The organism is Streptomyces sp. NPDC054783, assembly GCF_053611725.1.
On the sequence record NZ_JBSHAY010000018.1, the window covers coordinates 77,504 to 135,174 of the forward strand.

Genomic DNA, 57,671 nt, shown 5'->3' on the forward strand with positions numbered 1-57,671 from the left:
CGCCCTGTGGCTCGGTGGCTGCAGACACCATCCCGCAACGACGGTCGACAAGCCTGTGACTGGACACTTCGGTCATAGATCTCATGAGTCAGACCCCCGTCCGGGACGGCATTGCGCATCCGTCCCATTGATCCCGGCACAACGGCAGGACCCGATCACTGCCGGATGGCTTCGTCCGAACCGGAGCTCAACCTGACCTGGACGGGCTGACAGTAAGTTGGCTTCTCGCCCACTCGTGACCGACATCAGCGGACGGCCTCGCGGCCCGCGTTACCGGCTGTCCTTCGCCGACCAGGGCACGAACGGCTTGGGCCCTCTATCGGTGAGCGTCCATGTCTCTGGCTTCCATTACGGGGGTCCGCGGCTACGGGAGACGGCTCGCCGGAGTCTCAGACCACCCGCCGGTCGGCGGGCCGACCTCGCAGTCGCCCGGAGGTCCCGGTGCCGGGACGATGCCGGGGAACCCATACCCGCAGCGCCCGAGGACTGATGCGGCACCGCACGGGAGTCGGCAGGCTGACGGCTTCGCCGTCCAGTCCGGCGGGGAGGACGGGGACGTCGGCGTGCACGATGACGTCGTCGGGCGTGGCGAGACGGGTGAAGCCGTGCGGTTGGCCGCTGCGAAGCCTGACGGCCGTCTCGGCCGGCGTCTCCGCCCTGGCGGCCAGTACTCCCAGCAGGCCGGAGTCGAGGTGTGCACGCCTGCCGAGCCCGGCGGGGTCATCCACCTGGTAAGGGTTGTTGCTCACCAGCACGGCATCCGGCCCGTCAACGGTGAGCGGCCCTGCGCGCACCACCAGCTCCGGTCCCTCATGGCGGGCCAGGAAATCCGGAAGGATGCGCACTGCCGTGCCGAGTTTGTCGTCCCGATAGGCGGGGTCCTGTACCAGGGCGGCATAGGCGCCGAACGACACGTTGTTGACGAAGACCCGCTGGCCTGCGTATCCCAGATCCACGTGCAGCTCGACGCCGTCCGTGAGGGCCTCCAGCGCGGCCGAAGGGTCCTCACGGTCCAGACCGAGATCCATCGCGAAGTGGTTGCGGGTACCCGCCGGAATGACCAGGAAGGGCAGGCCGCTCTCCGCGGCCACCTCGGCGACAAGCGCCTGCGTACCGTCTCCGCCGGCCACCCCCAGTAGATCCGCACCGTCATCCACGGCACGTCGGGCGACAGTCGCCAGGTCCTGGGGCCGGGAATGATCGATCAGGAACACCTGAGCTCCGAACCCACGTGCTCGTTCCGCGATGCGGAACCGGCTTGCTTTCCCTCCCCCCGAACGCGGATTCACGATCAGATAGGGCCGCCGTGCGCCGGTCGTCAGCCGCGACGCCTTCTCGGTCACGGTGCGTCCCCGAAAGCCGCATGCGTCAGCCCTGCGCACACCACTGGCGGCAACAGGACTGCCGCGATCACGCCCGCAGCTGACAGCGCCGCCCCCCGCCGGACCGACGGTCCGGTGATTGCACCTGCGGCCACCGCAACCATGACACTTCCTTCGACCGTTCCGACCTACGGCATCAGCTTGCGGCCCGGCGTGCACAGCCGCACCTGGCAACAGCACCGCCATAGCCGGACACGGCTGCCCCGAGAGCGTTCCCTTGGGGACGGCCGAGGCATCCGCCGGTTGTCTCCGTCCACTTACCTGGCGGCTCGAGGTGCGACCCGCCGCAGCCCGTGCCAGAGGCCGTCAAGTGCGTCAGCGCGGGAACACCCGGCGAGGAGGTCTTGTCGTTTTCCCGTGACTGGGGCTGGGCACCCGATGACCATGGCGACGCGTCCGGTTCCGGTGCGAACCATCCTCGCCACCATCGGCCTGGTGCTCGCCACCTATGGCCTACTCGAGCTGGTGGTCCAGGCTCGCCGGGTCTTGATCTGGGCGGTCATCGCGGTGTTCTTGGCCGTCTCACTTCATCCAGCGGTCGAAGCGCTGCAGCGACGGGTGCCGCGGTGCCGACGGTCGGTGGCCACCTTGCTGGTCTTCCTGGCTGCGGCCGCGGCCGTCGGCGCGGTGGTCGCCCTGTTCGTCATCCCCCTGGCCCAGGAGGGAAGCCGGTTCGCCGGTCGTCTGCCCGCGATGATCAGGGACGCCCAGGCCGGCCGCGGGCCAGTCGGTAACCTGCTGGAGCGGACGCACGCTCTGCGGTATGTCCATCAGCATCGGGCGCAGATCCGCGCGTTCGCGACCGGACTGAGCACGCCTGCCTTGAAGTTCATCCGCAGTGCCGCGAGCACCGCGGCAGGCGCTCTCACCATTTTCGTCCTGGCCTATCTGATGGTGCTGGAAGGCCCCAAGGCCATAGATCGGTCGCTGACCCTCGTGGACGAGGCGCCAGCGGCCCGGATACGCCGCGTCGGAGCCGCGTGCGCCCGTACCGTCAACGGCTACCTGACCGGAAACTTGCTGATCAGCGTCATCTGCGGGCTCCTGACCTACGTCATGCTCCTGGTTTCCGGAGTGCCGTTCGCCGGCCTGCTGGCCCTCTTCGTCGCCCTGACCGACCTCATTCCCCTGGTGGGAGCCACCATAGGAGCTGTCGTCGCCTCCGCAGTGGCGTTCGTCCACTCCCTGCCGGCCGGCATCGGAGCCATCGTCTTCTTCATCGTCTATCAGCAGGCCGAAAACCACCTCCTGCAACCGGTCATCCTGTCCCGGACGGTGAAGCTCAACCCCCTCACCGTGCTGCTGGCCATCCTGATCGCCGCCGAAGTCGCCGGGATCCTTGGTGCCCTCCTGGCGATTCCCGTCACCGGCATCATCCAAATCGTCCTCAAAGACATCTGGACCCACCGCAGCGGCCGGCCGCCGGGGCTGCCGCTGCGGGCAGACAACAGCCCCCAGAAGGCCGACCGGTCCGACGATTCCGAATGACCGCGGCATGGAAACCGGCCGCCACGAGCACAGCGAGGAGTCGGCCCAGGTCGACGACTCCGCCCACGGGCAGCATGGGAGCGGGCCCTGGTCGTCGAGCTGACCGAACACCTCAGCGTCCGGCCGATCCGCCCTCCAATCAGTGCTGGGGGTGCGGACGTGCGTGGAAGAGGGGGCGCCGCTGGGTGGGCGTGCCGGCAGCCAGATGGCCGATCTCGACGCGTGTCATGACGGCGCGTACCACCTCGGTCAGGCCCAGAACTATGGCCATGACGCCCACTACCAGGGTGAGTGTCGCGATGGAGGCGAACGGCATGATGATCATCACGATGCCGGCCATGGTGCCGATGATGCCGAAGGCCACGTGCCAGCCGCGGGCGGGCATGGCCTGATCGGAGGCCGCAGCGACCGTCTCCAGGGTGCCTCGCATCAGCCAGCTGAAGCCGATCCACAGGGCGAGCAGAAAGACCGACTCCAGGGGGCCCCGGAAGCAGATCAGTCCCAGCAGGACGGAGGCGGCACCGGTGATGAAGTGCAGTACACGAAGATGCCGGGGGACGTGGGTGCCGAATGCGGCGGCGAGTTGGAAGACACCGGTGGCCAGCAGGTAGACACCGAACAGCACCCCGACGACGCGGAGCGTCTCACCCGGCCAGACCAGGGCTATGACGCCCAGGGCGATGGTGGCGAGGCCCATGGTGAGCAGGATCTGCCAGCCCATGTTCGCCAGAGCGGACATGCCTTCGGTCAGGCGACCCTCTGGTGGTTCGGTGCCGCGTGGCGGAACGGGGCCAGAGGATTCGGAAGGATGTGTCATGGCTTCTGCCTCCTCCAGGGAGCAGCGTGGTCACGTCCGTACATGTCCATCGTCACCCGATCAGCCTCATGTTGCTGGGTGGGAAAATGAGGGGGCACCGTGGCGAATGAGGCAATGCCGAGCGTCCCGTTCAGGTTGACGACGGAATCACCCTTGGGGGGTGATGACGGCACGTCCTAGGATCGAGTCGCGGACGCGATCAGCGCCTTCGCCGGGGCCATGCAGTTCGTCTACCTGCACACGGCTTGGTTCGCGATCTAGATTCTTTGTACTCTGGAATTGATCGGTTTCTGGGTGATCAATAAGCGTATCCGTTCGAACTCCACGCCCTGATCATCAGGTTGGAGGCGATCTTCGTGTCCACCTTCGTCGTGAGTGAGCCAGGCCGTCAGGCAGCCCCTGAAAGCGTCCGTGCCGACCTCGACTTTGAGACCGATCTCCGCTGGAAGGTGTGATCGGCCCACGTACGACGTGCGCTGGGTGTCGACGCCGATGAGGTCGACAGGTGAAGCGACTCGTCGCAGAGAGCCGCCTACGGCTGAATGGGGCCGCGCAGTCCCCGAATGAGTGCCCCCATCAGTTGGTGGGATGCAGTGGCGGTGCCCGTCAAAGCACGCTGCGCGCCACGGTCCGCCGACGAGGAGCCGACATGACCAAGGCCGATCCGCCTCGGGCGGCCGACTGTGAGTGAACGCCCTGGCATCGTCCCGCTCTCCGTCGCCGCCGACGGTGTTCAGGCCACGGCGGCGCCGGTGATCGACGCCCCGCCGCCGCGCGACGTGCGCCGGGCGGCCGATGTGTCGCGGCTGCTGGTGTCCGGCGCCGTGCTGGTGCTCACGGTACTGCTGGCCGTCACGGCGCTCGCGTCCACCCGGAGGATGCAGCAGGGGCTGCTCGACGCGGCAACCGCGCTGCCGCCGGGCTTACGCGATGCTGTCGTGGGGGCGGTGCAAGTGTTCGCTGTGGTCGCGCCGGTGGTGGCCGTCGGCGTACTGGTCGCCCGGCGGCGGGGCGACGCGATCCTGCGGGTCGTGCCCGCGGCGGCGCTGGGCGCGCTGCTTTCGTGGTCGGTCACCCGCCTGGCCCTGACACGCAGCCGACCGCACCTGTGGCCGCAGGTGGTGGTGGGGCGGGGCGCGCTGGTGCATGCCGGCTGGCCCTCGGCAGCGTACCTGGCCGCCTGCGCGGCGGCGGTCGTCGCGGCCGGTCCTTGGCTGGACACGCGTCTGCGGCGGGCGTGGTGGACGCTGATCGTCGTGTGTGCCGGGCTGAGCATCGCGGCCGCCGCCGTCATGCCGCTTGAGACAGTCGCCGCGCTCGCCGTGGGAGGTGTGGCCGGATCTGGCGTGCTGCTGCTGGCTGGAGGCCCGGCGGACCGACCGGCCCCGCAGGCGGTCGCCGACGCTCTCATCGCGTGCGGGGTCCCTCTCGCCACTCTGCGGGAGACGCCGTCAGCCGAGCGTGTTCCTGGCGAAGAGATCCGGTACAGCGCCGAGACCACCGCCGGTGCGCGGCTCACGGTACAGGTGCTCGGCCCCGAGGACCGCAACCGCGATCTCTTCCACCGGCTGGCCCGGCTGGCCCTGCTGCGCCACCCCGCCGACACCGGCGCCCACTCCCCGCTCGCTGCGGTCGAGCACGAACTCCTCATGCTCGTGTTCGCAGGCCGTACCGGCGCCCAGGTGGCCGAGCCGGTGATCGCTTACCCGGTTGCCAGGGGCGGCGCACTGCTGGTGACAGTCGAGCGCACTGCCCACCCGCTGTCCGCGTTCGCGGGCGAAGAGATCACCGACCAGATGCTCACCGGGATTTGGACCTCCGTGTCCCGCCTTCAGAAGCACCGGCTGGCGCACCGGGCACTGCGCCCGGAGCACATCCTCGTCGAGTCGGACGGTACTTCTCGGCTCACCGCGTTCGCACGCGCCCGGCTGGGCGCCACACCCGACGCGCTCGGCAGCGACATCGCCGAGCTGCTGGCCACCACCGCCACACGCGTCGGCGTACACCGCGCCACCCAGTGTGCCCTGGCCGGCCTCGGCCCGGGGCTGCTGGCGACTGCCCTGCCCTACCTGCAGCCGCTCGCTCTGCTCGGCCCCGCACAGCACGAGGTCGCGCGTTACGACCAGGCCCGCGCGCGGGCGGCAGGAGTGGGTGCCAAGCGGCGCACGGTGCACCCCGGCGGCCGCCCGAGCCTGCTGCGTGACCTCACTGCCGAGGTCGTGCAGGCGACCGGTGCCGAGCCGGCTCCCCTCGCGCACCTCGCGCGCTTCACCTGGAAGAGCATCCTCGCACTGGTCGGCGCGTTCCTCGTCCTCCACCTGGTGCTGCCGCAGCTCGCCAACGCCCCGGCGGTCTTCACCGCATTGCGCAACGCCAACTGGTGGTGGATCCTCGCCGCACTGCCCGTCACCTTCATCTCCCAGGTGTTCTCGACCTGCCTGCAATTGGGCACCATCCCGGTCAGGCTGCCCTTCGGCCCCACGTACGAGGTGCAGTTCGCCAGCTCGTTCCTGAACCGGATCACCCCGAACAACGTCGGGGGCATGGCGCTCAGCCTGCGCTACCTGCAGAAAGCGGGGATCGAGACCGGGGCCGCCACGGCCTCTGTCGGCCTGCAGAGCCTGGCCGGAGCCGTCTCCAACACCGTGCTCGCAGCCGGATTCTTCGCCTGGGCCGGACGGCACCACGCCGGAGTGCACCTGCACCTGCCCGCAGGCCGGTATGTGCTGCCGGCCATCGCCCTGACCCTCGCAGCCGGAGGGCTACTCGGTGTCACCCCAGTCGGCCGGCGCTTCCTGCGCGAGAAGGTGTGGCCGTTCCTGCGCGCGGCCGGATCGACCCTGACAGGGATCGCGTCCGACCCCGTCAAGCTGGCTCTCCTCGTCACAGGCGCGCTGGGCCTGCCCCTCATCCAGGTCGTCGGACTCGCACTGAGCGTCCGCGCGTTCGGCGGCGATCCTCCCTTCGTCCAGGTCGGCGCCGTCTACCTGGCGGCACGCCTCGTCGCCAATGCGGCTCCCGTCCCGGGCGGACTGGGCGCCCTCGAAGCCGGCCTCATCGCCGGTCTCACCGTGCTCGGCGTGGCGGCCGGCGCGGCCACGTCCGCCGTGCTCGTCTACCGGCTGCTCACCTTCTGGCTGAACGTCCCGCTGGGCGCCCTGGCCCTGCACGACGTACAGCGCAAGGGCTACGCCTGAGCCGCTGCCGGCCAGGCAACGGGAGAGTCATCGGAATGAGCTGCTGGCGGCTGATGGCTGGTGGAATCCGGTGACGGGTCTTGTGTGCCGTCTGATGGGTGACGGGCGGCGTGTGGTTCTCGGCGGCGACAGTCGGGAACCGGTGCTGAAACGTGCCGCGCGCCGGCGCAGGTGACGGTGGCCGACGGTCGGCTGGGGCCGTGCCGATGGGCCGGTGGTCCGGTAGAAGATCCGCTTCCCGATCTCCACGAGGAGCAGGTAGACGACGACCATGGCGGCCACCGCGGCGAAGAACCCGGTCGGCAGCAGTTGGAAGCCGAGGACGGGTGCCAGTGGGGTGGCCGGCAGGGCGGCGCCGACGGCGACGACACCAAGTGCGGCCAGTGTCAGTGCGAGGCTGGGGCGGCTGCGCCAGAAAGGAGTGCGGCGGGTGCGGATCGCGAAGATCACCAGGGTCTGCGTGGCGAGTGACTCCACGAACCAGCCGGTGCGGAACTGGGCCGGGCCGGCGTGGAAGATCCACAGCATCACCGCGAAGGTCGCGAAGTCGAACAGGGAGCTGATCGGTCCAAAGCAGATCATGAAGCGCCGGATGAAGGCGATGTCCCAGTGCGCGGGCCGCCGCACCTGCTCCTCGTCGACTTCGTCGGTGGGGATGGCGAGCTGGCTGGTGTCGTACAGCAGGTTGTTGAGCAGGATCTGGGAGGGCAGCATGGGCAGGAACGGGAGGAACAGTGAGGCGCCGGCCGCGCTGAACATGTTGCCGAAGTTGCTGGACGTGCCCATCAGCACGTACTTGATGGTGTTGGCGAAGATGCGCCGCCCCTCGGCGACCCCGTCGGCCAGGACTCCGAGGTCCTTCTCCAGCAGGATCACGTCGGCCGCGTCCTTGGCCACGTCGGTGGCCGAGTCCACCGAGATGCCGACGTCGGCGGCGTGGAGCGCGAGGGCGTCGTTGACGCCGTCACCGAGGAAGGCGACGTCTCTGCCGGTCCGTCGCTGGATGCGCACGATGCTGGCCTTGTGCTCGGGGCTGACCCGGGCGAAGACGGTGGTGTCGCGGATCGCGCCGCTGAGCCGCTCGTCGTCCATGGCGTCGAGGTCGAACCCGGTCAGTACGCCGGCGTCGGTCAGCCCCAGGTCGTGGCAGACCTTGGCGGCCACCGTCGGGTTGTCTCCGGTGACGATCTTCACCGTGATGCCGAGCGTGTCCAGCCGCCCCAGTGCCTCGGCCACGTCGGGTTTCGGCGGGTCGAGGAAGACCAACAGCCCGGCCAGGCGCAGGTCGTGCTCATCGGCAGCGGTGGGTGAGGTGTCCGTCTCGGCGTGACGGGTTGCCACCGCGACTACTCGGTTCCCGGCGGCGAACTCGGCGTCCAGCGCCTGGTGGACGGGCCCGGGCACCTCTACGCAACGATCGAGTACCGCCTCCGGAGCGCCTTTGGTGATCAGCACGGTGTCACCGGAGGTGTCGGTGATCGTGACGGACACCATCCGCCGCTCATGGTCGAAGGGCAGGACGCCGGCCCGCTTCCAGTCGCTGAGCAGCGGGCGCTGGGCGGCCGCGGCCGGCGAGTCCCACAGCGCGTCGTCGAGCGGGTTCCCGCCCACGGGCCGGCCCTGGTCGTCCACGTCCGTCTCGGTGCACAGCAGGCCCAGGCGCAGCACCTCCTCCGCCGGGGAGTCGGCGGCCGGGACGGCTCGCATGAAGTCGATCCGGCCCAGGGTCAGTGTTCCGGTCTTGTCGGTGAACAGCACATCGACGTCGCCGAGGTCCTCGATGCACACCAGCCGCTTGACCAGGACCTTGCGCCGACTCATCCGCCGGGAGCCTGCGGCCAGGCTGGTGGAGACCACGGCGGGCAGCAGCTGCGGTGTGATGCCGACGGCGATGGCCAGGGAGAACAGCAGCGCGTCGATCAGCGGCCTGTGCAGCGCCACGTTGATGACGAAGATCGACGTGGTCAGTGCCCCGGCGACATAGACCAGGAGCATGGAGAACCGGCGCAGGCCCACCTGGAACTCGGTCTCCAGCTGGTGGCCGCTCAGCCCGGCGGCGATCTTCCCGAACTCGGCCTCGGGACCCGTGGCGACCACGACACCGCGGCCGCTCCCCGTGTGCACCACCGTACCCATCAGGGCACATCCGGACAGGTCCGCCAGTGCCGTGCCAGTCGGCACGGCAGCTGTGTCCTTCGCGACCGGCAGCGACTCACCGGTCAGCACCGACTCGCCGCACTCCAGCCCCGCCGTCGCGAGCAGCCGCAGATCGGCCGGCACGATGTCGCCCAGCCGCAGCTCGACCACGTCACCCGGAACCAGGCCAGTGACCTCCACTTCCTGCGGCCGCCCGTCCCGCAGCACGACCGCACGGTGCCGGATCTTCGCGTGCAGCGACTGGGCCGTCTTTTCCGCCCGGTACTCGTTGACGAAGCCGAGACCGACGGAGAGTGCCACAATCACGCCGATGATCAGGGCGTCGCTGCGCTCGCCGACGAAATACGACACCGTGGCCGCGGCCAGCAGCAGCCCCAGTAGCGGGGACCGCAGCTGATGCCACAGGACGAGCCACGCCCGGACCCGGTGCGAATGGACGGCGTTGGGCCCCCAGCGCTTCAGGCGCCGGGCCACCTCGTCCGACGACAAGCCATCGCCGGTCGCCTCGAACTCGCCGAGTACCTCCGCCGGGGTACGGGTGGCCGCGGAGGCGACGCGCCCCGCGGTCACGGGCCGCCCCGGCAGGGTGGTCGTCACCATCGGTGACCACTCCACAGGCACCTGCCCACTCGTACAGCCATGCGCGTCGACGCAGAACCAACCGAGTGACGGGAAGTGACCATCGGGCGGGGGCGCGGCCGTGAGGGGAATGGTGATGTCATCGCGGATTCAGCTTCTGTCCCTCACTGCTCACACTCAAAGGGGCCATCCGGGCCATGTCTCCTCGGCCCGGTCCTGCCGCTGCTCGGAGAGCTGGCCGGCGTCGGACTCCTCATGCTGTTCGCCGGTGCCGTGACCACGCACGCGCGCAAGAGAGACGGGCTCCCCGAACTCGTCCCCGCAGTGGTGAGCGCCGCACTCGTCGCCTGGTATCTCGTACTCCTGGCCGGCGCGGGCTTGTGAAAGTGGGCCGACCGATGTGCCGGCACTCCTGTGACACACACGCCGGTGCCGCTCGTCGGCTGCCGTGCCCAGCCGACGGAGGCCACTGATTCCCGTTAGCGGCCCTCGGCCGGGGTTGGCACACTGAAGGTGTGGTCCCGCTGATGACCGCGGCCGATCAGGCCGCGTCCTCATCACTCACAGGCGCCGGCGTGGTGTCGGTCTGCGCATTGCTCTTCACCGTCGCGTCGTTCTGGTGGCTCAACGCCAGACAGGGGCTGAAGACGTGGGAGCCGCACTGCACGCCTTCGCAGCGATCATCCACTCTTCCACGGCCCGCCTTCGGCTCCCGCTCGTCCTTCACAACACCGGCCCCAAGCCGATAGTCGTGCAGGACCTCATCCTGGCCTCCCCCGCCGAGCCCGCCTCTCACCTGCCGCTGCTGTGGGTGTCCTCCCCGTCCCGCCTCCAGCCGGGGCCGGACGAGGATGCGAAGCTACCGGCCGGCTTCGTCGTGCCCGGCAGAGAAGCGCAACAACTCTTCATCGAGTTCGAGGCACCGTTTTCCGGGTTCCTGCCGGAAGCACGTGACTACAAGGTCCAGCTGCAGGCGAGGGTCGGCCACCGCAAGGGGTGGCGCCGCCTGCTGACGTTCACCCTGCGGGCCGCCAACATCATCGATCCGGATCGCTACACCGTCTACAACAACGCGCCGGTCGAGCTGACGAAGGAAGATCAGAAAAGGGCGGATGCCGCACTCCTTCGAGCTGTTGGAAGAGCAAGGAGACGACTCCGCTCCAGGCGGCAGGAGACCGCGGCGTTCTTCCAATGACGACGGCGACGCCCGCACGAGCCGCTGACGCAGCACCCGCCGGCCGGGCACGCTCCTGCTGCGATCAGCAGATCACGGCTACTGCGGTCACGCCGACAGGTCAGCCCGCAGGAAGAGCCCCCGGAAACAACGCCCCACTGCCTTGCGGCAGCTGGGACAGTTGGCGCGGCAGAATGCCTCCGCTCGGTTCGGCGCTGCTGCTGCATGACGCAGCCGACGGTCTGGCCAATGGGTCGGCAACCAGCTGAGCGAACGTCAGTAGAGGACGCCTCAGGGGCCACTCGGATTCTCGCGAGCAAAGGGGTACAGCCTGATGAACAACGGGCAGTTCCCGTGTCGCGTACTGCGGATCGGACGTACGACGCGCGCCGTCACGGCTTCCCTGCTCCGGTTGCTGGAGAGCGGGGAACCCGAGTGCAACGGTCGCCGGTCTTGATGCTGCCCAGCAGAGGTGTTACGCGTAGAGGCCCCGTCAGGATCTTGCTGACGGGGCCCTCCACGTCCAACCGCGCTCTCACGCCGCTATCACCGACTGAGCAGACTCCACCGGGCCGGATGGCGCTGAGCTGGCATTATGTGCCCGGCGTGGACTGGTGCGGACGCACCTGGACACCTTCTACAACCTGTGCCATGTCGTACCGAGGTCGGCTCTGACCGCCAGTCAGCTCCGTACTCGCTACACAGCCGGCCCCGAAGCGGATCAAGCCCATTCAGTACACGCACACCCCTGGCAGACACCGCATGTTCCAGGCCCCTGGCCGAATACATCGCGTAGTGGGCGCCGTCGCGGAGCACGAGCCTCGTAACCCTCCTGGGGCGGTGGCCGTCAGGCCGCGACGGGGCCTTGCAACGGGACTGCGAGTGCTTTCAGTGCCTGTTCCAGGCCATGCAGATGAGCCAAGGCCAGTTCACCACCGGAAGGATGCGGTGCTGCAACCGTCGCATGACCCTCACTTGGCGTGGCACCGGGCGTGATGAGTGCCTCCACTGCTGCCTCCACCCGCCAGCACGCTGCCGCAAGCCTCGCGTCGTGGGAAGCATCCGGATCCGCCGCGACCGATGCCAGGCCACGCACCTCCCGGGCACACCGGTCCAGCAGCTCGATCACCTGACGGGCCCGCGCTTTACGCGCCCGCAGCGGAGTGAACGGGTGCACCAGGGGCGCCAGCGACAGCCTCACCCTGCCCAACAGCAGCTCCAGTTCAGCGACATACCGGGCCGGATCCGCAGCCGGAGAGCCGGCCAGGCGGGCCGCAGCCTCAGAAGTGCACGCATGGACACAGTGCAGCGCTCGCTGGATCCACGCGTCAGTGGTGGCGTGCGTGGTCACCGGCAGTACCAACAACACCGCGAGCCCCGCACCGAGCGCCCCCACCCCCGTCTCCATCACACGCAGAGCAAGCAGCCCCGGATTCAGCACCCCCAACAGGCCATACAACAGCCCGGCCATCACCGTCACCGCCAGCATCATCCACGTATACGACACCGCCGCCGTATAGAAAATGCCGAACACGCAGACCGCGACAAGCGCCGCGGTGGGAACACCGGCCCCACCCAGCGGCACAGCGATCACCAGGCCAATGGCGATACCGATCACCGTGCCCAGAACCCTGCGAAAGCCCCGCACCAGGGTCTCGCCCCGCGAGGTGGTGTTCACGAAAATCCACCACACCGCACCCACAGCCCAATACCAGCGCTCGTGCGACACCAACTGCCCCACCAACAGGGCGAAAGAGCCGCCCGCCATCCCTTGGATCGCGTGGCGCGTGGTCACCCGGGCAAAACCTGAACCGCCCGGCGCCACCACCGCAACAGCAGGCGGCAACAGCCACCGCTCGTAACACCACAGGCCAAAGCGCACCGCCGAAGACGCCAACAGGGCAAGGGCCACCGCCGCATAAAGCTCCGGCAACTGGCCCGGCACCGCATGCAGGAACTGCGCCGCGAAAAACATCATGAACGCGAAAGTCCCCAGAGCGTGGCCCCGCGGCCCCCACCGGCGCGCATACATCCCCGCGCCGAGGACGGCAACAAAGGCCACGTCCCGTATCCACGCGTATTCGTGCAACACCGCCGCGAGAGCCAGCACCGGAAAACCCGCCGCCGGCAAGAGCACCGTCGTGACCGCCTGCCCCCGCACCGACCCATCGGCCACCGTGAACAAAGCGAGCAGCGCGGCAAGCCCACCAGCGATCGCCGCCGGCAGCGACTGCGTCGCCAGATCCGACACCGTCACCGCCAGACCGACACCCAGGACACCCCGCGCAGCACTGCGCAACCTCAGCCGCCCCGGGTCCGGCGCAACGAACACCCGCTTCAACACGACATCTCCCTGACACCCAAAACGATCAATCAACGAAACTGACACACAGTCAGGAAAGTCAGCAAAAGGTCAGCATCAGTCCACCCACAGACTGCCGAAGATGCCCACACCCGCACATCAAGCGACGCCAAGAAAACCGTGCCTGGTCTGCGAAAACACGCCCCAGGCCCGCTATCCTCGCGACCCGCCCGGTTGACACTACGAAGAGCATCATCCAGGTGTAGGAGACGGCGGCCGCGTAGAAGATTCCGAAGACGGCGCCGGCGACCAGGACGGCCGTCGGGACCGGCGCGCCGCCCACGGGAACGGCGACGAGGAAACCCAGGCAGATGCCGATCACCGTACCGACGACCCGGCGGAAGCCGCGTACCAGGGTCTCGCCGCGCGAGGCGGTGTTGACGAAGATCCACCACGTGGCACCGACGGCCCAGTACCAGCGCTGCCCCGACACCAGCTGGCCGACGACCAGCGCGAATCCGGCGCCGGCGGTCGCCTGGACGGCCTGCCGCGTGGTCACCCGGGCCAGTCTGCGCCCGGCGGGCGATGGGGGTCCCCCCGCGCGAGCGAAGCCGAGAGTGGGGGAGACCACGACGGCCGGGGGCAGCCGGCGCTCGTAGCACCACACGCCGAAGCGCACCACGGCCGCGCTGAGAACGGACAGCAGGACGGCGGCGTACAGCGCGGGCAGCTGCGCCGCGGTGGCGTGCAGGAACTGGGCCACGAAGAAGGTCATGAAGGCGAACACGCCGAGGCTGTGCCCGCGTGGACCCCAGCGGCGCACGTACACCCCGGCGCCGACGACGGCCAGGAAGACGAGGTCGCGGGCGACGGGCACGGTGTGCAGCTCGGCAGCGGCGCCGAGCACCGGCAGGCCCACGGCGGGCAGCAGCGCGGTGGTGACGGCCTGCCCGCGCACGGTCGGGTCGGTGACGGTGAACAGGGCGAGGAGGGCCGCGAGGCCGCCGGTGACCGCGCCGATGACGGACTGACCGGCGAGGAAGCAGACGACGACCGCGAGGCCGATGCCGAGGACGGCCCGCGCGGCGAAGCGCAACCGCGCCCGCCCCGGGTCCGGAGCCGCGAACATCCTCTTCAGCACTGCTGCCCTCCCATGGAAACCGATGGAAACCGGACGGAACACCGGCACAGAAAAGGCGCCACGGGTCTCCGCAGCGCCATCGACGTGTCCATGAGAGCATCACTTAGGTCACTGGCTCAAGCGGGACCCGAATCGCTGGACCATTGGCCCAGCAAGGCGTATGTGGTCGTGTCGGGCGAAGGACCAACGGTCCAGGTCGGGCGGCACAGGGACAGGAACGCCCGCTGAGCCATTGGTACAGTCGTCCATCATGGCCGTGGACGAACTCGACACCCGCATTCTGCGCCTGCTCCTGGAACAGCCGCGTACGAGCGTGCGCGAGTACGCCCGCATCCTCGGCGTCGCCCGCGGCACGCTCCAGGCCCGGCTTGACCGACTGGAGCGGGACGGCGTGATCACCGGCACCGGGCCCTCCCTCTCCCCCGCCGCCCTGGGCCATCCCGTGCTGGCGTTCGTGCACATCGAGGTCACCCAGGGCCACCTGGACGACGTGGGCGACGCGCTGGCCGCCGTACCGGAGATCGTGGAGGCGTTCTCGATCACGGGCGGTGGCGATCTGCTCGCCCGGGTGGTGGGCCGGGACAACGCCCATCTGGAGGACGTCATCCAGAAGCTGATCAGCCTGCCGGGCGTGGTACGCACGCGTACCGAGGTGGCGCTGCGCGAGCGCGTCCCGCACCGGCTGCTGCCCCTGGTGGAGTCGATCGGCCGGGCGGCGCGCACCTGACGCTTGGCATGCTGGAGCGCATGAGCGATCTCGGCGGCCTCTCGGTCATCTTCGATCTCGACGGAACGCTGGTGGACAGCGAGCCGAACTACTACGAGGCGAGCCGGCAGACCCTGGCCGGGCAGGGCGTCCCGGACTACACATGGGCGGACAACGAGGCGTACGTCGGCATCGGCAACCAGGACGCGACCCGGCTCTGGAAGGAGCGCTACGGCCTGAGCGCGCCGGCCGAGGATCTGCTCGCCGAGCTGAACCGGCGCTACCTGGAGATCGCCCGCACCCGTACGCCGGTGTACCCGGAGATGCGCAAGTTCGTGGAGCTCCTGGCCGCCGACGGAGTACCCATGGCGGTCGCGTCCGGGTCCTCCCCGGAGGCGATCGAGGCGATCCTCGCAGGGACGGGCCTGGGAGCCTGCCTGCGCACGGTGGTGTCCGCCGAGGAGGTGCCGCACGGCAAGCCCGCCCCCGATGTGCTGCTGGAGGCGGCCCGGCGGCTCGACGCGGACCCTGCTGACTGCGTGGTCCTGGAGGACGCGGCACCGGGCGCGGCGGCCGCCCACGCGGCCGGCATGCGCTGCATCGCCGTCCCCTACGTGGCCGTCCAGGCCGACTTGCCCGAGTTCGCCACGGCGACCCTGCTGCTGCGCGGCGGCCAGACGGAGTTCACGGCCCAGTCGGCGTACGCGTGGCTCCGGGCCACGACCCGGTCCCGCTGACCGGCATCGGCACCGGTCAGCCACGTCATGCATTGGGCGTTCCCGCCGTGCGCGGGAGGCGGTGGCTGCCTAGCGTGATCGCATGACCACAGACCGGGCCCGGCCGGCCCCGCACGACCGACGCTGGAAAGCGCTCGCCGTCTGTCTGACCGCGGCCTTCATGACCTTGCTGGACACCTCGATCGTGAACGTGGCGCTGCCCTCCCTGGAGCGCGGACTCAATGCCAGTACGGCCGAGCTGTCGTGGGTGATGTCCGGCTACGCCCTCACCCTCGGCCTGGCCCTGGTCCCGGCAGGGCGGCTCGGTGACATGCGCGGGCGGCGCCAGACCTTCCTGACCGGGCTCGCGCTGTTCACGCTCGCCTCGGCGGCCTGCGGGCTGTCCACCGGCGCCGCCTGGCTGGTGCTGTTCCGGCTGGTCCAAGGAGCGTCGGCGGGCCTGATCGCGCCACAGACCTCGGCGCTGATCCAGCAGATGTTCCAGGACGCGGAGCGGGCTCGCGCGTTCGGCATCATGGGCAGCACGATCGGCATCTCCACGGCGGTCGGCCCGCTCGCGGGCGGCCTGCTGATCCATGCGGCCGGCGGTCCCGACGGCTGGCGCTGGGTGTTCTACGTCAACCTCCCCATCGGGGTGGCCGCCTTCTGCGCGGCCCTGCGGCTGCTGCCCCGCTCCCCCGGCTCGCCGGGGAAGCGCGAGTACTTCGACGTGCAGGGCGTCCTGCTCCTCGGCTCCGGTGTGCTCGCGCTGATGCTGCCCCTGGTGCAGGAACAGCAGTGGCACGGACGGCTGAAGTGGGCCCTGCTCCCGGCGGGCGCCGGGCTGCTGGCCGCGTTCTGGGCGTGGGAGCGGCGCCAGGTGCGTCGGGACCGGGCACCACTGGTCGACCTGCGGCTCTTCTCGCTGCGCTCCTACACGCTGGGCGCGCTGCTGAGCCTGGTGTACTTCGGCGGCTTCACGACGCTGTTCTTCGTCTACACGCTGTTCCTGCAGAACGGCATGAGCTACGGCGCGCTGGCGGCGGGTCTGTCGTCCATGCCGTTCGCGGCCGGCTCGGCGGCCGGTGCCGCTGCGGGCGGCCGCCTGGTGGTGCGCTTCGGGCGCAAGCTGGTCATCGCCGGGCTGTGCACGGTGGCGGCGGCGATGTGCGGCGTCATCGCGGCCGTGCACTGGGTACCGGGGCGGAGCGTGGCCTGGGCGGCCGCGTTCCCGCTGCTCGTCGCCGGCATCGGCTCCGGCCTGACCATCTCCCCCAACACCACGCTCACCCTGTCCCTCGTGCCCGTACGACGGGGCGGGGCCGCGGGCGGGGTGCTCCAGACCGCGCAGCGCATCGGCTCGGCGGCCGGTGTCGCCGTGGTGGGCTCGGTGTACTTCGCCCATCTGACCGGCCACGACAACCCCGCGACCGCGCTCCAGTACGGCCTGCTCACCTCGGTCGTCATCATCCTGCTGGCCCTCTGCCTGGCCTTCGCCGACCTGCGGGAACGCCGGGTCCATGCGCAGTCGGAGCAGAGGCGGGAGGCGGCGCGGCAGGGGGCGTGAGGGCAATCCAGGGGCTGACATGCGTGGGCCGGATCGGCACAGGCCGTGTGGGCAGGTTGTGGAGCGCGGCCGTGGCTCGGCACCGGCGTTGGCGTCGGCATCGGTGGTACGGCATGGCTGTGACGTCGAGAGCAGTGGCCGCGGGGTATGGGGCGCACGCGGTGTGTGGCACGGGGCAGATGTGATCTGCACGGGCTGATCGGCACGGGCTGGTCGCCCTCGGCGTGAACCCGAGACCTGCCACGCCGGACCCGCGCCTGCCAGGGCCCTGCACGGTGCGCGGCGCGCCTCTCTCCGCCGGCCCCGGCTGGACCGATCCGCCGTGCGCCCGGCCCGCGCCGCAAGGCACCGCCGGCTTCCCGGATCCAGCGGGGTCGAAGCCGCCGTCCCGGCCCTCACGACCTCCGGCGCGGCTTGCCCCGCTTGGGTGTCTGCTTGCCCCCCGCCGTGCGGGCACGCGGGTTGCGGCCGGTCGGCTTCGGCGCCGGCTTCTGCCGGATGCCGCTCGCCTCCGGGCGCTTCCGTTGCTGCTCGCCCGAAGGCTTGGTGCGGCCGCGGGTGCTGTTGACGGTACGGCCACGGACGATGCCGATGAGGTCCTCCACCAGGTCGGTGGTGGCCTCCTCCGGCCAGCACAGGCCGACGCTCGACTGGGGGGCGTCGGTGACGGGGCGGTAGGTGAGGTCCTTGCGGTGGTAGAGGCGGGCCAGGGACTGAGGGACGACCAGGAGGCCGACGTTCGCGGCCACCAGCTCGATCGCGTCCTCTGTCGTCGCGGGGCGCTCGAAGGCAGGTTCGCCGGGCGGGCTGTCCCAGTCGAAGACGTCGTCCACGGGGTGGAAGAGCACCTCGTCGGCGAGGTCGGCCACGGTCACCTCGTCCGCGGCCGTGATCAGGTGGTCCTTGGGGATGACGACCACGGTGGTCTCGGTGTAGAGAGGGATCGCGCTGAAGAACGTGCGGTCCACCGGGAGCCGTACGAAGCCCGCGTCGGCCTCACCCGTGCGCAGCATCTCGGGCGCCTGGGCGGCAGGGACCTGAACAAGGGTGAGCGGGGTGTCCGGCAGGCGCTCGTTCCAGATCCTCACCCATTTGGCGGGCGTCACTCCGGGTACGTACGCGAGCCGGAACGACGGTGATTCCTCCGAGCCTGTCACCAGGCCAGGTTACCGGCAGTGGCCCGCCCTCCGGTCATCGACCGTCGCCCGCCCCCGGCACCGGCCGTCGACCCCCTCCCTCACCGGCCGTCGCCTGCTCCCCTCACCGGCCGTCGCCTGCCCCCGTCACCGGCCGTGGTCGGCGGCCCGGCACGCGGCCGATACCCTTGACCTCATGAGTTCGCAGCAGAACACCCAGACGATGAAGCCCGCGACCGCGGCGAAGAAGCTGGGTGTGTACCTCCCCGCCACCCCCGCCTCGTTCCAGGAGGGCGTCGTCACACGCGCCGAGCTGAACGAGCTGGAGGCGAACCCGCCGGAGTGGCTGAGCGAGCTGCGGCGCAACGGTCCCCACCCGCGTCCGGTGGTCGCGGCGAAGCTCGGTGTGTCCATCGCCGGCCTCGCGCGCGGCGGGGTCACCGAGCCGCTGACCACCGAGCGGATCGAGGCGCTCAAGCAGGAGCGGCCCGAGTGGCTGGAGAAGGAGCGCGCCACCCAGGCCGAGGTCCGCAAGGAGACCGCGCGGATCAAGCAGCAGAAGGCCGAGAAGCAGGAGCGCGCCGCCGGGCGCGGCTGATCCTCCGCGGCTCGCCCGGAGCGGTGTTCTCTGGAGCGCCTCGCCTTCCCAGAACCGTTTTTCCACAACGCCCTCCGGCTCCCGGAGGGCGTTGTCAGTGGCCTGCCCTACAGTTCCCGTCACTTGATCAACACGGGTGCGGGAGGCACGTATGGGGTGGGTGTCGGCGGGTGACTACGAAGTCGCCCTGGACGGCGGGAAGGTGGTGTGCCGCAACGCGTCCGGACGGCGGCTGAAGTCGGTGCCACCGAAGGTCGCCGACGATCCGGCGGTCGTGGGCCTCAGGCAGCTCGTCGAGTGGCTGGAGCGGCACGAACGGCAGTGCCTGGCCACGGCCGAGCGGTGGATGGTCCGCTCACTGCCGGTGCCGCTCGCCGTCGTCACGCGCGTGTGGCCCGACCCCGCCTGGCGGGCAGCGCTGCGCGACCTCGTGGTCACCGGTGCCGACGGACAGGTCGCCGGCTTCCTGCGGGACGCAGACTCCGAGCGCGGCCTGGGTCTGGTCGACCTCGACGGCGACACCGTACGCATCGCGCCCGACCTCGTCCGCATCCCGCACCCCGTCCTCCTCGAAGACCTCGAAGAGCTGCGGGAGTTCGCCGTCGAGCTGGGTGTCGAGCAGGGCGCGCAGCAGCTCTTCCGCGAGGTCTGGCACCGGCCGGCCGCGCCCGACGCGGAGGCGGCCGAGGTCGAGGACTACGCCGGCGGTTCGTTCAAGGAACTGCGCTTCCTGCACGGCCGGGCCGCCCAGCTCGGCTACCGGGTGCGCGGTGGGTACGCCGTCTGCCCCGTCCTGGAGGACGGCCGGGGCGTCGAGGCCCGCGTGTGGGTCGGCGACTACGACGGCTACATGGACACCGAGACCGGCCCGCTGGTCTGGTCCGACCCCGCCGGACGGGTCCTGAAGCTCGGTCAGGTCGGGCCGGTGGCCTGGTCGGAGGGCATGCGCATGGCGGCCGCGCTGTACGCGGGGCGGGACATCGAGGACGAGGAGCGGGCGGCATGACGTACGACGAGACCGCGGTGGCCGCGCTGCTGGACGCCGGCGCCGTCCTGCCGCCGGGCAGCACCGCGCGCGCGGACGCCGACAGCCTCACCGTGCGCACGTACACGCACCCCGCCCTCGACGGCCGGCAGGTGATCCGGCTGGTGCCGGGCACGCTGGGCGAGGCGGAGGACCTGTCGCTGGAGTTCCTGGGCCTCGCCCGTGAGCCCGAGACGCCCGAGGTGGGGCAGGTGCGCCGGGAGACGCTGGGCTTCCCGGCCTGGGCGCTGGTCAACGACCCGGCCAACGGGCATCACGCGCTCGCTCTGGTGAAGGACGTCGAGCGGCTGGCGAGGCAGGCCAAGTCCCGTCCGGGCGCCGCCAAGGAGGGGTTCGAGGCGCTCGGCGAGCGGCTGGGCCGGACGGTGCCGCACTTCCTGCCGACCTTCTACGAACAGGCCGCGCGGGTCTTCCTTGAGCACGAGAACACCACGTACGCCGCCGCGTTCTTCGGCAAGGCCCGCGAGGCCGAGCGGGTGCACGCGCTCGCGGTGGACGAGGAGCGGCAACGCGCGGTCTTCCTGGAGTTCGCCTTCGCCGGCGCGCTGACCGTCAAGGCCCTCAAGGAGCATGTGCGTGACCTGGCCGGGCGGCTCGAACCGGCCGCGGCCTGGGCGCAGTTCCGGCAGCTGATCGTGGAACGCTGTGCGGCCGGGATGCCGCCGTACGCCTCGCTGCCGCAGGATGCGCGGGGCCTGATCAAGGCAGCCGGCCTGCCCCGGGTCACGGAGGAGTGCGCGCTGGTCGCCGACCTGATCGCCTCGCCCGCCGCGGTCCGCGCTCCGCGCTCCTTCTGGACCGCCTACCGCGCCGTGCTGCCGGTGCTCGCCGGGGAACGGCCCGAGGTCCGGCTCCGGTTGCTGGAGATCATGCCCGCCGGTCTGGGCCGGGACGCCGAGGACGAGGAGTTCTGGCTGACCCTGCTCGCGGAGACCGGGGCCGACCGGCTGCTGACGGACGAGTCGGCGGCGGCCGGGCACGGCGCCGATCCGGCGGACTGGCTGACCCGCTGGGCGTCCTTCCGCAAGCACGGCGGCTCGTACTCCCGCCGCTGCCCGGCCACGCTCGCACTGGTCGCGCGCATGGCTCCGCTGCTGCGGGCCGCCGGCCGTCCGGTGGACCTGTGCACCGGCCGCTGGCACGCGGGCGCCGATCTCGATCTGCTGGACCTGTGCGCGGCCGAGCGCGTCCCGCTGACGCTGCCGGGCGCCGACGTCCCCGTGTATCTGCCGCTGCCCGAGTGGCTGCTGGACACCCGTGCCGGCCGGCGTGACCTGGCGGCCGTCGCGGCCGACCCGCGGCTGCGGCGCCTGCTGCACCGGGCCGTGGACAGGGTCGGCGGCCATCAGCGCAGCGAGCAGATGCTGAAGTCGATCGCCGCCCACCCGGTCCTCTCCGAGGTGCTGCGGGAGTGGCTGGACGAGGCCGTCGGCGACTTCACGCGCGCGGCGGGCCTGCCGGGCGCCCGTGCGGCGCTGGACCGGCTGCGCCCCTTCCGGGTGATCGCCGCCGAGGTCGCGCCGGACGCGGTCGCCCGGGTGGCCGGCCGCGAGGTGGCGCCGCTGCTCGGCCGCACCCTGCGGGCGGGCATCCTCGACGAGTTGGGCTGGCCCGCCCTCGACGAGGCGCTGACGCTGCTCGACGGCCACAGCAGGAAGGGCGAGGACAACTCGGTGGCCGTGCACGAGGCCTGGCCGGCGCTGATCCTCTGCCGCGGGCGCAGGGCGGTCGTCGTCGGCCCGGAGCGGATCCTGCTCGACCACGACCTGCGTCTGCCCCATGACCTGGACCGCTGGCAGCGCCCCCGCTTCCGGTACGTGGACGGGGAACTGCTCGTGATGTGGCGTCACGGCAGCAAGCAGTACGGCTACTGGTCCGCGCGGCCCGCCGACGTGTTCGAGCTCGGCGGCGAGCAGCTGCCCTCCTGGTGGTCCGGCCAGGAGGCCGTCGTCCCGTCGATCCCGCTGGCCGGTGGCGGACGCGCGACCGGCGGCCGCACCCTGCACGCGGGGGACACGGACCTGCCGCCCAGCCGCGCGATCATCGGCGACGGCACCACCCTGTGGCGCCAGGGCCGGCAGGGCAGGCAGACCGTGTGGCTGGAGTACGACCCGGTCACCGGCACGCACGGCCGCGCTTCGCTGCCCGCGCTGCTGCGCTCGGCCGTCCGCGAGGACGCCGAGCTGCTGCCCGGCGTGTGCGAGGTGCTGCCGCTGCAACCGGGCCTGGAGCCCAGCCCGTTCGGCACCGACGGTACGGTGCTGGGGCGCTGGGTGCGCAAGGAGGGAGAGGGCGCCGAGCAGCGCCGTACGGCCGGGACACCGGACGGGCGGACGGTGTCGGTCGCGGTGGACCACGACGGCCGGGTGGGGGTTCCCTACGGTGCGCTGCGGCTGCCCGGCGGCGCCGAACCAGTCGTCGCCCAACTGGGCGGCTACCGGGCGCAATTGGGTGGGACGATCGGGCTGTACGCGGGCGACGACACCTCGCACACCGGCCTGCTGGGCCGGCTGTCGCCGAACGACCGCGGCGGTGAGTACGCCGCCGGCACCCGGCTCGTCCCCCCGCTGCCCTTCTGGCACGCGCTGCGCCCGCGCGACGAACTGGGCTCGGCGGTGCTGCGCACCCTGGCCGACGAACAGGCCGCGGAGCTGCTGCGGCTCACAGCCGAGGCGCTGGCGATCCGTCAGCAGGCGCTGAAGGCGGCAGGTTCCGACGAGACGGCCAAGGCCGCCGTGCCGACCGCGGACTCCGTCGCCCTGAAGGCAGTCGAGCACGTCCTCGCGGACCTGGCGGACGAACGGCTGCGCATGGGCGTGACCACGCTGGTCAGGTCGGCGCTGCGCATCGCCGACTCGGCCACCGCCTTCGCGACTCCCCCGAAGGAGAAGCCGGTGCAGGCGCGCAACCGGACCGAGGGCATGTTCGCCGACTACAGCCCCGTGCACGGTGACGACCGCGCCCTGTACTCCGCCGTGTCCGGTGTCGTCGGGCTGCGTGGCGGATGGTACGGCGAGCGGTGGAGCATCCTGCGCCAGATCCGCGCGGTGAACCACGTGCTGTCCGGCAAGCCCGCCGACGGCAAGCCGCTGCCCGGGCTGGCCCGCATCGGCGCCCTCACGGACGGCTGGACCAGCGAGGAGCACACCGTCCCGGTGATCGGCATGGTCTGGCCGCCGGTCCTGGGCGCCCTGCGGGCGCTGATGTACCGGGCCGCCTCGCCCGTACTGACCGACGATGAGCGAGAACCGCTGCTGTTGCTGGCCGAGGCCCTGACCGAGGGTCCGCTCGTCGAGGCCGGTGACACACTGCGAGAGGTCGTGCTCAGCGAACCGCAGCACGAGCAGCAGCAGCGCTCCGGGCAGGTGCTGCGATGCGCCGGGCGCACGGTGGTGATCCTCGGTTCTCACGGGGTCGACGTCCGGCGGGAGCGGGTCAGGTGGCTGGCGCTGGACCACGATCCGTCCGGGGCGTTCGGCGCGGTCGCGCACTTCACGCTGGAGGAGGAGGCCCGGTACGCCCCGACGATCTCGGCCGAGGAACTGACCGCCGTCACCCGCCTCGTCCGCGGCAAGGGCGCCGCACCCTGGCAGCCCGAGGCGCCGGAGGCGCTTAGGGCGGCGACCGGCGGCGCGCTGGGCCCGCTGCAGTCCACCGTGCTGCTCGCCGGGCTGCCGCAGACGCCCGGCGCCGAGGCCCTCGCCACCATCGGGCTGAAGCCGCGGCAACGGGAGTTCGGCGCGGCGCTGCTGCAGGGCCTGGGCGTGGAACGGCGGGCGGCGCTGATGGGCGCGCTGCTGCCGGAAGACCCCGCCGCCCTGTGGACGACGGGACCGGACACGGAGGCCGCGGGACACGCGTGGACCGAGCGGTTCGGCTCGCTGGTCCGGTTGCCCGAGGACCTGTGCGTAGAGCTGGCCGGCATGGGCGCCGGAGGCGCCGGGGACGTGCTCAACCCGTCCCTCACCCCGTGGCTGAGCCGCACCACGGTCCTGCGTCCGGACAAGGACGGGGACCTCGTCCCGGAGGACCCCCAGGCGATGCCGAACAGCTACGCCCTGACGGGTGCCGTCGGCGCGTTGGCCGCGCTGGCGTACGTCCTGCCGTACGGCCATCCGTTGCGTGCCGTCCTGCCGGAGGGCCTCGCGGCGGTGCGGCGCCGGATGGCCGACCCGGAGCTGATGCTCGGCTTGGACGTGGAGTTCACGGAGAAGGGCGGCCCCACCGCCGTGGAGCTGCGCAAGGTGTACGGACTGCCCGCGACCGGCGGGGCGGACGTGTACGGCACCACCCGGGTCGGGGAGGCCCTCGCCCTGCGCCCCTCGTACCATGACACCGAGACCGTCCTGGTCCGGCCCGCCGGACTGACCGGGCCCGACGACGCGGTGTTCGGGCTGCTGGATGGCCTGGTGGGTCCACAGCGCGGCCACGGCCTGCGCATGCTCCGCACGCTTCTCGGCGAGGAGCTGGGCCGCGCGGTCGCGGCAGGCACCGAGGGCCCCGCGGGGTATGCCCAGGACCCGGCGGTCAGCGTGCCCGCGCTCGTCACCGAGGTGGCCGCCGAGCACGGGCTGGGCGAGGATGCGGCCGCGCTCTACCTGCAGTTGCTGGCCCTGCCGGATCCGACGGACCGCAACTGCGCCCACTGGACCGGCTGGAAGCCCGCGCGTCTGAAGAAGGCCCGCGCCGAACTGGCGGCGAGGGACCTGGTGGTGGAGGCGAAGCGGCCGCGCGCCGGGCGGACCCTGTTCCTGCCGTGCGGCTGGCGCGACCTGAAGTCGCCCGCGCTGCCGGTGGAGACCTGGAAGGAGGGTCTGTACCCGATTCCGGGCCACGAGCGCGCGATACCCCTGGTCCCGGTTCCGGAGCTGTTCATACGCGCCTGGACCCGTGTCCGCGAGGGCGACGCCCCGGCGTACGAACAGCTGACCACCCGCGCGAACCGACAGGGGCGACGCCGATGACGTCCACCGGGCCGGGGCCCACCGCGCCGGACTGCACCAGGCCGGCGCTAATCGGGCCGGGCTCCACCAGGCCGTGGCCCGCAAGGCAGGGGCCCACCGCGCCGGACTCCACCGGGCCGGGACTAATCGGGCCGGGCTCCACCAGGCCGTGGCCCGCGGGGCAGGGGTCCACCACGCCGGGGTCCGCCGGGTCTGGCTCCACCGCGCCACGCTCCACCACGCCGGGTGCCACCGGGCCGGGGCCCGCGGGGCCGCGGTCCACCGGGCCGGGCTGCACCGGGCCGGGCTCCACCACTCCGGAGTCCACCACGCCGGGCTCCACCGGGCCGGAGTCCACCGCGCCACGCTCCCCCACGCCGGGATTCATCGGGTCACGCTCCACCAAGCCGGGACCCGCGGGGCCGGGCTCCACCGTGCCGGAGTCCGCCCGCCTCCGTTCCCGGGCCGCCCGCCCGTTTTCCCCGGCCGGCGGCCCCCTGGCCTCAGCCGCCGGCTGCCGCCCTCTCGCCGCGCCGTCCGGCCACGTGCTCCCTCCGACCTCCTCCTCCCGCAGCGCCTCGAAGGAATCCCGCCGATGACCACCGCACTCGCGCCCGACGCGACCCGCCAGATCGTTCCGCCCGAGGACCGGTACGGCGTCGAACTGGCCTTCCTCGCCGTCCACGACTCCGGTCCCCGGCCGCCCGCGTGGCGGCTCACGCCCCGGGCCGTCGTCACCTTCGTCATGGGCAGCGGCGGCCGGGCACTGCGCCTGCCCGACGACGCGGAGGCGCCGGAGGGCGTCCCGCGCCGACTGGAGATCACCGGCAAGTTCGTCGGCGACCGCGCGCTGGTCGAGCGGTGTGTCGTCACCCTGGCCGGTGAGCGGGGCCTGCTGCTCGTCGGCGAGCCCGGCACCGCCAAGTCCATGCTGTCGGAGCTGCTGTCGGCCGCCGTGTGCGGCACCAGCGGACTGGTCGTGCAGGGAACGGCCGGTACGACCGAGGACCAGCTCAAGTACGGCTGGAACTACGCCCTGTTGCTCGCGCAGGGGCCCAGTCGGCAGGCGCTGGTTCCGTCGCCGGTGCTCACCGCGATGACCCGGGGCGCGATCGCCCGGGTCGAAGAGGTCACCCGCTGTCTGCCCGAAGTGCAGGACTCCCTGGTGTCGTTGCTGTCGGAGCGGCGCATCGCCGTACCCGAACTGGCGGGCGGCGATGACGCGTTGGCGCACGCGGCGCCGGGGTTCAATCTCATCGCCACCGCCAACCTGCGGGACAAGGGCGTCTCGGAGATGTCGGCCGCGCTCAAGCGCCGCTTCAATTTCGAGACGGTCGGCCCCATCTCGGACCTCGACGCCGAGACGGCACTGGTGCGCGGCCAGGCCCGGGCGTCGGTGGAACGGGCGGGCGCGCCCTTCCGGGTGGACGACGCCGTCCTGGAGGCCCTGGTCACCGTCTTCCGTGATCTACGGGAGGGCCGGTCGACCGAGGGCTGGGAGGTGGAACGGCCGTCCACGGTGATGAGCACCGCGGAGGCCGTGTCCGTGGCGGGCGCGCTGGGGCTGGCCGCGGCGTACTTCCCGGGCGACCGGGACGTGCTCGGGCTGCTGCCCGGCCATCTCCTCGGTGTCGTACGCAAGGACGATCCCGCGGACGCGGCACGGCTGCGCGGCTACTGGGACGGCCCGGTCCGGCGCCGCGCCGAACAGGGTTCGGCCACCTGGCGCACGCTGTGGGACCTGCGCACGGTCCTGGAGGGCTGACGGCCGTGTCCCCTGTCTCGCCCCTCGCCGCGTCGGCCGTGCCGGAGCCCGGCCCCGACACGGACTCAGCGGCTGTCGCCTGCGCCGACGCGGGCTCAGCGGCGGGCTTTGCGGCTGTCGCCGATCCGGAAACCGCCGTGGCCGCCCTGACCGACCCTGCGGTGCCGTATCTCATCGGGGTACGGCACCACGCGCCCTCCCTCGCCGCGGCCGTTCCCGCGCTGCTGGACGCGGCCCGGCCGGAGGTGCTGCTGGTCGAACTCCCCGCCGAGACGCAGGACTGGCTGCCCTGGCTCGCCCACGAGGAGACGAGGGCTCCGGTCGCCCTCGCCGCCGCGCCCGGGGACGGGGTCGGGGGCCCGGCGTTCTATCCCTTCGCCGACTTCTCCCCGGAACTGGCGGCCGTGCGCTGGGCGGTGCGGCACGGGGTACCGGTGATCGCGTGCGATCTGCCGCTGGCGGACCGGGCCTGGACCGGGGTGCCTGGGCCGGACCGGGAGGCGGAGGCGCGGGAGTTGGAGACCGGCGGGAAGTCCGGAATCCCGAGCGCCCCAAGTCCGCACGCCGCCGACCTGCCCGGACCGCCCAACACCCCGGCCCTGCAGACCGACGGGAACGCCGAACCACCCAACACCCCGGCCCTGCAGACCGACGGGAACGCCGGGGCGCCCAGTGCCCCGGCTCCGCACGCAGCCGAAGTGCGCGGAACTCCCGGCGCCCCGGCGGTGGAGGGCGACGGGTCCGTCGTCGGGTCCGCCGCGGCCCGGCTCACCTCGGTCCTGCGTTCCCGGCTCACCGGCCGCCCCGGTGACGACCTGTGGGACCGGCTCGTCGAGGCCGCCGCTCCCGGTTCCCCGCCGGAGGCACTGCGGCGGGCCGCGCTCCTGACGGGGTGGGCACTGCGGGAGGAGGCGTTGGCCTCCGGCGGGGTGCCGGAGCTGGACCTGCGGCGCGAGCGATGGATGCGATCGTGCCTCGCCGCGGCCACGGCGAACGGCGAGCGCGCCGCCGTGCTCGTCGGCGCCTTCCACGCCCCGGCGCTCCTGGCACCGGCGGGCGGTGAAGGCGCTGTGGGGGCGGCGCAGGCTCCCGCTGCCGGGAAAGCACAGGGTCCCGCCCCGGCGTGGACGACTTCCCTCATCCCTTACAGCTACGCCCTGCTCGACGAACGCTCCGGCTATCCGGCCGGCATCCGTGACCCGGAGTGGCAGCACCTGGTGCTGGACACGGCCGGTGACCCCGTCGCGCTGGAGGATGCGCTGACGCGGGCCGCGGTGCGGGTGTGCGCCGAGTTGCGGGCGCTGGGCCATCCCTCCGGGCCCGCCGACGCACGGGAGATCACGCGGCTGGCCGGTGATCTGGCCCGGCTGCGGGGGCTGCCCGCGGCGGGCCGGGGCGAGCTGGTCGAGGCGGTGCAGACGGTGCTCGCGCAGGGCGAGCCGTACGGGCGGGGCCGGGCCGTGGCCCGCGCGATGGAGAGGGTGCTCGTCGGGACGCGCACCGGCCGCCCGGCCCCGGACGCGCCGCGCTGCGGACTGGCACCGGCGGTCGAGGCGGAACTCGCCGAACTACGACTGCCCGGCCCGGCGGACTCGGGTGAGGGCGCCGCGCGGGACCTGCGCCTGGACCCGCTCCGCTCGGAACTGGACCGCCGCCGTGAACTCCTGCTGCGGCGCCTGGCCGTGTGCGCGGTGCCGTACGGCGAGCCGAAGGCGGTGACCGGCACGGGCGGAGCCGATGCGCTCACCTCGCGCTGGGAGGTGCGCTGGACACCGGCCACCGCGGCCATGCTGACCGCGGCCGGCCTGCGGGGAGTCACGCCGGCGCAGGCCGCCGAGGGCGTGCTGCGGGAAGACCGACGCGTCGAGCGCGACGAGGGCGGCCCCACGGCGGCGCAGACCCTGCGGGGGCTGGAACAGGCGGCGGAGTGCGGCCTGCCCGGGCTCGCGGACGAGCGGCTGGCCGACACCGCCGAGGTACTGCCCGGCTCCGGCACACTGCCCGAACTCCTGGCGGGACTCGCCCTGTTGGACCGGCTGCGGGCCGGGCACATCGCCGGCCTCGCCGGCCTGGGCGGCGACGAGGAACGCACGGCGCGGGCGGCTGCCGTCGCCGCACTGCTGACCGCGGCCGCAGTGCGCCAGGTCGACGGGCTCACCGGCTCCGAGGACCCGGCCGACGCACCCGCCCTGCTGGAACTCGCCCACCGCGCCGACGCGCTGGGCGGCATACGGCTCACCGACGCGCTCGCCCGGCTGGCGGCCGACGGCTCCCCGCTGATGCGGGGCGCCGCCGGAGCCGTACGCGTGCTGCTGGGGCAGGAGGAGGCACAGGCGTTCGGCGACCGGGTCGCCTCCTGGGTGGACGGTGCCTGCGATGCCAGCTCCCGGGCGGCGCTCACCGCGCGGCTGACCGGTCTGCTGAGCGCGGCCGGTCCCCTGCTGGAGTCGGCGGCGCCCGCGCTGGAACCGCTGCTGCGCCGTATCGCGGAGGTCTCCGACCGTGACTTCCTCGACCGGCTGCCGGCGCTGCGCGGCGGCTTCGACACGCTCAGCCCGGCCGCGCGCGACCGGCTGCTGGCCACCGTCGAGCAGCTTCTGGGCGGAGAGCGTCCGGACGACACCGGCGGCGTCGATCCCGCGGCCCTCGCCCTTTGGACCCGCGCCGACCTGGCGGCCCGCGAGACCCTGGCCGCCTCAGGACTCCTCCCGCCTCACCGGCCCACCGGGACCACCGGGACCACCGGGACCAGCGGCACCACCGGCACCACCGGGACCACCGGGACCAACGAGGCCACCGCCGCCACCGCCGCGACGAACACCGAGGAACCCGCGGTGTCCCTTCCCTTCGGCGTCACCGGCGATCACCACCAGCTCGCCCCGGCCGACCGCTGGCGGCTGCTGCTGGGCCGCCGGAGCAGCCGGCTGCCCGGCCCGGCCCGGCGCCTGGCGACCGCTCTCGACGAGTTGTACGGCAGTGGACACGGCGAGGGCAGCCGTGGGGATCTCTCGGGCCGGGGCGGCGCCGGATCCGGTGGCGGTCGCGGGGCGCCGTACCCCGGGGTGCGGGAGTGGTCCGAGGAGCTGGCGGCGCTGTTCGGCCCGGGTATCCGGGAGGAGGTGCTGGCGGCGGCTGCGGCGGCCGGCCGCCAGGACGTGTTCGCCGAGCTGGATCCGGACAGCGTACGGCCGTCCGTAGACCTGCTGCGCTCGGTGCTGCGGCACGCCGGCGGCCTGCCGGAGGCCCGGCTGGCCGCGCTGCGCCCGCTGGTGCGGCGCCTGGTGGACGCCCTGACCCGGCAGTTGGCGACCCGGCTGCGCCCCGCGCTGCACGGCACCGTTCTGCCCCGTCCCAGCCAGCGTCCCGGCGGCGGCCTCGACCTGCCCCGCACCCTGCGGGCGAACCTCGCCACGGCCCGCCGAATGCCGGACGGCACGGTCCGGGTCGTACCCGCGCGTCCCGTCTTCCGCAGTCGCGCACGGCGCTCGGCCGACTGGCGGCTGATCCTGGTCACCGACGTGTCGGGGTCCATGGAGGCGTCCACGATCTGGGCGGCGCTCACCGCCTCGGTGCTGGCCGGGGTGCCCACTCTGTCCACACACTTCCTGGCCTTCTCCACCGAGGTGATCGATCTGACCGACCACGTCGAGGACCCGCTCTCCCTCCTCCTGGAGGTCAGGGTCGGCGGCGGCACCCACATCGCCGCCGGACTGCGGCACGCACGCGAACTGGTCACCGTGCCCTCGCGCACGCTCGTCGTGGTCGTCAGCGACTTCGAGGAGAACTACCCGGTCGGCGGGCTGCTCGCCGAGGTCCGCGCACTGGTCGGCGCCGGCTGCCATGTGCTGGGCTGCGCGAGCCTCGACGACACGGGCCGCCCACGCTACTCCACCGGGGTGGCGGGCCAGTTGGTGTCGGCGGGCATGCCCGTGGCCGCTCTCAGTCCGCTCGAACTCGCCCGCTGGGTAGGGGAGAAGATCGCATGAGCCAAGGCATGTGGCAGGGCATGAGCCAGGACATGAGCGAGGGCATGAGGCAGGGCATGCGCGCGGATCTGCCACAGGTCGCGCCGTCCGTGACCGCCGAACTCGTCGCGGCGCTGTCGCCCCGGCTGCGCAAGCGCCTCGACGCGGGCATCGCCAAGCTGGCGGACCGGTCCGCCGTGCGTGACGGCGACACGGTGCGCATCGCCATCGACGACGACACCGACCTCGAACTGCACGCCCCTGGCGGCACGGTGACCAGTGCCGACGCCATCCGCTGCGGCTGCCTGCTGGCCCCGGACTGCGTCCACCGCGCGGCGGCCGCCTCGGCGGCCCCGATCGCGGACGACGCCGACTGCGAGGTGCGGGAGCACGGTTCGCGGGATGCGGCGGCCGACGCCAATGACGCGGTGGAACCGGCAACGGCCGGTACCGGGCAGCGGGCACCCGGACCGGAATCGGCTCCCGCCACCCACGAACCGGGTGGCACGGAGACAGCCGGCGTCGCGAAGACAGTACTCGCCGCACAGACGGCCGGCCCCGCACAGGAACGCGTCGAGTCCGAGTCGGCCGACGCCGCACAGCGCTCCGCCGCCCTCGCGCTCCGCTCCGCCGCGGCCGCCGTACTCGAAGCCGGTGCGGACGGGGCGGGTGCGGTGCTGCAGGCGGAGCTGCTGCGGGCCGCGCACACGGCGCGGCTCGCGGGCCTGCACCGGGCCGCCGCCTCGGCCGTCTCCGTGGTCACCGCGCTGCGCGCGGCCCGCGCGGCCGACCCGGACTACCGTCTGGTGGACCTGGTCGGCGGTCTGCGTGAGGTCCTCTCCGTGGCCCACCGCGTCCCGTACGCCACCGGCGCGGAGCTGGCCGGGCTGCGCGGCACGGCACGGCAGCCGTACCGCCCGGACGGCTCGCTGCGGCTGTACGGCCTGTTCTCCGAGCCTGTTCTCACCGCGAGTGGCTACGCGGGTGCCGTCACCTGGACCGCCGACGCCAAGGGGCGGCTGTACCAGGCGTCCGATGTCGCTCCTGGCGCCGCCGGGCGTGCGGTGGGCGCGGCCGACCGGGCGGTCCGGCTCGGTGACACGGCCCTGACCCACCGGGAGCTGTCCCGTGCGGGCCTCGCGGTGTCGGGGGCCACGGTCTCCCCCACCGGCCGGCTCGGGGCGGGCGCCGGCGTGCGGGCGGTCGGCGCGTCCGGTGCCGGCTGGCGCGAGGAGCCGCTTGACCGGCTCTGGACCGTCCCCGTGGCCGAGCAACTGAGCCGCGCGCTGAACGGCGGCCACGACCTGCTGTTCCTGGAGGTCACCCTGCTCGGTACGGCGATGGAGGCGGCGGGCGACTGTCTGCTGGCCGGATGCGACGGTGTCGTACTGCGGCTGACCGCCGCGCACGACCACCCCGCGCTTCCGCACCGGGACAACCTGCGTCTGCTGGCCGGCGCCCAAGGGGCCACACTCCGGGTCGTCGCCCGGCTCACCCCGGCCCCGCACCCCCGAGCCCAGCTCCTCGCCACCGAGCATCCGGCCCAGCCAGGTGCTCGGGTCGACATGGGCCTGGACCGGCTGCAGCGCGCGGACCTGCCCACCGCGCGCGTATCCCCGGTGCAGGCGGCGCCGAGCACCGAGGAGGCTCCGGTCCATCTGCTGCGCCGCCGCGTACAGCAGGCCGTCTCGGGCGGCCGACGGGTGCTGTCCCTCTCCGGCGACCCAGGCGCCGACGCCCGGCGGCTGAGCCGGTCCGGGCTGGCCACGGCGGGCGGTCTGCTGGAGGAACTGCACGCGGCGGCAGCGGAGCGCTCCCGCGACGTGTTCGGCCGCCTCCTGCCGGCGGACCCGGACGGCTTCGCCCGCGCCTGGCTGGCGGCTGCCCGCTACGCCGAGGAGGTGGACCGCGCACTCTGCGTCGCGGCCTGGCCCGGACAGCGCGGGAGTGCCCGGTCGGAGTGAGGGGCGGAAGGGGTACGACACCGGACGGGCCGCCGTTCCCCCGTGCCGGCGGCCCGCCGGACGCCCGTCCGCACAGGCCGGTGCCGCGGGTTGCAGTGTGCGACAGCCGGTGGCCGCGGGGGTATGCGTACAAGTACGTACGCGGACCGGGAGGGCGGGTCGCGGGGCAACCGAGAGGCACAGGTGGGGCTGGACAAGGCGTATGAACGCATGACGGCGGTCGCCGTGGCGGCGCTGCACGAACGGGAGCCCGCGCGGCTGTGGCCGATGCTCGCCGGTGCCCTGGCGGACCTGTGCGGCGGCTCGGCGGTCATCCACAAACTCGACGACTGGAGCGAGCGCGCGGGCACGATCGGTGCGGCGCCCGATGCTGCCGCCGCCGAGCTGGAGGGGCTCGCGGAGGCGGAGCTGGCCCTGCTCCGCGCGGGCTATCCCTTCGCCCACCACTACGCGAACAGCACCGACCGGATGCCCGTCACCGCCCGTCGGGCGGCGGGGCGACGCTGGCCGGACAGTGCCACGGCGCGCCTGCTCGGCGCGGCGCTCGACGTCGACCACGTGCTGGGCGTGCCGCTGCCCGAGAGGACCACCCCGGTCACCGGGTGTCTGGTCTACCGCGCCGGTACCGACTTCACCGACGACGATCTCGCCATGGCGGAGCGCGCGCAGCCGCTGCTGGCGGCCGTGGAGCGGCAACGGCGGCTGCTGGAGGAGTGGCGGCGCGGGCTCGGCCCGGGCGGAGCGCCGGACGAGCGGGCGGCGGACTGCGCGCTGACGCCGCGCGAGACGACCGTCCTGTTGCTGCTCACCGACGCGCTCACCGCCGACGCCATCGGCCGTCGCCTCGGCATCTCCGTCCGCACGGTGCACAAGCACGTCGAGAACATCTACCGCAAGCTGGGCACCCGGGACCGTCTGGGCACCGTGCTGCGAGCCCAGCGGCTCGGTCTTGTGCCGTCGCCCGGCGCACCCTGAGCCTTCGCTCGGCCTGCGTGATTCGTTACCGTGGAGCGGTCCGCCGGAGCCGAGCTTTCCTGAAGGGTTGACAGCCAATTTGTCACGTGATCGGGCGACCGTACCGGGAGCTGAGAGCCGGCAGCCGGCAGCGGGCTGAAAGCTTTCTGCGTGTCCCCGTAGGCCCCGACGCCCACCGCTGGCGCACCTTCCCCGCCGAGCGGACGCTCGTCGTCGCCGTGCGTACCGTCACCTCCACCGTGCGCGTGTTCGAGGCGCTGCCGGCCCTGCTCCGCGACGACCCCCGAGTGGGCGTCGTCTTCGCCCACGGTCCCACCTCCGCATTCGCCGACGGGGGGGGGCGGGAGCTCCTCAGGGACTCCGGATGCCGGGTCATGCCCTGGGAGCAACTGGCGCACATCAGCCCCGATCTCATCCTCACGGCCGGCGAGCACGTGGACATACCGGAGGGCGACTGCCGGTCCTGGTGCTGCCGCACGGCGTGGACTTCCAGAAACGGGTCCCGGACGCACGCGGGGCGCACGACCGGCTGTCCGGCCTCGTCCCCGACGCACTGCTGGAGTCCGGCCGGGCATGGGCGGGCAGTTGGTCGGGCTGAACGCCGGGTGAGGCCGGTGCGGCCGTGGCGGACGCCGAAGGCGATGTCGTACGACGTTCCGGCGCCACTCCCAGTCGGCGGCGACCCGGTTCGCCGCGTCCTCCTCTTCGCCGCTCTGTCTGACTGTCTCCAACTCTTCGCGGGCGGCGTCCAGTTCGCCTTCCTCGCCGCGCCGGGAGAGCCGGCGGGTGAACCGTCGGCTCCCGTGCTTCATCTTCAGCCAGGCGTCCGCGACCATGAGCCCGACCGGAGCCGTGGTTCCCTGGGTGGCGAGCGTCCCCAACTCGGCTTCCACCGAGCCGCCTTCACTTCGTCCAGCGGCACCGGGACAGGCGGACCCCACGGTGGAAGGATCTTCGCCGGATTCCCAGCCGGCACCGCCGGAGCCGACGTCATCACGGCGAAGCCCGGTGTCGCCCCCGCCCTGTGCCGGTGCGCAGGGTCAGCCGAGGAAGCTCAGCGGCACCTTGCGGCCGGGGGTGTCGTCCTTGTTGGTGTCCCGTCGAACTCCCCTGAGAGAACCCGTCCCAGTTGGTGCCCCGAGGCTGTCCGATGCTCATTGCCCGGCTGCAGGCCAGCCTTCCCAGCCCGCCGCCGGCCTCAGCCTGACCCACTTCGAAGTGCGCGTCTGCGCTGCGACCCTGATCAGGCTCGGAGGGCTCGGGCATCCGGGTCCCCGCCGGTGGGCCCTCGGGGAGCCGGGTGCGGTCGGCCGGTGCTCATCGCCGGCTCCTCCGCCTCCTGGCTCCCCCACGACCTGGCGCGGCGTTCAGTACTGCTCGGTCTCCATGAAACCGGTGTTGCCGTTGTCGTCCGCATCGAAGGCAGCGGCGGTCGGGTCGAATCCGGGCGGGCTGTCCTTCAGGGCCAGACCCAGGCCGGCCAGCTTCGCCTTGACCTCGTCGATCGACTTCGCACCGAAGTTGCGGATGTCGAGGAGGTCCGCCTCGGAGCGCGCCAGGAGCTCACCCACCGAGTGGACACCCTCACGCTTGAGGCAGTTGTAGGAGCGGACCGTGAGCTCCAACTCCTCGATCGGCAGCGCGAGGTCGGCGGCCAGGGCGGCGTCCGTCGGGGACGGGCCCATGTCGATGCCCTCGGCGTCGATGTTCAGCTCGCGGGCGAGACCGAACAGCTCGACCAGGGTCTTGCCGGCCGACGCCATGGCGTCACGCGGACGCATCGCCTGCTTGGTCTCGACGTCGACGATCAGCTTGTCGAAGTCGGTGCGCTGCTCGACACGCGTGGCCTCGACCTTGTACGTGACCTTCAGAACCGGCGAGTAGATGGAGTCGACCGGGACACGGCCGATCTCCTGGCCCACCTGCTTGTTCTGCACGGCAGAGACGTAACCGCGGCCACGCTCGACCGTCAGCTCCATCTCCAGCTTGCCCTTGCCGTTGAGCGTGGCCAGGACGAGGTCGGGGTTGTGCACCTCGACACCGGCCGGAGGCGCGATGTCGGCGGCGGTGACCAGACCCGGGCCCTGCTTGCGCAGGTACATCACGACCGGCTCGTCCTGCTCCGAGGAGACGACCAGCTGCTTGATGTTGAGGATCAGGTCGGTGACGTCCTCCTTCACGCCCGGCACGGTGGTGAACTCGTGCAGGACACCGTCGATGCGGATGCTGGTGACAGCAGCGCCGGGGATCGACGACAGGAGCGTACGGCGGAGCGAGTTACCGAGGGTGTAGCCGAACCCCGGCTCCAGCGGCTCGATCACGAACCGGGAGCGGAACTCGTCGACGACCTCTTCGGTCAGTGACGGACGCTGAGCGATCAGCACGTGGTATTGCCTCCAGTGTTTGGCGCCCGTTGTGTGACGCCGTGGACACCACGAAGGGTACGGGCGGTTCGGTCGCCAAGGAGGTCGAACCGCCCGAGCCCGTCGGTCTGCCGACCGGTCGGCGGACTCAGCGCATGCCGGAGTGGAGTCCGATGATCAGCCACGCAACTCCGGACGATCTTCGCGCAGACCACCGGCTGAGGCGGCCCGCACCCGGCCCGACGTGTCGCCGACGTGCTTGGACGCCGATCGGCTCAACCAATGACCACACCACTCGGCGGGACGCAATCCGCTGCCGCCCCTCGCATGGCCCGTGCCGCCAGGGGGTCGCCCGGCTCCGGTGGCAGTGACCAGGTAGACGTCCTGGCTGACGGCAAGTCAGGCAAGACCCCGAGAAACCGCTCCGAGGGTCCCTGCTGCCGCAGTGTGTGCCGTTTCACGCATTCCAAGCGCTGCCGAAGTTGTCTGCATCACAGCGGAAATGTCCATTAAACGTCCATGCTCGAAACGGACATCGACGCCCGAAGTGGAGCCTATCGGCAACCTCTTGGGCGCGAAGTTTCAAAGTGACCCATGACACAGCACTCGCGACATTCCCGCTTTTTTCCCCTGGAAAGGTGCCCCATTATGGCCGCTTACCTCTGTCCTCCTGCCGTGATACACGGCGAGCATGCCGTGAAGACCAGCGAGATCGTGGCGGAGGTGCGCGACCGGCATCCGCACGCGGCGTGGGCGCCGCGGATCGACGGCATCGCGGCCAGCACGGGCATCGAGTCCCGCGGGTGGATGCTGCCGCTGGAGGCCGCCGTCGCGCCCGGCAACGGCGGCGGCCTGCGGGGTGTCGGCCTCGGATCGGCCCAAGAGGCGCTGGCCCGCGACGGGTTCACCCAGCAGGACGTGGACCGCGTGATCGCCGCACTTGAGGCGATACCCGGGCCGCAGACCGTCCAGGAGCGCACCGCGCCGGCCTGGGAGGCCGTGCAGTCCTACGGGGAGCGTGCGGCGCGCGGGGCCCTGCAGATCGCCGGGCTGGACGCCGCGGACATCGACTGCCTGATCACCAGTAACTCGACGACCCCGGCGCTGCCGGGTCTGGACATCGCCCTGGCCAACAGGCTTCCGCTGCGCAACGACGTGATGCTGCTGCCGGCCACGCAGTGGGCCTGTATCGCGGGAACCCGCTCCCTGGCGCTGGCGGCGGATCTCGTGGCCGCGGACCCCGACCGGGTGGTCCTGGTCGTGATCGCGGAGGCGCTGAGCACGACCTACCAGCCCGCGGACGACACTCTCGAGTCCCTGATCGTCCGGTTGCTGTTCGCGGACACCGCGGTCGCCGCGGTGGTCACGGGCCGCCCGCGGCGCGAGTCGGTGCTGCGGCTGGACACCGCCTGGCACCACACCCTGCCCGGCACCCAAGACCTGCACCGCCTGGAGACGAGGGCGGACGGCACCCACTTCGTGATGGACCGGCGCGGGCCGCGCGCCGTACAGGAGACGGTCACCGCGATGTGGGAGTGGCTGCGCGTCCGTTACCAGGACGACCCCGACTCCTGGCACCCCGACGTGCTGCTGGCCCACCCCGGCGGGACCCGGGTGCTGGAGTACATGGAGCAGACGATGCCCGACGCGTGGCCGTCGGGGCTGCTGGACTACAGCCGGGACAGCTACACCAGCGGCAACCGCGGAGGCGCCGCCGTGTTCGACATCATGCGGCGGGCACACGACGCCGGGCAGAAGTCGGGCAGCCGCGCCGTCCTGTACGCGGCGGCACCGGGCCTCACCGCCACCGCCCTGGAAGGCGAGTGGCTGTAGTACGAGCCGCCCCACCCGCACCGGCAAACGGGCCGTCCGCATCACCGGTCGCGCCACCGGTACCGCTGCGGACACCGTCCGCACCGTCGGTGGCGCCGGGTGACGCGTACGCCAGTACCCTGGCCGCGCTCCCGTACGCCGGCCGCACCCCGCCCCGCGGCCGCGTCACCTCGCGACTTCCGCCCAGACCACCTTGCCGGTGTCCGTCCACCGCACCCCCCACCGGGTGGTGAGCCTGTGCACGATGTGCAGGCCACGACCGCCGTCGTCGAGCAGGCCGCCCCCGCTCAGACGTGGCCTGCCGTTGCCGGTGTCGCCCACCTCGCACAGCAGGCCGTGACCGGCCCTGATCAGCCGTACCGTGATGGGACCGGTGGCGAAGCGCACCGCGTTCGTGACCAGCTCGCTGACCAGCAGCAACGTGTTGTCCCGGAGGTCATCCTTGGTGCGCCATTGCCCCAGCAGCGCGGAGACCTGCTCCCGGGCACGGGCGGGCGCGTCGTCGCGGGCGGGCAGCCGCCAGGTCGCGGTGTCCCCCTTGCGGTAGCCGATCATCCGCGCGAGCAGCAGGGTCACGTCGTCGCGCTGGTGCACGGGTGCCAGCGCGGAGACGACGTGCCGTGCGGCCTGCTGCAGGGCGTCCCAGGGGTGCACCCTGGACACGGCGTCCGCCAGCCTGCCGATGCCCTCGTCGATCGACACGGCCGGATCCTCCACCAGGCCGTCGGTGTAGAGGGCGAGCAGGGAGCCCGGGGGCGCGGCGAACGTGTGCACGCCGAAGGGCTCCCGCAGCGCGAACTCGGCGCCCAGACCGGGATGGGGGCGGACCGCGAGCGGGCCCGCGCGCCCGTCCGGGGAGACCAGGACCGGGGGGAGGTGGCCTGCGCTGGACAGCGCCACGCGGTGGCTGACCGGGTCGTAGAGGGCGATGCAGCAGGTCGAGCCGAGGGCGCTGTAGCCGGCCGCCAGCCCGGACTCCGCGTCGTCCAGCAGCGTCACGGTCTCGTCCAGGTGCTCCAGCACCTCGTCGGGCGCGAGCCCCGCGGACAGCAGCGCTCGGGCCTCCATGCTCAGCTGGCCCATGGTTGCCGCGGCTCCCAGGCCGTGCCCGACCACGTCACCGACCACCAGCGCGGTACGGCCGTCCGGCAGCGGAAAGCTGTTCACCCAGTCGCCGCCGACGCCCGCGCTGTCCGGTGTGGCGGGCTGGTAGACGCTGGCGATCTCGACGGTGTCGCCGCCGGTCCGCGGCAGCAGCCGGCGCTGCAACGCCAGCACCTGCTTGTGCTCGCGCTGGTGCTGACGGGCCAGGTCGACGTGATGGGCGGTCCTGGCAACCAGTTCCTGCAGGTCGAACAGCTCGCTGTCGCGGAAGGGGCAGCCCGCCCGCCGCCAGACCTCCGCCACGCCCAGCACGACGGGCGGCGCGCCGTCCAGGACCAGCGGTATGCACGCCACACCCGCCGACCGGTCACCGGGCACCAGGGCACGCATCACCCGCGGACCGCCGAGCACCCGCTCGACCGCCTCCCGGTCGGGTATGACGATGGCCTGCGGGGCGTCGTCCCGCCGTACCGCCTGGGCCAGCAGGCGGCTCGCGTCACTGGGAAGATCGTCGCCCGGAATCACGTAGCCCTCGGGCCACGCCCGGTCCGGCACCAGGGCCGCCCGCCGTAGCCGGATGCGTCCCTGCGCCTGCCCGGTGAATCCCTCGCCCGTCCACACGGCGAAGTCGAGGTCGACAGCGGCCACGTCTCCCCAGGCCAGCAGGGACTGCGCCAGCGACTGCGCGGTCTCGCCGATGTCCAGCGAGGTGCCGATCGCGGTCTCGGCGGCGTACAGGTGCAGCCTCCTGGCCATGGCGATCAGGGAGACGGTCAGGCCTTCCTGAGGCGCCGCGGCGGGCAGGATGCTCAGCGAGACCACCAGCTCCGACCCATCGCCGCGCCGCAGGCGCTGGATCCGGGCGACGTGCGCCTCACCGGTCTCCAGGACCTGCCGCAACCGCCGTGTGACCGTCGGTACGTCCCCGGGGGGCAGGAGATCGACGAAGGGGCTCCCTGCCGCGGCGTCCAGACCCGCGAATACGGGGGCGGCCAGATTGCAGCGCGTGATTTTCAGATCCCTGTCCAGGTTGACCACGCCGAGAATCTGATCCTGACCGCCGGCTGCCGGGTTGTCGGGTACGGGTTGGCGGGTGGTGCGGTCCGTGCGGTCGCCCTGCGCGTCGGCAGGACCGGCGGCCGCTGCCGCTCCGCCGCGCGGGATGTAGCGCCCCAGAGCACTGCTGACCAGGTCGAACGGCGAAGAGGACGAGGGGGAGGGTGTGGAGTCCATGCGGCTCTCTCAGCAATCCCCGGCGCAGCGCCGAGGCCGTACTCGGACCCGTGCGACGGGGCCCCGAGATCCCCGACGGCACACCTCATTGAATAACACCGGGGGTCGCTTCGCCCACACCGGCGTATCGCCCGGTGAACGCGGACGGTGACGGACAGTGGGGGAATGTTGCGGCCGGTGGGGCCGTACCCACCTTGCCGGGGGCCGTCGCCCGCCAGGATGCGACGACCGCCGCAGGACCACTGGCCGCCGGCGCCGTCGGCTGTGACGAGGTCCCGGCACATGCTGCTGTGCCGGGCAAGGACGGCCTCCAATCCACGACGGCTTCGCCGACGGGAGTTCGCCGACGGGAGAACGGGTTCGCGGCCTGGGGTTCGAAGGGGATGTAGCCGACTTCGCCGACCAGGATCAGCGGGAGACGACCGGGTCGGGTGAGCTCCTCGCCCAGGCGGCCGGCCCGGTGGGCGTCGGCCCGGCCCGCCCTGCCGGCGGCTGGTGACGCCGGCTCCCCGGTGCCGTGTCCGTACCAGCGCTGACGTCGTTGTTCCTCACATGATCTACATCCCACCCCCCTCCCCGGAAGAGATCGCACAGGAGTGGCGCGGACGCGCCGAGCGCCAAGGCCTGGCACGTGTGATGCGCGCGCAGCAGCCACCCGAGATCGGAGACGCCGTCACTGCCGAGACCCGGCAGACACTCACCCGCCTCCTGAAGCGAGCGGATCACGAACTGCCCGGCGGACTCGGCTCTGTCGTCGAGATCGGATGTGGGATCGGCCGGCTGACCCCGACCCTGGCGATGGCGGCCGAGCGGGTCGCCGCCCTCGACATGACACCGGGCATGCTGGACGCGGCTCGCGGGGCGTGCGCCGGTCTCGGCAACGTCGCCTTCCATCGCTCTCGCGCCCAGGACCTCGGTCCGGAGGACTTCGACCGGCTGGTGGGCCGTCCCGCCGACGTGACGGTGTTCGTGTGGGTACTCATGCACATCCTGGACGACGCCGAACTGGCCGCCCTGTTCCGCACGCTGTCCGTCAGCACTCGCCATCTCGTGCTGATCGAGTATGAGCAGGCCGCGATCCCCGTCGGCAGGTTCTCGCGCTTGCGGCCCCTCGGCCACTTCCTCGACCTCCTGCCGAACGCCCGCGTGATCGAGCGCTGTGACCTCTACTACGGCGGAGACCGCTCCTTCGCCGTTCTCCTCGACACCGGCCTCACCGGCGGCCCGGCCTGACGAGGAGTCGGGCAGGCCGGCCCACACGGGCCTGTGGTGCGGTGCCGCTGCCGTCCGCGCTCCGGTACGGACGGCAGGGGCCGGACGTCCCTGGCCCTCAGGGAGCGGCGCTGTGGAACCGGATCTCCATCTCCGGCGCGAGCGAGAGGTCATGGCCCGTCACCGGTCGCGGTGTGGAGATGAGGATGTTGTAGTGGTTGGGGAAGTGGCAGGCATCGAAGCCGAGAACGGTGCCGAGTGGGCGGCCCGCGGCGAAGACCGCGTCGCCGCGGTCGAGGACGCCGGCGCAGGCGAGTTCGACGAAGCCGAGAAAGCCCACCCGATCGACGCGGGCCCCGGCCGCCGTGTCCGCGTGGTCGGTGGTGACCAGTTCATGGACTTCACCGCGGCGGACACACCGGCTGGCGAAAGGCTCCAGGGACATTCCGCGCCTGTCGAGCCGATGGGTGAGGATCTTCACCAGGTGGCCGTGCACGACGCGCTTGGCGCCGTCCTCCCGGGGGTTCATACGCGCATCTCCTCTCGGTCGTGGTTCGCTCTCCGGTAGCAGGCGGCGACCAGTTCGGCGACGGCCAGACCGTCCGGTGCGGGTCCAGTGAGCCTGCCCGTCGTCAAGTGCACGAAGTCGCGGAGCACGCCGACGTACTCGTGCCACAGCGAACCCTTGAACTCCGTGTGTCCGGCGAGCATGTCGGCTGTGTCGGTCCGGCCATCGGCCAGCCCGACCTCGATCGTCTTGCACTCACCGGGGTAGGCCCAGTCGAGTTCGACCTGGGCGAGTGCGCCTGACGCGGGGGCCTCCAGGCGGATCCGCGCGGCGCGGTCGACGCCTCGCGCGTCCCGCTGGAGTTCGACGTCGAGCACGCGCATGTCCTCGCCGAGGAGGAGCCGGAGAAGATCGAAGGCGTTCGGCCCGTTGTCGGCGAGGCAGCCGCCACCGCAGCGGGCGGGGTCCAGGTACCAGCTGTCGCGTCCGGCGTGCTCCTCGATCATCTCCTTGTACCGCACCGTCAGCGACGTGATCGGTATGTCCTTCGGCAGCCGGCTCAGCAGGGCGCGGACCGGGGCGTTGTAGCGCCGGTGGAAGGAGGTGAACAAGGGCAGGCCGCGCTCGCGTGCGTACTGGGTGAGACGCCTGGCGCCCTGCGGGCTCGTCGCCAGTGGCTTCTCCACGCACACCGCGCGTCCCGCAGCGAGGGCGTCGTGGCAGACCGTGACGTGCGCATCGTTGGGCACGTTGACGACGACGGCGTCCACGTCGGGCGTTCCCAGGAGTTGGCGGTGGCCGCTGTACCGCTCGATGTGTGGGGGAAGTCCCGCGAACGTACCGGTGTCACGGTCGCAGACGGCGACGAGTTCCGCGTCCGGGGAGCGGTCGAGGGCGGCGAGGTAGAAGCGGGAGATCACGCCGAGGCCGACGATGCCGACGCGCAGCGGCGGTCGAGGGTGTGTCACGCCGGACCTCCGTATGCTTCGGCCGTGGGAAAGGGGACCTTCACCTCGCGTGCAGCGTCGAGCAGTTCACGATGGAGGGCGGTCGTGAGCGGAACACCGCCCGCGAGCCGTTCCCGGGAACGCCGCTGCTCCCACCAGCCGGGGTAGGTCACCGGTTCGTCGGCCCGCAGCGGCGGGCAGCCGAGAAGCGCGCCGAACATGCCGGTGGCCGAATCGAGGAAGTCGGCCTCGGGACGCAGTCGGCCGGGGGCCACGGCCAGCGCCAGGTGGCCGACGTCGTCGTCACGCTGCGGCGAGGTGTCGTGGCAGGGGCCGAGCCCCGCCCCCGGGAGCAGGGCCGAGAGCACTTCCACGAGGAGGCCCAGGCCGTAGCCCTTGTAGCCCCCTGTCAACGGGTCGCCGCCCAGCCAGCGCAGGCCGGCCTCACCGCGGTCGTAGGCTCCGGGGTCGGTGACCGGCACCCCGTCGCCGTCCTCCAGCCAGCCCTCGGGGATGCGTTCGCCGGCGCGAGCGGCTGCCCGGATACGGCCGGTGGGCACGACGGTCGTGCTCATGTCCAGGATGAACGGCGGGTGATCGCCGGCCGGCGCCGCCAGGGCGAGTGGGTTGGTGCCGAGCATGGGGGCCGCCGTGCCGAGCGGCGGGGCGAGGCGCTGCCGTCCGCAGTTGGCGGTGACCAGGCCGATCATGCCGTGCTCGACGGCGCGGAGCGCGTGGTATCCGGCGCAGCCGAAGTGGGTGCCGCCGCGCACGGAGACCAAGCCGATGCCGTAGGTACGTGCTCGCTCGACCGCCAGGTCCATCGCTTCGGTCGCCGTCCACAGGCCCAGCGCGCGCCGCGCGTCGACCAGTACGGCGGCGCCGGTGTCGGCAAGGGTCTCGGGTTCGGCGCCCGGATCGCAGCGGCCGCTGTCCAGGAGGGGGAGATAGAGACGGGCGAGGTTGGTGACGCCGTGCGTGGTGAAGCCGGTGAGGTCGCCGTGGCACAGCGCGTGGGCGGCTTGCCGGGCGCGGTGCGCGGGCAGCCCCCGGGCACGGAAGACGCCGGCGACGAACTCCAGCAGGCCGCTGTACGGGACACGGACGTCACCTTCGCGCTGGATCGGTGACGGGCTCAGGGACGGTGAGGCGAAGCGGTGCGCGGGCTCCTGCCTCGCTGTCGTGGGTGCCTCCTCCGTGGGTGCGGGGGCGTCGCCGGCCGGGTGTGGCGTCGGTGCGCACATACGGGTTCCCGGGTGGGGCATCGTCAAGGCGTCGTGCCTTTCCATGTGGGGGGACGGGATCTGTTGGTCCATCGGGGCCCGAAGAGGTGAACCTCTGGCCGGTCCGGGCGTCACCCCCGGAGGTGTCTGTCGGCGGCTGCCTGCTCGGGCACCTGCGGATCGGACGCCGCACGCGTGAACGCGATCAGGACATCGGCCACTTCGGCGGCGTATCGGTCCAGTTCGACGCGGGTGGCGTATTCGCCGTCGGCGTGCGCTCGGTTGGTGTCCAGGCTGCCGGGTCCGAGAACGGCGGTGTAGGTGTCGGGCACGTCGTTCATCCACAGGGCGTCGCAGGTGAAGGCGGGCTCGCCTGCGGGCCACCGGGCCAGCCCGCAGCGCTGTTCCAGCAGTTGCTCGGCCCAAGTGGCGTCGCCTTCGGGTCCGTTCAGCGCGGGCAGTCCCCGTTTGAGCCAGTGCACGGAGGTGACGGCGTCCGCGTCGTCCGCGGTCCTGGCCAAGGACGGATGTCCTCGCACGCTCTCCCGGAAAGCGGCCAGCCCTTCGCGCAGGGCCTCCCCCAGCGCCGCCTCGGCGGCTCGCCCGGAATCCCGGTCGCCGTAGGCGATGTTGAGCAGCAGACGCCCGCTTCCATAGACCTTGTTGTGCCGGTCTCCGGTGTGCAGGCCGGCCACGCACACCCGCGCGCCGCGGGCCCGCGCCGGCAGGGTCGTCGCCAGGTGGTGGCTGAGGAAGCCCAGCAGGACGGTGGCGTTGTGGCCGGCTTCCGGGTGGTCGTCGATCGCGTCGTCGCCCCGCACCCGCAGGCAGGCGGTCATGGCGGCCGTGGCACGCGGCAGGTACCGGTGCCCGGTCGGCTCGCAGAAGATGTTGAGCCGACCGGTCAGGCCCTGCTCGACGAGGACCCGCGTGCCGAAGGTGCCCATCGCTCCGCCCTCTTCGCCCGCCACCGCCTGGACGAGCACACCGGTGCGGGAGCCCAGCGCCGGTTCCGCCGCCCGCGCCGCCCGGATACCGGCCAGCACGGCGACCGCCGGGCCCTTGGCATCGATGGCACCTCGGCCGCTGAAGCGCACGCCGTCGTAGGAGGGGGGCCACCAGCCGCCGACCGTGTCGAGGTGGACGTTGAACATCACGGTGTTGCTGCGGGGGAGCCGCGACGGCCCGAGGCGCAGCGCGAGACTGGGCTGGCAGGCCAGGAAGGCGGGGTCCGCGGCGGCCTCCTGGACGAGTGCGGGGACGTCGTCCCGGTGCAGCTCGCTCGCCGGAGGTGCGGCGTGCCGGACGACCGTCATACCGAACTCCGCCGCCGCGGCCGCGTACAGGTCCCCGGCCTCCCACAGCCGTACGGCCCGGGTGTCGCCGCCGGTCTCCAGCGGGCCGGCGGTGGGGGTGGCGAGGAGCCGCAGCAGCAGCGCACGGTCGGCTGCGGTGAGCCGCGCTCCGGGAGTGGGGGCGTCCTCAGCCACGTTCGCCTCCCTGCCGGGAGGGCATGATGCGAGGCAGGACGTCCTGCGCCACCAGGCGTTCCAGTTCGCGTCCGTAGGCGACGAAGGCCGCGGCGCCACTGTCGCCTCGGGTGTCCGCGCCGTCGTGCGGACGCAGGTGGGTGTGCGGCTCGATCGACCAGGTGCCGGTCCAGCCGCGCCGCAGCAGCGCGGCCAGGCATGCCTGCAACTGGGAGCGGCCCTGTCCGGGGAGGGTGTAGACCACCTGGCCGGCGGGCGTGAGCACGGCGTCCTTGACGTGCACGTGGTCGACGTGGTCGATGACCGCTTCGAGAAGGGGCGCGGAGTCGTAGCCGTACGGCACGCCGTTGCCGATGTCGAACAGCAGCCGCAGCGCCGGACTGCCGACCCGCTCCAGCAGTTCCAGCATCCGCTCGGCGCTCGTGCCGGCCCAGCCGGCGCAGTTCTCGTGCAGCAGGACCAGGCCGGCGTCCTCGGCCCGCTGGGCCAGCGCGGTCATCCGTCGGTGGACGCGCCGGCCCCACTCCGCCTCGGTCAGCCCGTCGTTGGGGTACGACATGACCCGCACGTAGCGGGTGCCGAGGACGGCGCAGCGGTGGGCCAGGATCCGCAGTTCGTCGACGTCGTCCTCGAACGGACCGGTGACGGGACGGCTCCAGTTGGCGATCCGTGAGTCGACGCAGACGACATCCGTGCCACCGGCGGCGAGTTGTTCGGTGAGGGCGCCGAATGCGCGGTGGTCCAGGTCGGCGAGGGAGCAGCCGTCGACGCTACGCAACTCGATCGCGTTCCAGCCCAGTTCGCGCACCGCGGCGAGCTGATCGGCCAGGCCGGATGCGGCCTCGTCGCCGATGCCGGCGTAGCGGACGCCGGGAGGCGGGGCGCAGGCCGGACGGGTGTCAGCCGACATGACGTGTCGCCTCCTGTCGGCGTGAATCGGGACGGGGATCGCCGTCGGGCGGGTCACCGAGGGCGAGGCGCCGGGCGTCATCGAGGAGTTCGACGGTGCGTACGTGCACACGGAGCCCCTCGGCGGCCTCGGCTGCCGCGCCGACCGCATCCTCGGCGAAGCGGCGGTACGCATGGGTCAGGCACCGGCTCAGCGCATCGTCCTGGAACCGTTCCCGTACTCTGCGGCCGCCGCGCGACAGGTCGAGCTGGGCGACGTCGTCGTCCTGGGCGACGGGATAGTGGCCGACGAGTCGCATGCCGGTCGTTGTTTCGACGGTGATGCGGCGTCGGCGCACCGGTGAGGTGAGATCGCAGCGGATCCGGCTGCGCACGCCGCAGCGGTGGCGGAGGGTCAGCGTGGCGCCACCCATGTGCCGTACGACCTCGTCGCCCCACCGCAGGTCCGTACAGGACGCCGTACGGACCTCGGCGTCCCCCAGAAGCCGGAGCACCACGCCCAGCGCGTGCGGGATCTCCACCTCGAAGGCGTTGGTGTGGCTGCCGCTGGTCAGCGAACGGCGGAAGCGGGACTTGTCCTGTGTGACGTTGACCGAACGGACGTCCCCCACGTCGCCGATGAGGGCAGCGAGCCGTTCGGTGAGCGCGCTGTGCAGCCACGGGGAGACGACATGGATGTGCAGGCCATGGCGGTCTACGACATCGAGGACATGGCTCAGCTCCGTGCGGTCCGCGACGAGGGGCTTCTCCACGACGAACCGCCGGTAGCCGAGGGTCGCGGCCTCCTCCAGCAGTGTGACCCGCACGGCGGGCGGGGTGCACAGGTGCACGACGGTGACGGCGGGGTCGAGGTGACGGCGGGCATGGTGCAGGGAGTCGACGACCTCGAGTCCGTCCATGGCCGTCGGCGGCCGGGGCCCCGGGTCGACGCCCACCACCGGATGGTCGGCGAAGAGCCCGGTGTGCACGGCTCGCGCCCTTCTGAGCACCGGCAGGTGCAGTCCCGTCCCGGCGCGTCCCAGCCCGATGAGTAATGTGCGCAGCACGCTCCGTGCCACCCCCTTCTCGTCGGCCTGCCGAGCAGGCCATAAACATGTCGCCAACGTAATCGATACCTGAACTCTGCCCACTTTCTCTAACATTTCTCCGCTCCGGAGAAACATCGATTACCGCTGATATCCATCGGACGCAAATGACACGGGTCGACCCGCTGACGGCGATGTCCAGCCACCCGGTCCGCCTTTCATCACTTCGGGTGACCTACCTTCCTACCTGGCACTTCCCTGCAGCGGCCCGCCTAAAGTGGCTGCGGAAACGGGGGATTGAATTGACACAATGGAAGGGAAGAAGTGGAAACTGTCGCCGTCATCGGGTTGGGGTACACGGGACTTCCGCTTGCACGCGAGGCGTGTACGACGGGAATGCGCGTCATCGGCCTCGACGAGAATTCCGCGGTGACAGCCGCCCTGGAATCCGGGCGTTCTCATGTGCCGGATGTGACGGACAGCGACCTGGCGCTGATGCGGGCGCGCGGATTCCACGCCACGACGGACGCGGGCTCACTGGCCGAGGCCGCCGTCACGGTCGTGTGCGTACCGACGCCCCTCGACGACGCGGGCGAGCCGGACCTGTCGCATGTGCGCAGGGCGGCCTCTGCCGTCGGCGCCCACCTGAAACCGGGCACGCTCGTCGTGCTGGAGTCCACCTCGTATCCGGGCACGACGGACGACGTCGTTCGCTCCCTGCTGGAGGAGACGTCCGGCCTCACCGCCGGCACGGACTTCTCGCTGGCCTTCTCCCCGGAGCGCATCGACCCGGGCAACGATCACTTCGGCATCCGCAACACCCCGCGCATCGTGGGTGGTTGCACGCCGGGCTGCACGGCCGTCGCGGCCGGATTCTTCCGGCGCCTGTGCGACCGGGTCGTCGAGGCCGGGTCGGCGCGCGAGGCGGAACTGGCGAAGCTGCTGGAGAACGTCTACCGAAGCGTCAACATCGCACTCGTCAACGAACTGGCCGTCGCCGGGCGCGCCCTCGGCGTGGACGTGTGGGACGCCATCGACTGCGCCGGCAGCAAACCCTTCGGCTACCAGCAGTTCCGTCCCGGCCCGGGCGTGGGCGGCCACTGCATCCCCGTGGACCCCGCCTACCTCGCGCACTGGGCCCGCGCGGCCGGCCGCCCGCTGCACCTGGTCGAACTGGCGCAGCAGGTCAACGCCGCGATGCCCGCACACGTCGTACGCCGGGCCGGCGAGCTGCTGCAGGGCGGGGGCAAGAGCGTCGGTGGTGCCCGGCTGCTGCTGGTCGGGGTGACGTACAAGCGCGACAGCCGCGACCTGCGTTCCACTCCGGCCGCCGCGCTTGCGCGCTTGCTGCGCCAGGCCGACGCGCACGTCAGCTACCACGACCCGCTTGCCGACGCCTGGACGGTCGACGGCACGCCGGTGCCGTGCGCCGTCCGACTGCGGGAGGCGGCGGCCGACGCCGACCTGACCATCCTGCTCCAGGACCACAGCGTACTGCCCGTCGAGCGGCTGCCGCACTGGGCTTCTCTGCTGCTCGACACCCGTGGCCGACTGCGCCACACCGCCGCCCATGTGCTGTGAACGGCCGTACGGAGAGGGGCGGCGCCTCACGCCGATCGCCGCCCCGCCGCGAAGGCGCACACCGTGTCGGCGATGTGCTCGGTCTCCGCGTCCGTGAGGTGCGGGTTGACGGGGATGGCCAGCTGCCGCCGGCTCGCCGCCAGGGCGTGCGGCCACCGACGGCCCCGGGGTGCGAAGCGGGTGAAGGCAGGCTGGTGGGGCAGCGGCAGGGGGTAGTAGACGTGGCCGGCCACACCGTGCGCCGCCAGGTGTTCCTTGAGTGCGTCGCGTTCGTCGGCCAGCAGCGAATAGACGTAGTGGCAACGGCCGTTGCGTCCCGGGGGCGGCGGTACGACACCCCGCTCCGTCAACGGGGTGAAGCGCTCGGTGTAGTAGTCGGCGATACGGGCCCGGCGTTCAAGTCGCTCGGGGAAGCCCGGCAGCCGGTGCAGCAGGAAGGCCGCCTGCAGTTCGTCGAACCGGCTGTTCCAGCCCACCCGCTGGTGGACGAAACGCTGCACCTCCTGCCCGTGGTTGCGCAACGACCGTACGACACGTGCCAGTTCGACATCATCGGTGACGACGGCGCCGCCTTCTCCCGCGGTGCCGAAGGTCTTGACCTGGACGAAGGAGAAGACGCCCGCCTCGCCCCACCTGCCGGCGGGCCGCCCGTCGAGCACCCCGCCCTGCGCGACTGCGGAGTCCTCCACCAGCCGTACGCCGTGTCGCTGCGCGATGTCACACATCCGCGGCATGTCGGCCATCACCGAGAACATGTGCGCGGGCATCACCGCCTTGGTACGGTCGGTGATCGCGCTCTCCACCTCCGCCGGGTCGACGACCATCGTCACGGGGTCGATGTCCGCGAAGACGGGAACGGCCCCGAGGTTGGCCACGGTGTTGCCGAGTGGGGCACAGCCGTAGGCGGGAACCACGACCTCGTCACCGGGACCCACGCCCATCGCGGCCAGCACCAGGGTGAGAGCGGAGGTGCCGCTGGAGCAGGCGACGACATCGGCCGCGCCCAGCATCTCGCGCAGCGACTCCTCGAAGGCTGCGGTCCGCTCGCCGAGAATGAACTTCTGCTCTGCGGCCGTTCCGATGTGCCGTACGAGATCGAGCAGCACCTCACGGTCCTGCTCGAACAGGTCGGGTGCGAAGAACGGGATGGTCCCCTGCCGGGTCATGCGGCCCTCCCGGTGTAGAAGCGGCGGATCAGCGCGCAGACCGTGTCGATGTCGGCTGTCGTCATGTCCGGGTGGAACGGCAGCGCGACCGTACGCTCGCACGCTGCCTCCGAGTCGGGGAACTGCCCCTGCTTGAAGCCCAGTTCACTGAAGCACGGCTGAAGGTGGAGCGGCACCGGGTAGTACGTCTCGGTGCCCACGCCATGGTCGGCGAGATGGGCGATGAGCCGGTCCCGTCGCTCGGCCTCGACCAGGTAGACATAGAACACCGCGTCGGTGGGGACGTCGCGCTCCGCGACTGTCGGCAGGCGCACGAGTCCGGGCACGTCGTGAAGTCGTTCGGTGTAGGCGGCGGCGAGTTCGGCCCGGCGGCGCAGGGCGTGCGCGAGCCGTGGCAGTTTCGCGAGCAGGACGGCGGCCTGGATGTCGTCCATCTTGCTGTTGACGCCGTTGAGTTCGGTGGCGTTCGAGATGCCGGGGAAGTGCGCGAGAGTACGGCCGGCGCGGCCGTGGTGGCGCAAGGCCGCCGCTGTCGCGGCGATCCGTGGATCGTCGGTGAGGATCGCGCCGGCGTCACCGATGGCGCCGAGCGTCTTGGTGGGGAAGAAGGACAGTACGCCACCCGCGCCCAGGAGGCCCGCGTGGATACCGTCCCAGCGCATGCCGATCGCCTCGGCACTGTCCTCGACGAGCGTCAGCCCATGGCGGTCGGCCACCCGCGCCAGCGCACCCATGTCGGCCATCTGGCAGAACAGGTGCACCGGCATGAGGATCGTGGTGCGCTCGGTGACGGCGTCCGCCGCGGCCCTCGGGTCGAGCGTGTACGTCACCGGGTCGATGTCGGCGAAGACCGGGCGGCCCCCGGCCAGCACGACGGACGAGGCCGTGGCGATGAAGCTGAACGCGGGGACGATCACTTCGTCGCCCGGTCGGAGCCCGCAGGCACGCAGCAGGAGTACCAGGGCGTCGGTGCCGCTGTTGACGGCCACGCAGTGACGGGCGCCGGTCCACTCGGCCAGTTCCGTCTGCAGCCGGCCGACCTGCTGCCCGTGCGAGTACTTGCCGTCGTCGATCACTTCACCGACGCGGGCACGGATGTCGGGCCAGGCTTCTTCGAACGAAGCGGCCTGGCTGAAGAACGGCACCAGGCGGGATGACGTCCTCGCCGGTACCGGACCGGCGGGGCGGTCGGCTGCTACGTGGTCCATGGGTCCTCGGGATCGACGACAGGTTCGGGACGAAGGCGGTCCCTCCCCCAGCGGCGCGAGTGAAGGGATCGCCGGGAGAGGGGCCGGTGCCGCGCCACGGGCGCAGCGGTCACAGCAGGGCGATGTCCAGCTCGCCCGCGTGGTACTTGTGCACGGCCTGGACCAGCTCGTCCACGCTCAGCCGGCCGTCCTTGTTGACGTCGATGGCGCTGAACGCCGCGTCGGCGGTGGACTCTTCGGCGCCGATCGCCTTGATCCAGGAACGGAACTCCGTGGGGTTGACCTGCCCGTCGCCGTCCGTGTCGCACAGGCCGAGGATGGAGCGGATGGTGGGCTCCACCACCCTGTCGAAGCCCGCCTGCCCCCCGTCCAGCACGTGGCGCGAGGCCGCTGCCCTGAAGTCCTCCTCCGAGAGGGAGCCGTTCGGGCCTCCCTCCGCATCCTGTGCGAGGAAGTTCCACATGCCGAGGTAGGCCTCAAGGACCGCCTGGCGCTTCGGTGACGTGGGTGAAACGTCGAACGACGCGAGAATGCGGTCGGCCTCCTGCTGGAAGTCGCCGCGGTCGATGTGCCCGTCGCCGTCACGGTCCCACAGCTGGAATCGCCGCTGGAGCCGCTCTGCCTGGACATGTGAGGTCATCTTCGATCCTCTTCCTCTTCGGTGGACTTGCGTGGAGTGGTGGGTGCGGGCCGGTCCTTCACCGTCGTCCCGGCCGTCGCCATGAGCGCGGCCGCCGCCAGCACGATCGGCAACGCGAGGGAGAGCACCTGCGCGGGCACCTCGGCGGCGACCGAGTCGCCCAAGTGGGCGCTGTGGAAGACGAGATGGGGGACGGAGAAGACGAGCAGCCCGCCGGCGGCCGCCCGCACCAGCCATGGTTGCGTGACACACGCGGCCCAGGTGAGCAGCGCTGCCAGCGCGAGCACGGCAGCACCGAAATCGCGCACCAGATGCTCGTTGTAGGGCGGGAACAATGCGACCCACGGGTGGCCGGGAAGCGGGAAGGAGCCGTAGAAGCGGCGCGGCAGGAACAGCGCCCAGGCGCCCGACAGCCCTTCGCCGAGCGCCAGGACCGCCAGACAGCCGCGTGCCCACAGCAGACGGGCACCGCTCAGGCGCACCGCTGGATCCGGACAGGCCCGGCCCATCCGGTCACCGGTCCCGATCAGACGCCGAGGAGGGGGGCGTCCGTCTCACCTGCGTGGTAGCGGCCGACCGCTGCCACCAGTTCATCGACGCTCAACTGGCCGTTGCCGTCGGTGTCGATCGCCTGGAAGGCCGTCCTGGCGTCGATGTCGGGGCTGATGGCCCTGATCCACTTGCCGAACTCGGCCGGGCTGACCTGGTTGTCGCCGTCGGTGTCGCACAGGGCGACCATGGCCTGGATGCTGGGGCGCAGCACCGAAGCGAAGCCGGCCTGTCCGTGCTGGAGCATCTCCTGCGCGGCGACCGCGACGAACTGCTCCTTCGTCAGGGACGCCCCCGCACCGTGGCCGCCCTTCTCGGCGAGGTAGTCGAACATCTGCGGGTAGGCGTTCAGCAGCGCCTGCGCCTTGGGCGAGCCCTCGGGTTCACCGAAGGCCTGCACGACGCGCTGCGCCTCCCGGTGCAGGTCCGAGCGGTCGATGCGTCCGTCACCGTTCGTGTCGTACAGGTTGAAGCGCTGGTCGAGGCGTTCCTGCTGGGCATTGGTGAGAGTCATCTCACTCCTTTTCGTCTGCACAACGGAGTAAATCAGAGCCGACCGAAAAGCGCTGCTGAAATTCTCCGTCGCTGCCTGCTGAATCCTACGGACGCACCATTACCCGGGCATTCGCGTACCGAACTCAATGGGCGCCGGTTAACCCGTACGAGTGAATAGAAAAGACATCGACTTGCACAGAAGTACACAAGAGTCACACGCGTCCGACAGGACATCCACCCTCGTCAAGTGGCCTGACTCCTAAGGCCATTCAACTCCGAAACCGGTCGCCCGCCTTGTCGTTGGAGCGGTTCCGGAGGCCGCCGTCACCCGTTAGGGCGAACCCATCCGGGCGCTGGTTCCGGGCCGCCTCACCTCGGCCATAGAGTTCCTTGGCGACATTCCGGCCGAAATTCAACGTGCGCCTATTTGCACCCGTCACGGAGTGTGCCCCGAGTTGATTACGTGGCCTGTGATCATTGGCCAATGGGAATTGGCGATGCGCGGATTCCGGCGGTGTTTTCCGCACACAGCCATCATGCAAAGGAGCGGAGTCGATGACGAGCAGCGCCGAGGCCCGGAGCTTCGCGGCCGGCACCATAGCGACGGAGAGCAAGCTGCGCAGCTACGCCCGGCTGGGCAAGCTCGACGTCTACGACTACTACCCGGCCGTCGCCGTGGCGCTGTCCGCGGTGCTACCACAGGGTGGCGAGCCGGTCTCGGCGATCCTCCCGGCGTCGGCCCTGTTCCTGTTCGGCTCGGTCTCCGTGATCATGTCGATGGTCGCCCTCGACGACGTGACCGGCTACCGCGACGGGAGCGACACGGCCAACTACGGCCCCAACGACCCGCGGCGCAACAAACGTCGCAAGCCCCTCGTCGCCGGAGCGTTGACGGTGCCCGAAGCGCTCCGCTTCGCCTGGGTCACCGCTGCGGTCGGCGCGATGCTGTGGGCCGCAGCCGTCGAGGCGGCCCCGCACCGGCCCACCTGGACGGTGGTGCTCATCGCTGTCCTGTTCGTGGTGTCGCTGCAGTATTCGTACGGCCTGAAGATCAGCTACCACGGCTTCCAGGAGGCCTTCATCTGCGGGCTGGGCGTGGCGATGGTGATGGCGACCTACGGGCTGACAGCCGGCCGCTTCTCCGGGCTGCTGCTCGTCGAGGGTGTGCTCTTCGGCTTCGGTCCGCTGATGTTCGGGGTCTACTCCAACACCAACGACATCCCCGGGGACCGTGCCGTCGGGCGCCCCACCGTGGCGGCCCTGGTCTCCTCCAAGGGCAACGCCGTCTTCGTCGGGGCGCTGTCCGCCGCCGAGTTCCTGCTGGGCGCGGTGGCCTCGGCCACCGGGGTCGCCCCCTGGTGGTTCGTGGTGCTGATGCTGCCCGTGACCGCCCTGCGGCTGCGCCAGTACCTCGTTGGATTCCGCACGGGCGACATCATGCGGGCGCGCAGGATCGGCTTCCGGGTGCACCGCGTCGGCTTCGTCCTGCTGATCGCCGCCAACCTGATCGCCGGCACGGGGGGCGCTGCATGAGCCCTGACCTCGACGTGGCCGTGGTCGGCGCGGGCGTCGCCGGTCTGACCACCGCGCACGAGCTGCGGCGGGCCGGCCTGGAGGTGCGCGTGTTCGAGGAGCGGGCGTACGTCGGCGGCCGTATGCACTCCTTCAGGCACGACGGATACGTGATCGACGAGGGCGCCGAACAGATTCCCGAGCGAGGCTACCGCGCCACCTGGGAGCTACTCGCACGGCTCGGTGTGCCGGACCATCACGTGCCGCGCATCGGGAAAGCCATCGGCGTCTGGCGTGACGGCTGCGCCCATCCCGGCGTGGCCGACCCGGCCGCGCTCCTTTCCGGCGCCGGACTGGCCCCACGGGCGCGTCTCGACCTCGGCCGCTTCCTGGCCTGGACGGCCCTGCACCGTCGCGCGTTCGACGGTGACCACCCCGAGCGCACGCCCGTGGGCACCGACACGGTCGCGCAGTTCGCGCGCCGCTACCACCGGGACGTCCACGACTACCTGTTCCAGCCCGTCGCGGGCTGCTTCTTCGGCTGGGACACGGCCCGTTCCGCCGCGGCCCCGCTGATCAGCCTGCTGAACGACGTGGGGCCGATCTCCGGCTGGCGGACGTACCACGACGGCATGGACCTGCTCGCCCGCCGGCTGGCCGACGGCCTCGACATCGCCGCCGGCACCCCGGTGCACGAGGTCGTCGACGACGGCGACGGCGTACGGCTGCACGGGCCCGCGGGCACGGTCAAGGCGCGGGCGGCGGTCCTGTGCGTACCGGCGCCCGTCGCCGCGCGGCTGCACGGCAAGGCGCCCGAGGACGAACAGGCCTTCCTCGCCGCGTGCACCTTCACACCCACGCTCAAGGTGAGCTGTCTGCTGGACCGGCCGCTCGCGCCGGTGTCACGCAGGCCCCTGTACGCCCTGCTCGCGCCGGACGCCGAAGACGACGTGCTCTCAGGCATCATCGTCGACCACGTCAAGCACCCCGGGCGCGCACCCGCCGGCAAGGGCCTGCTGACACTCATGGCGGATCCGCGCCGCATCCCCGAACTACGCGGCGCATCGAGCGCGGAAACCGCCGAGCGGCTCGTGCGGGCGGCCACCCGCTACGTCCCCGGCCTGGACGTCGCCCACCGCCGCCACTTCGTGCACGCCTTCACTCACGGCCTGCCCGAAGCCACCCCCGAGGCACTGCAACGCAGACTCCGCTTCATGGCCCGCCCGCTGCGCCCGGTCGAGTACGCCGGCGACTGGGTGATGCTGCGCCCGGCCAGCGAGGCCGCCGTCCGCTCCGGGGCCCTCGCCGCCTCCCGCGTCCTCAGCCGGCTGCACCCCGCCCCCACAAGCAACACGCCCCGCCCAGCCGTCGTGGCACCGAGGAGTGACGCCCGTGAAACCGCATGACATGGGCCTTCTGTTCGACGAGTGCGCCGAGCACGGCACCGGAACGGCCGTCCATCTCGACCGGCCCTTCGACATCGCCCCCGACGCTGGAACCCGCTGGACCGTGCCCCAACTCGCCACGCTGGTACGGGAAACGGCCGGGCAACTCGCCGCCGCCGGCGTCCGCCCCGGCGACCGGGTGGCGATCGTCAAGGAGAACCACTGGGACTACGACCTGCTGGCCTGCGCCGCCGTACGCATCGGCGCCGTGCCCGCACAGCTGTCCGCACGCCTGTCCGGCGCGGCGCTCGCCACGCTCCTGACCCGTCTGTCCCCGGCCCTGCTCGTCACTTCGGCGACGGTGCTGGAGCGCGCCCGGCACGAGGGCGCCGACCCGGCCCCGGCGGCGGACGTCACGCTCGTCCTGGACGCGGACGTGCCGGGCACGCTCGGCCCCGACGACGTCCGCGGTCACGCCGCGCCCGCCCCCGTCCGCCGGACGGACGACCAGCCCCTGGTCATCAACCACACCTCCGGCACCACCGGCGTACCCAAGCTGGTCACGCACTCGACGCGCACCATCGTCGGCAAGCTGGCGCGTTTCGAGAGCGTCCGCTACCCCTGGATCGGCGTCCGGCGCGGCGACACCCTGCTCAACGCGAACTCCTTCGCCCACGGCCGTACGTTCTGCTGGACCGCGAGCGCGATGTGCCTGGCCCCCGCGAACATCGTCGTGGTCACCACCCAGGACGCCTTCCTCGCCGACCCGGTGCTGCGCGCACACCCGCCGACCGTCGTCGAGGCGCTGCCCGCCTCCTACGTCCGCTTCCGGCCGCTGACCGAGAGGCTGGACAACCCGTTCCGGAACGTCCGCCTCTTCCTCAGCACCTACGACGCCATGCACCCGCCCACCATCCGGGCGTATCTCGCCGCGAGCCGGCACCGCAGCCCTGTGTGGATGCAAGGGTGGGGGCAGACCGAGACCGGCCCGCTGACCTTCCGTTTCCACAGGCGAGGCGCCGATGGCGGCCTTCGCGGGCCGGGCACCCGCAACCTCGGCCGCCCCATCCCGGTGAAGACGCGGCTGCGGGTGGTCGATCCCGAAACCCTCCGTCCGGTGCCCCGCGGGCGGCACGGACTGGTCCTGGCCCGTACCCGGGCCCGTGCGCTGGAATACGTCGGCGAGGACGCCCGGTGGGCCGCCAAGCAGATCGGCGCCTGGTGGAACACCGGCGACATCGGCGTACGCAACCGCGACGGAAGCGTCGAGCTGCTCGACCGCGAGGTCGACCACACCCCGCGACTGAGCTGCCTCAGGGCCGAGGACCTGCTGGAGCAGCGGCTGCCACAGGCCCTGGAGTGCATCGTTCTCACCGGTACCGGCGGTGCGCCGCTGCCCGTCGTGGTCACGGCGGACGGCCGGATCGACAAGGCCGACTGGCGGGCGGCGGTGCGCGGCCTGCCACCGATGGCCGACCCCGTCGCACTCCCGTGGGAGGAGGTGCCGCGCACCGACACCGGCAAGGTGCGCCGTACCGCGCTGCTGCGGCAGCTCACGGGAACCACCGGAACCGCAGGTTCGGGCCGCTGGACCTGAACCGGGAAGGAGAAGGAGTCCGTATGCCCCCACGCCTGGTCGAGGACCCCGGCTATGTCTTCGACAACGACAGC

General features: G+C 71.9%; 39 protein-coding genes and 2 pseudogenes (1 of these 41 cut by a window edge). 22 read left to right on the forward strand and 19 right to left on the reverse strand.

Going from position 1 to position 57,671, the window contains the following annotated elements; genetic code table 11:
• Positions 1–389: 389 nt before the first annotated feature.
• Positions 390–1,568 (reverse strand): diacylglycerol/lipid kinase family protein, encoded by a 1,179-nt coding sequence (locus tag ACWGJ5_RS28245; RefSeq protein ID WP_453312467.1) that lies wholly within the window; start codon positions 1,566–1,568, stop codon positions 390–392.
• A gap of 198 nt (positions 1,569–1,766) precedes the next feature.
• On the opposite strand from ACWGJ5_RS28245, the gene ACWGJ5_RS28250 reads away from it, so the two are divergent.
• Complete coding sequence (locus ACWGJ5_RS28250; RefSeq protein WP_453312468.1) at positions 1,767–2,870, forward strand: AI-2E family transporter; 1,104 nt, start codon at positions 1,767–1,769, stop codon at positions 2,868–2,870.
• A 139-nt stretch (positions 2,871–3,009) separates the two neighbouring features.
• On the opposite strand, the gene ACWGJ5_RS28255 is transcribed toward ACWGJ5_RS28250, so the two are convergent.
• A complete protein-coding gene (locus ACWGJ5_RS28255; protein WP_453312469.1) occupies positions 3,010–3,687 on the reverse strand; it encodes an HdeD family acid-resistance protein in 678 nt (225 codons plus the stop codon).
• A gap of 683 nt (positions 3,688–4,370) precedes the next feature.
• Between ACWGJ5_RS28255 and ACWGJ5_RS28260 the strand changes: the two genes are divergently transcribed.
• Positions 4,371–6,884, forward strand: a complete 2,514-nt coding sequence (locus ACWGJ5_RS28260; protein WP_453312470.1) for a flippase-like domain-containing protein — start codon at positions 4,371–4,373, stop codon at positions 6,882–6,884.
• A gap of 27 nt (positions 6,885–6,911) precedes the next feature.
• Here the strand turns inward: ACWGJ5_RS28260 and mgtA are convergent, their stop codons facing one another.
• The gene (mgtA, locus tag ACWGJ5_RS28265; RefSeq protein WP_453312471.1) at positions 6,912–9,641 is read right to left on the reverse strand and encodes a magnesium-translocating P-type ATPase; all 2,730 of its coding nucleotides are present in this window, start codon (positions 9,639–9,641) and stop codon (positions 6,912–6,914) included.
• A 75-nt stretch (positions 9,642–9,716) separates the two neighbouring features.
• On the opposite strand from mgtA, the gene ACWGJ5_RS28270 reads away from it, so the two are divergent.
• Together ACWGJ5_RS28270 and ACWGJ5_RS28275 are read left to right on the forward strand one after the other, a co-directional pair.
• Positions 9,717–10,004 carry a DoxX family protein gene (locus tag ACWGJ5_RS28270; protein ID WP_453312472.1) on the forward strand — a complete coding sequence of 96 codons (288 nt, stop codon included), beginning with the start codon at positions 9,717–9,719 and terminating at the stop codon, positions 10,002–10,004.
• 367 nt (positions 10,005–10,371) lie between these two features.
• Positions 10,372–10,815, forward strand: coding sequence for a hypothetical protein (locus ACWGJ5_RS28275; RefSeq protein WP_453312473.1), 444 nt, complete (start codon positions 10,372–10,374; stop codon positions 10,813–10,815).
• 826 nt (positions 10,816–11,641) lie between these two features.
• On the opposite strand, the gene ACWGJ5_RS28280 is transcribed toward ACWGJ5_RS28275, so the two are convergent.
• Positions 11,642–13,138 carry an FUSC family protein gene (locus ACWGJ5_RS28280; protein WP_453312474.1) on the reverse strand — a complete coding sequence of 499 codons (1,497 nt, stop codon included), beginning with the start codon at positions 13,136–13,138 and terminating at the stop codon, positions 11,642–11,644.
• Between the two features lie 199 nt (positions 13,139–13,337).
• Positions 13,338–14,237: pseudogene (locus ACWGJ5_RS28285) on the reverse strand (FUSC family protein); the annotation flags it as partial.
• A 250-nt stretch (positions 14,238–14,487) separates the two neighbouring features.
• Between ACWGJ5_RS28285 and ACWGJ5_RS28290 the strand changes: the two are divergent.
• The 3 genes from ACWGJ5_RS28290 (at position 14,488) to ACWGJ5_RS28300 (ending at position 17,226) form a co-directional block, all read left to right on the forward strand.
• Positions 14,488–14,964, forward strand: coding sequence for an Lrp/AsnC family transcriptional regulator (locus tag ACWGJ5_RS28290; protein ID WP_351620170.1), 477 nt, complete (start codon positions 14,488–14,490; stop codon positions 14,962–14,964).
• A 20-nt stretch (positions 14,965–14,984) separates the two neighbouring features.
• Complete coding sequence (locus ACWGJ5_RS28295) at positions 14,985–15,680, forward strand: HAD family hydrolase (protein WP_453312475.1); 696 nt, start codon at positions 14,985–14,987, stop codon at positions 15,678–15,680.
• 82 nt (positions 15,681–15,762) lie between these two features.
• Positions 15,763–17,226 carry an MFS transporter gene (locus tag ACWGJ5_RS28300; protein ID WP_453312476.1) on the forward strand — a complete coding sequence of 488 codons (1,464 nt, stop codon included), beginning with the start codon at positions 15,763–15,765 and terminating at the stop codon, positions 17,224–17,226.
• A 395-nt stretch (positions 17,227–17,621) separates the two neighbouring features.
• On the opposite strand, the gene ACWGJ5_RS28305 is transcribed toward ACWGJ5_RS28300, so the two are convergent.
• A complete protein-coding gene (locus ACWGJ5_RS28305; protein WP_453312477.1) occupies positions 17,622–18,383 on the reverse strand; it encodes a LysR family substrate-binding domain-containing protein in 762 nt (253 codons plus the stop codon).
• Between the two features lie 175 nt (positions 18,384–18,558).
• Between ACWGJ5_RS28305 and ACWGJ5_RS28310 the strand changes: the two genes are divergently transcribed.
• From ACWGJ5_RS28310 to ACWGJ5_RS28345, 8 genes and pseudogenes are all read left to right on the forward strand, one after another.
• The gene (locus ACWGJ5_RS28310) at positions 18,559–18,960 is read left to right on the forward strand and encodes a DUF5997 family protein (protein WP_453312478.1); all 402 of its coding nucleotides are present in this window, start codon (positions 18,559–18,561) and stop codon (positions 18,958–18,960) included.
• Between the two features lie 151 nt (positions 18,961–19,111).
• Entirely contained in the window at positions 19,112–19,966 is an 855-nt protein-coding gene (locus tag ACWGJ5_RS28315; RefSeq protein WP_453312479.1) for a DUF4132 domain-containing protein, read from the forward strand.
• Positions 19,963–24,969 carry a hypothetical protein gene (locus tag ACWGJ5_RS28320; RefSeq protein WP_453312480.1) on the forward strand — a complete coding sequence of 1,669 codons (5,007 nt, stop codon included), beginning with the start codon at positions 19,963–19,965 and terminating at the stop codon, positions 24,967–24,969. The genes ACWGJ5_RS28315 and ACWGJ5_RS28320 overlap by 4 nt, the downstream gene beginning before the upstream one ends.
• Positions 24,970–25,543: 574 nt before the next feature.
• Complete coding sequence (locus ACWGJ5_RS28325; RefSeq protein ID WP_453312481.1) at positions 25,544–26,713, forward strand: AAA family ATPase; 1,170 nt, start codon at positions 25,544–25,546, stop codon at positions 26,711–26,713.
• Positions 26,714–26,718: 5 nt separating this feature from the next.
• A complete protein-coding gene (locus ACWGJ5_RS28330) occupies positions 26,719–30,699 on the forward strand; it encodes a vWA domain-containing protein (protein ID WP_453312482.1) in 3,981 nt (1,326 codons plus the stop codon).
• A 56-nt stretch (positions 30,700–30,755) separates the two neighbouring features.
• On the forward strand, positions 30,756–32,642 hold the full coding sequence (locus tag ACWGJ5_RS28335; RefSeq protein WP_453312531.1) for a hypothetical protein: 1,887 nt from the start codon (positions 30,756–30,758) through the stop codon (positions 32,640–32,642).
• Positions 32,643–32,852: 210 nt separating this feature from the next.
• On the forward strand, positions 32,853–33,617 hold the full coding sequence (locus ACWGJ5_RS28340; RefSeq protein WP_453312532.1) for a response regulator transcription factor: 765 nt from the start codon (positions 32,853–32,855) through the stop codon (positions 33,615–33,617).
• A gap of 146 nt (positions 33,618–33,763) precedes the next feature.
• Positions 33,764–34,194: pseudogene (locus ACWGJ5_RS28345) on the forward strand (hypothetical protein); the annotation flags it as partial.
• Positions 34,195–34,984: 790 nt separating this feature from the next.
• On the opposite strand, the gene ACWGJ5_RS28350 reads toward ACWGJ5_RS28345, so the two are convergent.
• Positions 34,985–36,001, reverse strand: coding sequence for a DNA-directed RNA polymerase subunit alpha (locus ACWGJ5_RS28350; RefSeq protein ID WP_228617297.1), 1,017 nt, complete (start codon positions 35,999–36,001; stop codon positions 34,985–34,987).
• Positions 36,002–36,628: 627 nt separating this feature from the next.
• On the opposite strand from ACWGJ5_RS28350, the gene ACWGJ5_RS28355 reads away from it, so the two are divergent.
• Positions 36,629–37,813, forward strand: a complete 1,185-nt coding sequence (locus tag ACWGJ5_RS28355; protein WP_453312483.1) for a type III polyketide synthase — start codon at positions 36,629–36,631, stop codon at positions 37,811–37,813.
• A gap of 165 nt (positions 37,814–37,978) precedes the next feature.
• Here the strand turns inward: ACWGJ5_RS28355 and ACWGJ5_RS28360 are convergent, their stop codons facing one another.
• Complete coding sequence (locus ACWGJ5_RS28360) at positions 37,979–40,150, reverse strand: SpoIIE family protein phosphatase (protein ID WP_453312484.1); 2,172 nt, start codon at positions 40,148–40,150, stop codon at positions 37,979–37,981.
• 552 nt (positions 40,151–40,702) lie between these two features.
• Here ACWGJ5_RS28360 and ACWGJ5_RS28365 point away from each other — a divergent pair.
• On the forward strand, positions 40,703–41,383 hold the full coding sequence (locus tag ACWGJ5_RS28365; protein ID WP_453312485.1) for a class I SAM-dependent methyltransferase: 681 nt from the start codon (positions 40,703–40,705) through the stop codon (positions 41,381–41,383).
• 97 nt (positions 41,384–41,480) lie between these two features.
• Here ACWGJ5_RS28365 and ACWGJ5_RS28370 read toward each other — a convergent pair whose 3' ends face one another.
• From ACWGJ5_RS28370 to ACWGJ5_RS28395, 6 genes are all read right to left on the reverse strand, one after another.
• On the reverse strand, positions 41,481–41,891 hold the full coding sequence (locus ACWGJ5_RS28370) for a DUF6917 domain-containing protein (RefSeq protein WP_453312486.1): 411 nt from the start codon (positions 41,889–41,891) through the stop codon (positions 41,481–41,483).
• Complete coding sequence (locus ACWGJ5_RS28375; RefSeq protein WP_453312487.1) at positions 41,888–42,838, reverse strand: Gfo/Idh/MocA family protein; 951 nt, start codon at positions 42,836–42,838, stop codon at positions 41,888–41,890. The genes ACWGJ5_RS28370 and ACWGJ5_RS28375 overlap by 4 nt, the downstream gene beginning before the upstream one ends.
• Positions 42,835–44,061 carry an Ldh family oxidoreductase gene (locus tag ACWGJ5_RS28380; protein ID WP_453312488.1) on the reverse strand — a complete coding sequence of 409 codons (1,227 nt, stop codon included), beginning with the start codon at positions 44,059–44,061 and terminating at the stop codon, positions 42,835–42,837. The genes ACWGJ5_RS28375 and ACWGJ5_RS28380 overlap by 4 nt, the downstream gene beginning before the upstream one ends.
• A 110-nt stretch (positions 44,062–44,171) precedes the next feature.
• The gene (locus tag ACWGJ5_RS28385; RefSeq protein WP_453312489.1) at positions 44,172–45,530 is read right to left on the reverse strand and encodes a M20/M25/M40 family metallo-hydrolase; all 1,359 of its coding nucleotides are present in this window, start codon (positions 45,528–45,530) and stop codon (positions 44,172–44,174) included.
• Positions 45,523–46,440 carry a sugar phosphate isomerase/epimerase family protein gene (locus tag ACWGJ5_RS28390; RefSeq protein ID WP_453312490.1) on the reverse strand — a complete coding sequence of 306 codons (918 nt, stop codon included), beginning with the start codon at positions 46,438–46,440 and terminating at the stop codon, positions 45,523–45,525. Before ACWGJ5_RS28390 ends, ACWGJ5_RS28385 begins: the two co-directional genes overlap by 8 nt.
• Complete coding sequence (locus ACWGJ5_RS28395) at positions 46,430–47,485, reverse strand: hypothetical protein (protein WP_453312491.1); 1,056 nt, start codon at positions 47,483–47,485, stop codon at positions 46,430–46,432. Before ACWGJ5_RS28395 ends, ACWGJ5_RS28390 begins: the two co-directional genes overlap by 11 nt.
• Positions 47,486–47,806: 321 nt before the next feature.
• On the opposite strand from ACWGJ5_RS28395, the gene ACWGJ5_RS28400 reads away from it, so the two are divergent.
• The gene (locus ACWGJ5_RS28400) at positions 47,807–49,045 is read left to right on the forward strand and encodes a nucleotide sugar dehydrogenase (RefSeq protein ID WP_453312533.1); all 1,239 of its coding nucleotides are present in this window, start codon (positions 47,807–47,809) and stop codon (positions 49,043–49,045) included.
• A 26-nt stretch (positions 49,046–49,071) separates the two neighbouring features.
• Here ACWGJ5_RS28400 and ACWGJ5_RS28405 read toward each other — a convergent pair whose 3' ends face one another.
• From ACWGJ5_RS28405 to ACWGJ5_RS28425, 5 genes are all read right to left on the reverse strand, one after another.
• Positions 49,072–50,211: a DegT/DnrJ/EryC1/StrS family aminotransferase gene (locus ACWGJ5_RS28405; protein WP_453312492.1), complete on the reverse strand. Its 1,140-nt coding sequence runs from the start codon at positions 50,209–50,211 to the stop codon at positions 49,072–49,074.
• Positions 50,208–51,419: a DegT/DnrJ/EryC1/StrS family aminotransferase gene (locus ACWGJ5_RS28410; protein ID WP_453312493.1), complete on the reverse strand. Its 1,212-nt coding sequence runs from the start codon at positions 51,417–51,419 to the stop codon at positions 50,208–50,210. Before ACWGJ5_RS28410 ends, ACWGJ5_RS28405 begins: the two co-directional genes overlap by 4 nt.
• 109 nt (positions 51,420–51,528) lie before the next feature.
• Positions 51,529–52,059: an EF-hand domain-containing protein gene (locus ACWGJ5_RS28415; protein WP_453312494.1), complete on the reverse strand. Its 531-nt coding sequence runs from the start codon at positions 52,057–52,059 to the stop codon at positions 51,529–51,531.
• Positions 52,056–52,541 (reverse strand): hypothetical protein, encoded by a 486-nt coding sequence (locus ACWGJ5_RS28420; protein ID WP_453312495.1) that lies wholly within the window; start codon positions 52,539–52,541, stop codon positions 52,056–52,058. Before ACWGJ5_RS28420 ends, ACWGJ5_RS28415 begins: the two co-directional genes overlap by 4 nt.
• A 44-nt stretch (positions 52,542–52,585) precedes the next feature.
• On the reverse strand, positions 52,586–53,122 hold the full coding sequence (locus ACWGJ5_RS28425) for an EF-hand domain-containing protein (protein ID WP_453312496.1): 537 nt from the start codon (positions 53,120–53,122) through the stop codon (positions 52,586–52,588).
• Between the two features lie 536 nt (positions 53,123–53,658).
• On the opposite strand from ACWGJ5_RS28425, the gene ACWGJ5_RS28430 reads away from it, so the two are divergent.
• The 4 genes in view from ACWGJ5_RS28430 to ACWGJ5_RS28445 are tightly spaced (at most 23 nt apart) and all read left to right on the forward strand, a layout consistent with a single transcriptional unit that may run on beyond the window.
• Complete coding sequence (locus ACWGJ5_RS28430; RefSeq protein ID WP_453312497.1) at positions 53,659–54,636, forward strand: UbiA family prenyltransferase; 978 nt, start codon at positions 53,659–53,661, stop codon at positions 54,634–54,636.
• On the forward strand, positions 54,633–56,021 hold the full coding sequence (locus ACWGJ5_RS28435; RefSeq protein WP_453312498.1) for an NAD(P)/FAD-dependent oxidoreductase: 1,389 nt from the start codon (positions 54,633–54,635) through the stop codon (positions 56,019–56,021). Before ACWGJ5_RS28430 ends, ACWGJ5_RS28435 begins: the two co-directional genes overlap by 4 nt.
• A 1-nt stretch (position 56,022) precedes the next feature.
• The gene (locus ACWGJ5_RS28440) at positions 56,023–57,597 is read left to right on the forward strand and encodes an AMP-binding protein (RefSeq protein ID WP_453312534.1); all 1,575 of its coding nucleotides are present in this window, start codon (positions 56,023–56,025) and stop codon (positions 57,595–57,597) included.
• Between the two features lie 23 nt (positions 57,598–57,620).
• Positions 57,621–57,671, forward strand: partial view of a class I SAM-dependent methyltransferase gene (locus ACWGJ5_RS28445; protein WP_453312499.1) — the start only. Its footprint extends 801 nt past the window's final position; only the first 51 of its 852 coding nucleotides appear in the window; it begins with the start codon at positions 57,621–57,623; the stop codon falls past the right edge of the window.

What these genes read in the sequence shown, in the direction of transcription:
- ACWGJ5_RS28245 (WP_453312467.1), bottom strand. Translation starts at nt 1,568, where the DNA reads ATGGCGGTGCTGTTGCCAGGTGCGGCTGTGCACGCCGGGCCGCAAGCT.
- ACWGJ5_RS28250 (WP_453312468.1), top strand. Translation starts at nt 1,767, where the DNA reads ATGGCGACGCGTCCGGTTCCGGTGCGAACCATCCTCGCCACCATCGGC.
- ACWGJ5_RS28255 (WP_453312469.1), bottom strand. Translation starts at nt 3,687, where the DNA reads ATGACACATCCTTCCGAATCCTCTGGCCCCGTTCCGCCACGCGGCACC.
- mgtA (WP_453312471.1), bottom strand. Translation starts at nt 9,641, where the DNA reads ATGGTGACGACCACCCTGCCGGGGCGGCCCGTGACCGCGGGGCGCGTC.
- ACWGJ5_RS28290 (WP_351620170.1), top strand. Translation starts at nt 14,488, where the DNA reads ATGGCCGTGGACGAACTCGACACCCGCATTCTGCGCCTGCTCCTGGAA.
- ACWGJ5_RS28295 (WP_453312475.1), top strand. Translation starts at nt 14,985, where the DNA reads ATGAGCGATCTCGGCGGCCTCTCGGTCATCTTCGATCTCGACGGAACG.
- ACWGJ5_RS28300 (WP_453312476.1), top strand. Translation starts at nt 15,763, where the DNA reads ATGACCACAGACCGGGCCCGGCCGGCCCCGCACGACCGACGCTGGAAA.
- ACWGJ5_RS28310 (WP_453312478.1), top strand. Translation starts at nt 18,559, where the DNA reads ATGAGTTCGCAGCAGAACACCCAGACGATGAAGCCCGCGACCGCGGCG.
- ACWGJ5_RS28315 (WP_453312479.1), top strand. Translation starts at nt 19,112, where the DNA reads ATGGGGTGGGTGTCGGCGGGTGACTACGAAGTCGCCCTGGACGGCGGG.
- ACWGJ5_RS28320 (WP_453312480.1), top strand. Translation starts at nt 19,963, where the DNA reads ATGACGTACGACGAGACCGCGGTGGCCGCGCTGCTGGACGCCGGCGCC.
- ACWGJ5_RS28325 (WP_453312481.1), top strand. Translation starts at nt 25,544, where the DNA reads ATGACCACCGCACTCGCGCCCGACGCGACCCGCCAGATCGTTCCGCCC.
- ACWGJ5_RS28335 (WP_453312531.1), top strand. Translation starts at nt 30,756, where the DNA reads ATGCGCGCGGATCTGCCACAGGTCGCGCCGTCCGTGACCGCCGAACTC.
- ACWGJ5_RS28340 (WP_453312532.1), top strand. Translation starts at nt 32,853, where the DNA reads ATGACGGCGGTCGCCGTGGCGGCGCTGCACGAACGGGAGCCCGCGCGG.
- ACWGJ5_RS28355 (WP_453312483.1), top strand. Translation starts at nt 36,629, where the DNA reads ATGGCCGCTTACCTCTGTCCTCCTGCCGTGATACACGGCGAGCATGCC.
- ACWGJ5_RS28360 (WP_453312484.1), bottom strand. Translation starts at nt 40,150, where the DNA reads ATGGACTCCACACCCTCCCCCTCGTCCTCTTCGCCGTTCGACCTGGTC.
- ACWGJ5_RS28365 (WP_453312485.1), top strand. Translation starts at nt 40,703, where the DNA reads ATGATCTACATCCCACCCCCCTCCCCGGAAGAGATCGCACAGGAGTGG.
- ACWGJ5_RS28370 (WP_453312486.1), bottom strand. Translation starts at nt 41,891, where the DNA reads ATGAACCCCCGGGAGGACGGCGCCAAGCGCGTCGTGCACGGCCACCTG.
- ACWGJ5_RS28380 (WP_453312488.1), bottom strand. Translation starts at nt 44,061, where the DNA reads ATGTGCGCACCGACGCCACACCCGGCCGGCGACGCCCCCGCACCCACG.
- ACWGJ5_RS28390 (WP_453312490.1), bottom strand. Translation starts at nt 46,440, where the DNA reads ATGTCGGCTGACACCCGTCCGGCCTGCGCCCCGCCTCCCGGCGTCCGC.
- ACWGJ5_RS28405 (WP_453312492.1), bottom strand. Translation starts at nt 50,211, where the DNA reads ATGACCCGGCAGGGGACCATCCCGTTCTTCGCACCCGACCTGTTCGAG.
- ACWGJ5_RS28410 (WP_453312493.1), bottom strand. Translation starts at nt 51,419, where the DNA reads ATGGACCACGTAGCAGCCGACCGCCCCGCCGGTCCGGTACCGGCGAGG.
- ACWGJ5_RS28415 (WP_453312494.1), bottom strand. Translation starts at nt 52,059, where the DNA reads ATGACCTCACATGTCCAGGCAGAGCGGCTCCAGCGGCGATTCCAGCTG.
- ACWGJ5_RS28425 (WP_453312496.1), bottom strand. Translation starts at nt 53,122, where the DNA reads ATGACTCTCACCAATGCCCAGCAGGAACGCCTCGACCAGCGCTTCAAC.
- ACWGJ5_RS28430 (WP_453312497.1), top strand. Translation starts at nt 53,659, where the DNA reads ATGACGAGCAGCGCCGAGGCCCGGAGCTTCGCGGCCGGCACCATAGCG.
- ACWGJ5_RS28435 (WP_453312498.1), top strand. Translation starts at nt 54,633, where the DNA reads ATGAGCCCTGACCTCGACGTGGCCGTGGTCGGCGCGGGCGTCGCCGGT.
- ACWGJ5_RS28440 (WP_453312534.1), top strand. Translation starts at nt 56,023, where the DNA reads ATGGGCCTTCTGTTCGACGAGTGCGCCGAGCACGGCACCGGAACGGCC.